The sequence below is a fragment of the Acinetobacter sp. P1(2025) genome (assembly GCF_051390655.1).
Classification (GTDB): Bacteria; Pseudomonadota; Gammaproteobacteria; order Pseudomonadales; family Moraxellaceae; genus Acinetobacter; species Acinetobacter junii.
This window is the reverse complement of sequence record NZ_JBPKBJ010000024.1, coordinates 1-46,982: the sequence shown is the minus strand read 5'-3', so window position 1 is coordinate 46,982 and position 46,982 is coordinate 1. Positions and strand designations below refer to the sequence as shown.

Annotated in this window: 45 protein-coding genes, 2 pseudogenes and 1 CRISPR repeat array; of the genes and pseudogenes, 13 read left to right on the top strand and 34 right to left on the bottom strand. The window is 37.0% G+C overall.

Annotation, left to right across the window (positions count from 1 at the left end; translation table 11 throughout):
* Positions 1–191: pseudogene (locus tag ACSC97_RS08075) on the top strand (IS1595 family transposase); the annotation flags it as partial.
* 394 nt (positions 192–585) lie between these two features.
* Here ACSC97_RS08075 and ACSC97_RS08070 read toward each other — a convergent pair.
* From ACSC97_RS08070 to ACSC97_RS08025, 10 genes are all read right to left on the bottom strand, one after another.
* Positions 586–1,227 (bottom strand): hypothetical protein, encoded by a 642-nt coding sequence (locus tag ACSC97_RS08070; RefSeq protein WP_436660338.1) that lies wholly within the window; start codon positions 1,225–1,227, stop codon positions 586–588.
* A gap of 257 nt (positions 1,228–1,484) precedes the next feature.
* Positions 1,485–1,649 (bottom strand): hypothetical protein, encoded by a 165-nt coding sequence (locus ACSC97_RS08065; protein WP_436660336.1) that lies wholly within the window; start codon positions 1,647–1,649, stop codon positions 1,485–1,487.
* Between the two features lie 66 nt (positions 1,650–1,715).
* The gene (locus ACSC97_RS08060) at positions 1,716–2,276 is read right to left on the bottom strand and encodes a hypothetical protein (RefSeq protein WP_436660334.1); all 561 of its coding nucleotides are present in this window, start codon (positions 2,274–2,276) and stop codon (positions 1,716–1,718) included.
* Positions 2,277–2,468: 192 nt separating this feature from the next.
* Positions 2,469–2,813, bottom strand: a complete 345-nt coding sequence (locus tag ACSC97_RS08055; protein ID WP_436660332.1) for a hypothetical protein — start codon at positions 2,811–2,813, stop codon at positions 2,469–2,471.
* Positions 2,801–4,444, bottom strand: coding sequence for an LPD1 domain-containing protein (locus tag ACSC97_RS08050; protein ID WP_436660330.1), 1,644 nt, complete (start codon positions 4,442–4,444; stop codon positions 2,801–2,803). Before ACSC97_RS08050 ends, ACSC97_RS08055 begins: the two co-directional genes overlap by 13 nt.
* 15 nt (positions 4,445–4,459) lie before the next feature.
* The gene (locus tag ACSC97_RS08045; protein WP_436660328.1) at positions 4,460–4,738 is read right to left on the bottom strand and encodes a hypothetical protein; all 279 of its coding nucleotides are present in this window, start codon (positions 4,736–4,738) and stop codon (positions 4,460–4,462) included.
* Positions 4,739–4,760: 22 nt separating this feature from the next.
* On the bottom strand, positions 4,761–5,465 hold the full coding sequence (locus ACSC97_RS08040) for a tetratricopeptide repeat protein (RefSeq protein WP_436660326.1): 705 nt from the start codon (positions 5,463–5,465) through the stop codon (positions 4,761–4,763).
* 4 nt (positions 5,466–5,469) lie between these two features.
* A complete protein-coding gene (locus ACSC97_RS08035) occupies positions 5,470–6,270 on the bottom strand; it encodes a tetratricopeptide repeat protein (protein WP_436660324.1) in 801 nt (266 codons plus the stop codon).
* Positions 6,271–6,279: 9 nt separating this feature from the next.
* The gene (locus ACSC97_RS08030; protein ID WP_436660322.1) at positions 6,280–7,272 is read right to left on the bottom strand and encodes a hypothetical protein; all 993 of its coding nucleotides are present in this window, start codon (positions 7,270–7,272) and stop codon (positions 6,280–6,282) included.
* On the bottom strand, positions 7,273–7,941 hold the full coding sequence (locus tag ACSC97_RS08025; protein WP_436660320.1) for a hypothetical protein: 669 nt from the start codon (positions 7,939–7,941) through the stop codon (positions 7,273–7,275).
* A gap of 152 nt (positions 7,942–8,093) precedes the next feature.
* Between ACSC97_RS08025 and ACSC97_RS08020 the strand changes: the two genes are divergently transcribed.
* Positions 8,094–8,861, top strand: coding sequence for a tetratricopeptide repeat protein (locus ACSC97_RS08020; protein WP_436660318.1), 768 nt, complete (start codon positions 8,094–8,096; stop codon positions 8,859–8,861).
* 263 nt (positions 8,862–9,124) lie between these two features.
* Here ACSC97_RS08020 and ACSC97_RS08015 read toward each other — a convergent pair whose 3' ends face one another.
* Positions 9,125–10,312, bottom strand: a complete 1,188-nt coding sequence (locus tag ACSC97_RS08015) for an RNA-guided endonuclease InsQ/TnpB family protein (protein WP_436660316.1) — start codon at positions 10,310–10,312, stop codon at positions 9,125–9,127.
* Positions 10,313–10,448: 136 nt separating this feature from the next.
* Here ACSC97_RS08015 and ACSC97_RS08010 point away from each other — a divergent pair, with 136 nt between their 5' ends.
* From ACSC97_RS08010 to ACSC97_RS08000, 3 genes are read left to right on the top strand one after another with little or no spacing between them, the layout of a single operon-like run.
* On the top strand, positions 10,449–11,438 hold the full coding sequence (locus ACSC97_RS08010; protein WP_436660314.1) for a toxic anion resistance protein: 990 nt from the start codon (positions 10,449–10,451) through the stop codon (positions 11,436–11,438).
* Positions 11,439–11,485: 47 nt separating this feature from the next.
* A complete protein-coding gene (locus ACSC97_RS08005; RefSeq protein ID WP_436660312.1) occupies positions 11,486–12,718 on the top strand; it encodes a hypothetical protein in 1,233 nt (410 codons plus the stop codon).
* Between the two features lie 9 nt (positions 12,719–12,727).
* Positions 12,728–13,330, top strand: coding sequence for a hypothetical protein (locus ACSC97_RS08000; protein ID WP_436660310.1), 603 nt, complete (start codon positions 12,728–12,730; stop codon positions 13,328–13,330).
* A gap of 24 nt (positions 13,331–13,354) precedes the next feature.
* On the opposite strand, the gene ACSC97_RS07995 is transcribed toward ACSC97_RS08000, so the two are convergent.
* The 6 genes from ACSC97_RS07995 to ACSC97_RS07970 all read right to left on the bottom strand — a co-directional run bounded on the left by ACSC97_RS07995 (position 13,355) and on the right by ACSC97_RS07970 (position 18,747).
* Positions 13,355–13,615, bottom strand: coding sequence for a hypothetical protein (locus tag ACSC97_RS07995; protein WP_436660308.1), 261 nt, complete (start codon positions 13,613–13,615; stop codon positions 13,355–13,357).
* Between the two features lie 139 nt (positions 13,616–13,754).
* On the bottom strand, positions 13,755–14,429 hold the full coding sequence (locus ACSC97_RS07990) for a hypothetical protein (protein ID WP_436660306.1): 675 nt from the start codon (positions 14,427–14,429) through the stop codon (positions 13,755–13,757).
* Between the two features lie 62 nt (positions 14,430–14,491).
* Positions 14,492–14,719, bottom strand: a complete 228-nt coding sequence (locus ACSC97_RS07985; protein WP_436660304.1) for a hypothetical protein — start codon at positions 14,717–14,719, stop codon at positions 14,492–14,494.
* 94 nt (positions 14,720–14,813) lie between these two features.
* Positions 14,814–16,505 carry an exodeoxyribonuclease V subunit alpha gene (gene recD / locus ACSC97_RS07980; protein ID WP_436660302.1) on the bottom strand — a complete coding sequence of 564 codons (1,692 nt, stop codon included), beginning with the start codon at positions 16,503–16,505 and terminating at the stop codon, positions 14,814–14,816.
* 168 nt (positions 16,506–16,673) lie between these two features.
* Positions 16,674–17,792: a hypothetical protein gene (locus ACSC97_RS07975; RefSeq protein WP_436660300.1), complete on the bottom strand. Its 1,119-nt coding sequence runs from the start codon at positions 17,790–17,792 to the stop codon at positions 16,674–16,676.
* 13 nt (positions 17,793–17,805) lie between these two features.
* A complete protein-coding gene (locus ACSC97_RS07970) occupies positions 17,806–18,747 on the bottom strand; it encodes a DUF6685 family protein (protein ID WP_436660298.1) in 942 nt (313 codons plus the stop codon).
* Between the two features lie 277 nt (positions 18,748–19,024).
* Here ACSC97_RS07970 and ACSC97_RS07965 point away from each other — a divergent pair, with 277 nt between their 5' ends.
* Positions 19,025–19,819, top strand: coding sequence for a hypothetical protein (locus ACSC97_RS07965; protein ID WP_436660296.1), 795 nt, complete (start codon positions 19,025–19,027; stop codon positions 19,817–19,819).
* Positions 19,809–20,258, top strand: coding sequence for a hypothetical protein (locus tag ACSC97_RS07960; RefSeq protein WP_436660294.1), 450 nt, complete (start codon positions 19,809–19,811; stop codon positions 20,256–20,258). The genes ACSC97_RS07965 and ACSC97_RS07960 overlap by 11 nt, the downstream gene beginning before the upstream one ends.
* A 237-nt stretch (positions 20,259–20,495) precedes the next feature.
* On the opposite strand, the gene ACSC97_RS07955 is transcribed toward ACSC97_RS07960, so the two are convergent.
* The gene (locus ACSC97_RS07955) at positions 20,496–20,942 is read right to left on the bottom strand and encodes a tetratricopeptide repeat protein (protein WP_436660292.1); all 447 of its coding nucleotides are present in this window, start codon (positions 20,940–20,942) and stop codon (positions 20,496–20,498) included.
* A 115-nt stretch (positions 20,943–21,057) separates the two neighbouring features.
* Positions 21,058–24,726 (bottom strand): UvrD-helicase domain-containing protein, encoded by a 3,669-nt coding sequence (locus ACSC97_RS07950; protein WP_436660290.1) that lies wholly within the window; start codon positions 24,724–24,726, stop codon positions 21,058–21,060.
* Between the two features lie 181 nt (positions 24,727–24,907).
* Here ACSC97_RS07950 and ACSC97_RS07945 point away from each other — a divergent pair, with 181 nt between their 5' ends.
* The 3 genes from ACSC97_RS07945 (at position 24,908) to ACSC97_RS07935 (ending at position 25,920) form a co-directional block, all read left to right on the top strand.
* Positions 24,908–25,096, top strand: a complete 189-nt coding sequence (locus ACSC97_RS07945) for a hypothetical protein (RefSeq protein WP_436660288.1) — start codon at positions 24,908–24,910, stop codon at positions 25,094–25,096.
* 185 nt (positions 25,097–25,281) lie between these two features.
* Complete coding sequence (locus tag ACSC97_RS07940; protein ID WP_436660286.1) at positions 25,282–25,533, top strand: hypothetical protein; 252 nt, start codon at positions 25,282–25,284, stop codon at positions 25,531–25,533.
* A gap of 75 nt (positions 25,534–25,608) precedes the next feature.
* Positions 25,609–25,920 carry an Arc family DNA-binding protein gene (locus ACSC97_RS07935; RefSeq protein WP_436660284.1) on the top strand — a complete coding sequence of 104 codons (312 nt, stop codon included), beginning with the start codon at positions 25,609–25,611 and terminating at the stop codon, positions 25,918–25,920.
* A 44-nt stretch (positions 25,921–25,964) separates the two neighbouring features.
* Here the strand turns inward: ACSC97_RS07935 and ACSC97_RS07930 are convergent, their stop codons facing one another.
* From ACSC97_RS07930 to ACSC97_RS07885, 10 genes are all read right to left on the bottom strand, one after another.
* Complete coding sequence (locus ACSC97_RS07930; protein WP_436660282.1) at positions 25,965–26,444, bottom strand: hypothetical protein; 480 nt, start codon at positions 26,442–26,444, stop codon at positions 25,965–25,967.
* 329 nt (positions 26,445–26,773) lie between these two features.
* Positions 26,774–27,370 (bottom strand): hypothetical protein, encoded by a 597-nt coding sequence (locus tag ACSC97_RS07925; protein ID WP_436660280.1) that lies wholly within the window; start codon positions 27,368–27,370, stop codon positions 26,774–26,776.
* Positions 27,371–27,409: 39 nt separating this feature from the next.
* On the bottom strand, positions 27,410–31,027 hold the full coding sequence (locus tag ACSC97_RS07920; RefSeq protein WP_436660278.1) for an exodeoxyribonuclease V subunit gamma: 3,618 nt from the start codon (positions 31,025–31,027) through the stop codon (positions 27,410–27,412).
* Positions 31,028–31,183: 156 nt separating this feature from the next.
* Positions 31,184–31,627: a CRISPR direct-repeat array (repeat unit 29 nt; unit sequence CCACCTAATCACATAAGTGATATGCCACT).
* Between the two features lie 285 nt (positions 31,628–31,912).
* The gene (locus ACSC97_RS07915) at positions 31,913–33,178 is read right to left on the bottom strand and encodes a hypothetical protein (RefSeq protein WP_436660276.1); all 1,266 of its coding nucleotides are present in this window, start codon (positions 33,176–33,178) and stop codon (positions 31,913–31,915) included.
* 171 nt (positions 33,179–33,349) lie between these two features.
* Positions 33,350–33,787 (bottom strand): hypothetical protein, encoded by a 438-nt coding sequence (locus ACSC97_RS07910; RefSeq protein WP_436660274.1) that lies wholly within the window; start codon positions 33,785–33,787, stop codon positions 33,350–33,352.
* 61 nt (positions 33,788–33,848) lie between these two features.
* Positions 33,849–34,769, bottom strand: coding sequence for a hypothetical protein (locus ACSC97_RS07905; protein ID WP_436660272.1), 921 nt, complete (start codon positions 34,767–34,769; stop codon positions 33,849–33,851).
* Between the two features lie 24 nt (positions 34,770–34,793).
* A complete protein-coding gene (locus ACSC97_RS07900; protein WP_436660270.1) occupies positions 34,794–36,869 on the bottom strand; it encodes a helicase C-terminal domain-containing protein in 2,076 nt (691 codons plus the stop codon).
* A gap of 9 nt (positions 36,870–36,878) precedes the next feature.
* Positions 36,879–37,961 carry a hypothetical protein gene (locus tag ACSC97_RS07895; protein ID WP_436660268.1) on the bottom strand — a complete coding sequence of 361 codons (1,083 nt, stop codon included), beginning with the start codon at positions 37,959–37,961 and terminating at the stop codon, positions 36,879–36,881.
* Positions 37,954–38,583 (bottom strand): type I-E CRISPR-associated protein Cas6/Cse3/CasE, encoded by a 630-nt coding sequence (locus tag ACSC97_RS07890; protein ID WP_436660266.1) that lies wholly within the window; start codon positions 38,581–38,583, stop codon positions 37,954–37,956. Before ACSC97_RS07890 ends, ACSC97_RS07895 begins: the two co-directional genes overlap by 8 nt.
* Positions 38,570–39,289 carry a hypothetical protein gene (locus ACSC97_RS07885; RefSeq protein WP_436660264.1) on the bottom strand — a complete coding sequence of 240 codons (720 nt, stop codon included), beginning with the start codon at positions 39,287–39,289 and terminating at the stop codon, positions 38,570–38,572. The genes ACSC97_RS07890 and ACSC97_RS07885 overlap by 14 nt, the downstream gene beginning before the upstream one ends.
* A 419-nt stretch (positions 39,290–39,708) precedes the next feature.
* On the opposite strand from ACSC97_RS07885, the gene ACSC97_RS07880 reads away from it, so the two are divergent.
* Together ACSC97_RS07880 and ACSC97_RS07875 are read left to right on the top strand one after the other, a co-directional pair.
* Complete coding sequence (locus ACSC97_RS07880) at positions 39,709–40,983, top strand: hypothetical protein (RefSeq protein WP_436660262.1); 1,275 nt, start codon at positions 39,709–39,711, stop codon at positions 40,981–40,983.
* A gap of 116 nt (positions 40,984–41,099) precedes the next feature.
* Positions 41,100–41,642, top strand: coding sequence for a hypothetical protein (locus ACSC97_RS07875; RefSeq protein WP_436660260.1), 543 nt, complete (start codon positions 41,100–41,102; stop codon positions 41,640–41,642).
* Between the two features lie 796 nt (positions 41,643–42,438).
* Here ACSC97_RS07875 and recA read toward each other — a convergent pair.
* The 4 genes and pseudogenes from recA to ACSC97_RS07855 all read right to left on the bottom strand — a co-directional run.
* Positions 42,439–43,405 (bottom strand): annotated as a pseudogene (recA, locus tag ACSC97_RS07870) (recombinase RecA); the annotation flags it as partial.
* Positions 43,406–43,653: 248 nt separating this feature from the next.
* A complete protein-coding gene (locus ACSC97_RS07865) occupies positions 43,654–44,001 on the bottom strand; it encodes a hypothetical protein (RefSeq protein WP_436660258.1) in 348 nt (115 codons plus the stop codon).
* A gap of 3 nt (positions 44,002–44,004) precedes the next feature.
* On the bottom strand, positions 44,005–44,649 hold the full coding sequence (locus ACSC97_RS07860; RefSeq protein ID WP_436660256.1) for a hypothetical protein: 645 nt from the start codon (positions 44,647–44,649) through the stop codon (positions 44,005–44,007).
* A 100-nt stretch (positions 44,650–44,749) separates the two neighbouring features.
* Entirely contained in the window at positions 44,750–45,541 is a 792-nt protein-coding gene (locus ACSC97_RS07855) for a hypothetical protein (protein WP_436660254.1), read from the bottom strand.
* Between the two features lie 227 nt (positions 45,542–45,768).
* Between ACSC97_RS07855 and ACSC97_RS07850 the strand changes: the two genes are divergently transcribed.
* Positions 45,769–46,326, top strand: a complete 558-nt coding sequence (locus ACSC97_RS07850; RefSeq protein WP_436660252.1) for a hypothetical protein — start codon at positions 45,769–45,771, stop codon at positions 46,324–46,326.
* A 16-nt stretch (positions 46,327–46,342) separates the two neighbouring features.
* Here the strand turns inward: ACSC97_RS07850 and ACSC97_RS07845 are convergent, their stop codons facing one another.
* On the bottom strand, positions 46,343–46,864 hold the full coding sequence (locus ACSC97_RS07845; protein ID WP_436660250.1) for a hypothetical protein: 522 nt from the start codon (positions 46,862–46,864) through the stop codon (positions 46,343–46,345).
* Positions 46,865–46,982 lie beyond the last annotated feature (118 nt).

Sequence of the window (46,982 nt, the reverse complement as noted above, 5' to 3'; positions counted from 1 at the left end):
TGCACAAGTTTGGTGTGATGTACCTTGCCAACTATGCCAATGAAGCTGCTTATCGTGAAGATACTCGTAGATGGTCGAATGGTGAAATCTTTACTGATATTTTAATGAAATGCGCTCAAACTCGAACACATAAAGATTGGTGTGGCTATTGGCAGGGCAATAAGCGTAAATCAGAGCGTTTAGTCTGCTAATCCGCTATGCCCCACAAATGAGGACGATGATTGCTATGGGCTATAATAATACCTTTATCTCTTAATCGGTTCAGCACTTTGATGAAGCTAGGTGAAATATCATTGCCTACAGATGAATCTATGCCTTTAATGTCCAAAACTTTCATCATTAAATCTTTGTAGTTCATTGGCTCTTTTGCTTCACGCAAGCAAGTTAAGACTAATGACTGTAGTTCACCTCTTCCAAAATAAGGGTTTCTTTGATTTGTACGCTTAGATTTAACGCTTCTTAGATCAAATTCAGGTGAAAATTGTATTGCGTATTAAAAATAATAACAGCTTCGGGTTGTGAAAACTTCCCGATTGTAGCTAGTGTTCTCAGCATGTATAGATGTTTCATGGATAGCTACCTTAATTAAATGTTCTTCATTGGCAAACAAATAACATTGGCGTTTTCCGAGCCTGAATCATTTTTTTTGACATAAGCATCGTAATGACCAAAATAATTACTTTCGTCCAAAAAGACAGCAAACAAAGGATATTGGTCTTGTGGTACAGGATCAGTTGTCACTAGGCCAAGTTCAACTGAATAATCATGGTACTTTTGAATTTTTTGGTTCTTTAGCTTGATCCGCTCTTCGTTAAACGTATAGCGAAATTCAAATTCTTGGTTCAATACTTGAATACAATTGTATAATTCCAAAACGGCATCTGCCAAACGACTAAGATTAGTCACTTGTAGTTCAGCCTGACGCTCCATTAAACCAAACTGCATACATTTGCCTGCAATTTTTGAAAGGTCTAAACAAGCTTTCTGTAGTTTTAAGGTCCAAAAATCTTTACTGCCATCCACTGCTATCGCAAGTTGTTTTTTCTCTACTGAACGGTAATTAAGGTAAGTGAAAGTATTAAACTCACTACCGAACAAGCGTACCACTGCTTCAAGATCATCTATTTCCAAATGAACTTTTTGATCTAAGCCATGCTCTAAAAGTTCGGAAGCGATTTCTCCGCTTTCTTCAATAATTTTGAGCAACAAAAATTGTAATCGATTCATGTTTTTTTTCCTAGATAAAGCTGTTTTTTACTTCCAAACCACCGTCACAAATGACCCATAGTAGCTCTTTGGCTTTAATATTCTTAAGCGTCAATTCAATCCGATCACTTGAATTTAATGATTTTTTTGCTTCATCAAAACTTAATAGATGATCCAAACGGAATAGAGTAGAGAGCGTATCCTCTGTACTTACATTTGGAATGCTAAATTTACCATCTTGGATTGACTTAATACCTGTATAAATATAGCATAAAATATTAATTTCTACACGTTATTCCGTATAGCCAAAATAACTTAATAGTGTGATCTACATGCAGTAGCATTTCAGAGATACGTTGAATTTCTTTTTGATGTGCTTCAATTTGACCAAGCAATTCCGCACGTTTTTTAGTTAATCCTGATACGATATGTGATTCAGCCATAATCCCTTTCCTTATGTGTAAAGGAATTATTTTAAATGGCGAATCACTCTATTTATTGTGCGGTTGCTACATAATAGCGATGATTTCAGTATTGGCACTCAAGGCATAGAACGCATCATCAAAGGTATTCCCTTGATAAAAAACACGGCTCCCCGCCAAATTCATAAATGCCAAATTTTCAAAAAGGTATTCTCTATCATCACTCCCCAATGAAAGCATGAACTTGTACAGCAATGGGGTTGGTTCACGTGGGATTAAAGGCACTTCTAAATCGGGATTAGCTACACACCGCTTCACATACATGAAATATGTGCATAGCGTGTCATAGACAAGGCTTTGCGGGCTTACATGAGCAAATAGACTTGGACGCTCTAAATCTTCGCTAGTGATCTGTAGATTAGGTCTAGCGGTTTTGAATGCTGCATAGGTTTTATAACCCAAACATTGTGCTGTAATCTCTAGATAGTGATTATGGCCAACCTCATGTAGAGGGATCGCAAAAAATAGTTTTTCATCAATATAAGACTGATTACAGGCAAACCAATTTAGGATATAGCCGACATTGCGGGATTGGGCTTTAAAGTCGAATGAAGGTGAATTAAAAACTTGAGGTTTTAATTTAAACATGACAATGCACTCAATTGTAATCGGTTGAGCAAAGATTTAAACAACCAACAAAATTGGATGCATAAAAAGTAAATACAGCAGTAAAACGGAAACAAAAACTGTTTCGACCTGTTCAGGTTCTTTGTAGCCTATGCAAGTCACGCATTAGAATTATTATATCAAATAATGCTTTTCTGTAGTCACGTTTAAGATTTACTTTTGTACATATTCCGAGAACTCTTTTAAAAGATCACGACATATTTGAGGCTTACCTTTGTCCTGAACATTGCGGTCAAATTCTTCCATTCCGAAAGTTAAGACTTTCTTGCCATATTCATCACCAAGCTCATGCTTGAAGCATTTAGCTGAATCAGTAATTAATTCCTCATTATATTTACTGTAGCCACACTCGAACTGCGCTCTACTTAAGAATCCATGAAGTGACACGATTTGCTCACAGTAAGTAGGTTCATTTCCACTTTTAGGAACCAAAGCATTTGCATGGCCCATACAGAACAACACACCCAAGAGTGAAAATCTTTTTATTAGCCTTTCCATATCTGCACCACTACCCTTACCCATTCGCTCATTGCTTCATTAATACGCTGACGATCATCACCACTTGGATAAGCAGAAACATCCGTATTCCATTCTTGGGAACTCGCCCTTGTTCCATAAACAAGAAATTCATTAATATGGCCACGCTTAATTAATGAATCCTCACACCAACTTTCAAAAGCTCGGGCAAATAGCTCTGTTGGCTGCGACCAATAATCACTAGATCGGTTTTGGTCTAGGATCATAGCATTCTTATAAAAACCCGATTTACCGCCATACTCATTAAACTTAATACAGCGCATAAGGTTAATAAATTCTTTCGGTGCATCACGGAAAAAATCACAATTCTCGTCACTAGATGGATGTGATCTGCAACGATGGAAAAAGAAGTCGGTAGCAAAGCGGTAATTCATGCCGTTGTAGCTATGGGTGATATTGTTCCGCTTGGCAAGGTAGGCATCTAAAGCGTGTCCGAACTCATGCGAAAATGCCCCGACACTTTTAGTTTTAACAAAGTGCATCAACCAACGTGATAAATCAAAATGTGCCGATGCTCGGTTATTACCACGACTACCAACAGCCAAGCCTAACCGCCCGCCCAAAGAAGCAAATGTACTCGGTAAACCAAACAGGCTACACATATCATTAAACGCATCAAAGATTCGATCTAGGTAGAGTTGGCGTTCATTCTGCGTAACATAGTTACCCCATTCGATACCTAAGAAATTAAAGGTTTCGTTGAACTTATCAATCGAAACAGATTGACCATCCCTGTAATCTTTACCAATTCGGATTGCATCACGATCAAAACGAGGTCTGCGAAATGGCTTTTTACGGTCACTACTACCATCGTCTTGCTCTGCTTTTAGCTGTGCCTCAACAATCCGTTGCTCCAAGATCGGTCTAAAGTATTCCTTTAACCCAACGATAGCATCGTCCATTGTTTGATATTTTTCTTTATCACTTAGGGTTTCAACACTTTTCGGGGTATTGCTTTGAACAACAGACCAATAAACCTGTTTAGTTCTAGAGTTTCTAAGCTCACATACGCCGTAGGAATCTTGATCCGAAATTACATCATGCTCGATCCAACCTAGTGCAAGTAAGCTGTTATATCGAAGTCGTCTATTTACGTTTAGGTTGCAGCAAGAGTAAATATATCGCCCGACTACCTTACTCGCTGCGTGTCGCTCATGTGCATTAGTGCCATAAGTAAAAGTTTCTTCCAAGAAGGTATTAAAATCCGCTTTAAGATCATCAATATCCTCATACAAGCCCAACTCATAACGCTCACGATAGAATGAAACAATCCTGATATACGCATCATTCCATTGCTTTTTAGTCACACCGTTACCTGTTAAATGGCCACCGATATGACGAATAGAAATCCACTCATAGACCAACATAAAAATAAGGGCATGTTTGGGTGGAACATCACCATTACGAGCATCTTGGCGAAAATTAGGCTTTGGCCATACTTGGGAACGTGTGGTCGAATCAGGATCAATATTTTTAGATTGATCAAAAGTCGGAGCAGAAAGCCCTAAATCTTTCTTTGCACCATCAAACTTTTTACCAACATCCTCAATCTTATTATTGGCTTTAGGTTCCTGATTTTCATCCACCAACATAGCAACCCCTTATAATTATGAAATCAATCCATTCTTCGGAAAAATCCGCAATACTTCACGCTTATAACGCTCGGGTTCCTCTACCCACATACGCAAGGGGTGCTTCTGATTGGCTCTAATCGCTTCACGAACCTGACGAACAATATTAAGCGGAAAACCATCGGTACGCCCTGTGAGTTTAGCAAGAGCATCTAATGATGATGCGATTTGACTATGTGTAGGTATTTCCGCTTTAGCTTTAGAGCTAAAACCGTATTCTTCTTCATTTTTGATTGAATAATTACGATATGCCATAACATGATCCTCACTTATTAAGTTATTGAGCATTTGCAGCTAGAGAACGTAGTTTATTTGCCGATTCGGTAGATTGAGGTACGTTAGCCAAGCCTTTTTCAAAGACATTCGCCAACACCAAGATGCAATTTTTACGCTTATCAACGGCGCATTTTTGGGCGTAGTTATACGCTGCGATTTCCAACATTTTTTTAACTTTATCGTTTTTCTCAACCAAACTTTGCTGATAATTCAGTACCGCAAATTCGGATATTGCGTCCATTTGCCCTTGATTCGCTGCTTGCACAAGGTACTGAATAGCATCATCGTAATACACAGGCACACCATCACCGTGAAGCATCATATACCCTGCCAAATAAGAAGCATTAGAGTAATTGTCGGCTGCATCAAGGAAGCTACTTAAAGCCTCATCTTTATCTACAGGTGTTCCCAAGCCCTGATAAAGCATTAACCCTTTTAAATAGGATGCTAGAGTTTGGTCATGCGACTGATCTTGCATGTATATTTCTAATAATTGGTAAGCCTTTTCATTACCCTCTTGGGTTTTGGCCATAAGATTAAAAATCACTTCTTGGATTTTATCGTCCATGCTGTTTTCAACAATCGGTTGGTGTAGCACGATTGGCGTTTTAAACTCATCTTGAGCTAAAGCTGTCTGTGCGATACACGGCGTTAATACCGCCAAAGACAGACCGCACATATATTTAATAATAGATTTTTTATTCACAAAGTTACTCCATATTAAAAGTAAAAATATCACGCTCTAATCGAACTGCTGCTTCCTTGTCGCCCATATCCTTAGCCAAAGCCATTAAATCCTTTGCCTTTTTAGGACTTTTATTAACCCCTACGCCGTTATAGAAACAGAGCGCAAGATAGGTTGTAGCGGGTGCATAACCTTGAGTGACCGCCATTGCTAAGTATTCAGTCGCCTTTTTAGCCATATCATCTTTAAGTTTTTGTGCTTTAGCATCAACAGATACGTCAATGGACTGACTTGTGGTAAGTAACTGTCGGGCAAAATCAAACTGTGCTGCGCTTTGACCATTATCGGCTGCATCTTTCAAGAGAGCCTGACCTTTTTCTAGGTTGTCACCACTTGGATCATTAAGATACATACGAGCTAAGAGATATTGAGCATCAGGACTTTTATCTTTGACTTCATTCAGCAAAGCCATTGCCTTTTTTTGATCTTTAGGTATGGATTCACCGTAATAATTCATTTTGGCAAGTAAGATTGTGGCTAAAGGGTCTTTCAACTTGTAACCTGATTCAGCCCAATACTTTGCTTTTTCATCGTCACGCTTCACCATGACACCATCGTAATACTCTTGAGCCAAACGGCCTTGAGCAGAACCGACATTATTTAAAGCGAGTTTAGACAACTCATTCAATGCTTTAACCTTGTCAGCATCCTTAGTCGTAATTTCTTTATCAGATAGAGCTTGTTTTGCAGAGCTATCACAACCCACAGCACCTACAGCCAATGCAGTAGCGAACATAGCTGCGATTACCACTTTATTTTTTTTCACGTATTTACCCTACCCAAAATCTTTAAAATTAAATGCTGTGTTGGTTAATGAATCTTGGAAAGCCTTAAGGTCAAAATTAAGATCATCGTTAAGTTCAAAGACAAAATCATCATCAGCCCACCCGATTTCACCCACATGGCGACCTACCACATCATCGAAGGTGTATTCATAGATTTTCCAAAGCGCACGAACATCACCGAAGTTATAGTTTGCCTTACCACCTAGATTAAAAAAGCGTAATTTAGAGATCGTCCAAATCAGGAATTGCAGACTTTGAGGATTCGCACTATTGAGCTTCATCTTATGAGCAAGGCGAGTTCCCGCATCTAAAACAGACAAGCCATAATTCACACGGCGTACCGATTCTTTTGATCCAATTTTCTGCGCTTTAATTGCGTTTATTTGCTGTTCTAAGTCGGCAATCTGATCAGTGATTTCTTTACTTTTGGTTTGTTGACGAAGCTCACGAATGCGGGATTTCAGGTCTTGTACTTCTTTGGAGTATTCACCATCCTCACCCATGATGGTACTAAGCAATTCTAATTCCTCGTTACGCACGAAATCATAGATTTCATCGAATCCATCTGCGATATGACCACGACTACCATTAGGGGTTTTGGTTAGTGCGCCTTTCCCTGCGATAGCGTTACCTACGCCTAGTGAGCCTGACAGCCCCCAACGACCATAAAGATCAATATGAGGATTTAATTTGCGTACATTAAAATTTGAGCCGATTGTTGTGGCACGTTCTGACTGTATTAAGCCACCTGTATCAGTACCTTTTAAAAGTAGGTACTGCTCATGGATTGAAAACTTTTGCTCTTTGCGATTAAAGACTTCTAAGAGGCTTCGGTAGCTAATAAAGCGCAACCACCCTCGAATACTAGAGGCGGGAATAATGGGATTGCCATTTGTATCGGTTGGGAATTTATTGCTATTAGGAACATTAATATAAAAAGGCTCTGTAAGCGTGATATATCCCTTAAGTTCATAATATTTCATTTAGCCCACCTCTTTGTAGGTTTGAATCGTTGGGATATAACAATCAGCAAATTCCGTTGTTTTATAATTTGGCTTGTACCGTGCGTTACGGATTGGATCATCAAGTTTCTGATCCACTACTCGAACAGGTAGAACACGGTTTAAACGTCCATCATGGAACCAACTATAATCACTTTGGATACTTTGAATCTGAACTGAATCAATTTCCCCGAACCCTGCATTTGCCTGTCGGCCCACCCCGATTAAGGAATCCAAGAACCATTTAATTCCGACTGCATTCCCATAGGCAAACATGATTATTTTCTTTGCTTGTACCGCCATAAAGGTATCAAGCCTTTTAACGAACACGCCCTCTGCTTCCTTAATGCTTTTTTTAGCCTTAGTAAAACCAATGTTTTGATCGTACTCCAACCAATTCGTGCGTGTTGCACGTTGAGCGAATACAGGGATTAAATTAAATTGGTTTGACTTAACATAGAGTGCTTGTGATGCACGATAAACGCCATGACTTTGATCGAGTATTCGATCTAATTCCTGAAAAACGCCAACCTCATCTACAAATTGCGAAATCGCCCAATACAACAACCCATCTAAATGAATAGGATAAGCATCAGGTATAATCATTGGTGAGATCAAGTTAATCTCAATCTTTAATGATTCATATTTCACAATATAAACTCAAATATGTTTTATAATATTATATAGTAGAGAAACTATCAATAAAATATAAATAAACATTTTTGAATTATTAGCTTATAATATATAAAACATTTAGCGAATATTGTGCCAATAAATCTTATTGAGTAATTCGGGAAATCAAGATGACAGCAGCATTAAGAACGCAAGGAATAGAAACAGAACAAATGACTTCATTTGATCTCAAAGAAAATTCTCAAGAAGTCCACCAAGACCTTTTAAGCAAATACGAGATTCAAGGAAGATCAAAGCATATTGTTAGTAAATCCCCTCGCATTCTTAACATTCTAAAAAAATTAGATGCTGATCAAACCATACGTGAGGCTGATTATATTTGGCTCTGCAAGCAAAATTCAGACATTTTCACTCAAAAAGTAAAGATTAAATATCATCAGATTGAGGCTGCGTATTACAAGAAAAAATACCAAGAAAAAAAGAATGAATGGAAAGCAATTGTCACGGCGACACACCTATTGAAGTGCAATGATTTCAAGACTGCCAAAACATTTTTAACAGACACAAACATTCACCTAAGCAGCAATAAAAAACTACTCTGCAACTACTTCCTATTACTTGGACAAATTGTATTTAACTTAAATCAAATCAAACAGGCAATTGAATACACAACCAAAGCCTTTGAACAGCAACCTACGAATGAACAGGTGCTAACCGCTTTGGGAACAATGTACATTTATGATGGTCAATATAGGATTGGCCATGCGTGGTATCAGAAAGCTATTGATCGTGGCGCATCACCTAAAACAATTGAAACTGAAATCCGCACCATTATCTTAAAAACCAAGCCAAGTGAGCGTAAGAATGTTGCGAACACACTACTTGAGTTTAATGTTGGTCATTGCTTTTGGTTGAGAGAACTTAACAATTGGCTCTAAAACACTAAAAAATCATTTTCCTTTTAATTAAAAATATATACAACATAGATAAAAACAACTATGATGTATATATCAACTAAAGGAAAATACCATGAATACCCAACTTACAAACCTTTCAATCCAAAATGAATTAAAGCTATACAACCTTGATCAATGACCTCCCCATAAATGAGGAGGTTTGCCACACCAATCATGGTGTTTACTAGGCTCATACCTGACAAGTGGTACAAGCGTATTTCTACTCCCACCTTTTTTACCTAAAATTAGGCTGTCGGCATATCAGGTTGATTGACTTCAACCTTAGCAATAGAAACTTGTTCTATCACCATCGAAGGGTCAGATTGAGATACAAACTCAATGCCTTTACGATGTATATTCATTGCACCGATACGATCATCATTGGATTGATAATGACAACGCTTACAGTGAAAGTGATGTTTTTTCTTATCACGATTCGCTTTTTCACGGTGTCCACATTTCGGGCAAGTTTGTGATGTGTACTTGGGGTCAATCAAAATAACAGACTGACCGTTTTCTTTGGCTTTATAACAGAGTAATTGCTTAAACTGATAGAACGCCCACGACACACTGACATAGCGGTTTTTCAGACGTACCTTTTCGGTTGCCTGTCTTACACCTGTCAAATCCTCAAGGACAAATACAGTGCCTTTTGGATGCTTTTGGGTGAGTGCCTTTGTGATCTGATGATTAACATCAGTCATATAACGGTTTTCTCTATTCCCGATCTGCTTGAGCCGATGCCTTGCAGACGAAGTTTGTTTCTCCTGTAATGATTTGCGTATTGCTTTAAATACAGCACGCTTCTGTTTAACTGTTCCACCCCGATAGAAATCAGTTTTTCCCTTGCTATCGTAAGTGGTCGCAAGATGATTAATGCCAAGATCAACACCGACCACATTAGTAACATCATCAATTGTTAAAGCAGGAACTTCCTTGCTGATCGGGATATGTAAAAACCATTTCCCGAATTTATTAACCATCTTTGCAGAACCAAACTTAGCTTTAGCTTTTTGGAATTGACTTAAGGGCTTTTTAGCAAAATTAACCTTAATGCGCCCTGAACTTACACCTACTGAAAACTGATTGTCTACAAGTGAGTAATCACGATTCCATACAAGGTCGTAATCATTACCACTAAATTTAACCAATGACCACTCATGACCATTTGACTTCGCAGACTTGTATCGAGAAACAACAGTTTTAATAACAGATTGGGTGAATTGGGCTTTTGTGCCTAATTCAGACCGCATTTCGTCATAAACAAGGTGGTGTAATTTAACTTGATTGAGAATCTTATTTTGAAAAACTTTTTTTGATAACCAATTACAAGCAACCGAGTACAACTCAAACATTTTTTTAAGTTCAATAACTTGTTGCTTGTTCGGGAATATCTGCACTTTAGCAGTTATTACTAGGGTATTATTTTTCATAACTTTATTATTTATTAAAATGTTTTGAAAAACAAGTTTATTGGGCTTATATTTTAAAAAATCCTACGTTTCCTCCACCCCCTAAAGAGAGGTGGTTTCCACGGAGAAATTCGATGAAACAAAGGTTAATGATGTAATGGCCCTTGCCAACCGTTTTGATTTCGCAAAGAACCCAACACAGGTTTTAGAACTAGGTGCTGCCAACAAAGATCAACTCGCCCAAATTTCAAATGAAGTTTTAATGCATGTAAAAAAAGATGATCTTGGCATTATGGGTGATCTTATGGGTGATATAACCAATAAGATTAAGTCGGTGGACTTCAACCCATTAAAAGAGCGTAAGCAGCTTCCGATTATTGGTGGTTTTCTTAAAAAGATAATGAACACCAAAGAGAGTTTTATTACTCGCTACCAAACGATTGAAGCACAAATTAACGCTAATATCGCTCAAATCGAAATTGCTCAAAAAAGCCTTTTGGTGAACAACAGCACATTGGAAACCATTAAACAGCACACCATTAAAGAATACCAAGATTTAGGTGTGGCGATTATTGCGGGCAAGCTCAACAAAGAACGCTTAGAAAATGAAATTGAAACCTTAGTTGCGTCAAATACTGAATATGACAAACAACAGGTGTTTTCACATCGTCAAACCTTAGAACGCCTAGAAAAGCGTATTACGGACTTATCACTACTTCAAACAAGTGCAATCCAAACCTTGCCAATGATTGCGGTACTGTTTAACAGCAACCTCAATTTGATTGAAAAGTTCCAAACGATAGGTGGGCTAACAATCCCTGCATGGCAACGTCAAATTTTAATGACTGTGAACATTCTTGACCAAAAGCGCAATTCAGACATTATCAAGTCGATTGATGACACAACGAATGAGCTTCTTGAAAAGAACATGGAAACATTCAAAGACACCTCTATTGCGATTGCCAAATCGAACCAACGCAATGTGATCGACATTGAAACATTGGAAAAAGTACAGGCTGATCTACTTGAAACCATGAGTGAAGTCGTCCGAATCAATAAGCAAGCAGAAACAGACCGCCAATCAACATACGAGCGTGTGAAAAAGTTGAATATTGAACTGCAAGACAAGTTGGGTGAGAAGTCTTAAGGACTTCTTTTCTTCCTCACTAATTGCACGATATAGGCGAAACAACTATGCAAAACAATACTTTATATGAACTCACATCAGAAGATGAACTCGGGAAAAATGGCATTCCTAAAGAGCTTAATGATCTCATCAACACATCCCTTAAGATCACGCAACTGCATGATGAAATAGACCAACTCATTAGTGATGGTGCATTACAGGCTATGCACCGCCAAGAAAAAAGCAAAATTGCGAAGTACAATTACGAACTCAACAGAGATATTGCCTCTAGCTTTAAAAAAGCAAAACAAGTAGTTTTAAAAAAACTTGAGGACTACAAGAGCCTTGAGAGATGGTTAGCAACATACATCATGCGAAATGAAACCCTACTTGCTCACACATTAAATAAAATTTCAGAACATGAAAAAAAATTGGCTGAAATTAAAGGCAAGACAGAACAAAGCCCTGCTGACATAAATGAATTGAACTATCTCGTATTTAGTTTAAAAAGCCTTTACCTCATAAAAAGCTCAATTGAAACCACGATTGTGTCAGCTAAACAAAAGCTCGGTAATTTCAAGATGCTTGAAATGAAGGTGGGTTTTTGGGTCACAAATTATGACTTACTTCAAACAAAACCCGAAGTACAAAAAATTATCAATAATCTGAGTGATGTAAACAAAATATCAGTCTTAGAGTATGCCCCTGCTTGGCTGTCTGTAATAGCGACAATTTTTCTTATACTGTCGTTATCAAGTTTTTCTCTATCAGATAGCACAAGTTACTCACCAACAGACCGTTACCTACAAGACAAAAACAAAGTTTCACAACTAAACATCCCTAGCATCATTGAAAACACCCAAGTGGAGTTGCTTACACCATCAGAAAAAGAGGCGTATAACAAGATTAAAAATACGCTACCTACCGTAGTTTATAACTATCAGTTATCACAAAAAATCGCCATCAATGAATTGGATTCAAGCGGTCATATTAGCTCCAATGAAAAAACCCTTTTAGAGAACAATCAACTGATCACGCAACAGCTTATTGCTCTAAACAAAAAAGGGAAAATACAAAAAGCTACCATGAACATTTACAACTATCTGCGCCAATCAAATACCACGTTTAATATTGCATTAGGTAAGGAAAAACCTGATCAGCATGATAGCAATGGGTTTACCGTATTTACCGCTTGGGCTTTTTTCAGTAGTTGCATTGGTGCATTAATCTTTTACGTTCAGTCACTATTAGGGAAAAGAAAGACGAAAAAAATTCAAAAACTACTAGAAACGAAAACATAAGGCTTAAATATGAACTGTCAAAAAATTAGTGGGCTACTACCCTCGCATGACACATACATTGAGCTACTACTCGGTGAAAGTGATCCCCTGATAAGCAATAAGTCGGGGATTAAACAATTTGTGGTGAGCCTGAATCAGCGTTATTTAGATCAGGTTAATGTTGGTCAGGCTGAAAAGGTGAATCAAAACTGCATCGAGTTTATCCGATCTTTTGATTTTACCGAGAGTGGTATCAGTCTGATTTTTATCAACCTCACCAATATAGATCAAGACTATAAAGCGCACTTAAGTGAGCTTATAGACCTAGTGACAGCATTACCAAGAACATGCCATGTCATTATTTTAGGTGATACTCAAGAATCTTATGCTCAAAGCCTTAAGAATTGGTCGATTATTGATTTAGCAGCTTTGAATTGCACACATCATCTTTGGTACAACTTTGACTTAATGGATGCAAATTTTTATGGCCATGTTGGTGATAGCTTCACTGACAGACAGCGAATTAAACGAAAGGTAGATCGGTGGACTGAAAAGTTTAGAGGGCTACCCGATCAGGAACAGAAGCTTATTCTCGCCTCTTTGCTTGATTCATTAACCAAAAAAAAGCCGTAACTCGGCTTTTTTTACATTCCAAAATTAGGCTTTTATTAACGTAACAAGGGTTAAGACCAAACCAACAAAGTAAGACACCAAGAACATACGGATCATTGCATTTGATGAAAGCACCTTGCCAAACCATTTCTCACTAATCTTGCTCCACACGAAGCAGATACCAAAGAACAAGGTTACAGACACGGCGCAAATAAAAATCATCGTGAAAAACATATAGCTTTCATTAAAATAGTTTTCGAGTATAAGCGGAAGATTCACGAAACTAGGTTGCGAAGTAAACTGCATATCACCCTCTTTTTTATTTACAAAGCGAAACAATCCATATCATTATTTTAACATTTCATTTTTATTTTTAAAACATTAATTTAATGTTTATAAAAAAATACCTGTATTGATACAGGTATTTATTAAAATTTATTCAAAATTATATTGGTCGAGTAAAATCTTTTTCAGACAAATGTATTGGCTTCTCACCATTATCTGTGCCTACAACTAGACCTGTACCCGAAATACCGTAAGAACCATTTTCAGAAAATTTTATGGCTATGTCATGTTGATAAGTGCTTTCGCTAAAGGAAGTACCGTACCCCCAAAACTTATCTAAGCCTTGCCAAGTTGCATTTTGAGAATCTGCATTTTGAGCATACTGAATTTTGTATTGACCTACAGGTGCTTCAACCTTTACCGATTCACCTTTTGGGACTTGTGCAACAAGGCGAATATCATTCGTAATCTTATCCCGAACAATGAATACGGTATCTGCGTTAATCGCTGTAAGTCCGATATAAGCATTATATCGGCCCAACACAAACAAACTATTCACCTCTTTGGTGAAGGGCTTGGCTGCCAATCTTGCCTGTTCTTTACGATCTTGAGCGTACTTCTTTGCTTGCTGAATACCATTGATCGCCCCTGCACTCTGACTTTCGGCAATAGGGTTTGGATCAACATTATTTCCACTTGCTTGAACAGGTTGAGAACTAAAGGCATTGGTTATGGCATTTAGCATAACAGAAACTAAGCCAAAGTGATTTGCAACAGAAACGATAGAAACAGCCAAACACAAACTTGTAAGCTGTCTTGAGATTGCTATAGCCATACTTCCCCCGAAGTAAACACAACTACAGCAAATATATCAGTAAATATTATTTTTTACCTTAATTAAGTCGGGCTTGGTGGTGCATTTTTTTGAGCGTTCAGCTTATCCACCCGAACAATGTGCAAGATACAAAATATCGGGAACGTCCAAACAAGGCCAAACTCAATCAATCCGCTTACAGGCAATATTTTCGATAAATACAATCGAATAACAACGCCTATAATTAAATTAATAACCCCAACAATTAAGAATATGTTTTTTCTAACAAAATGAATAGCCACGTTATTCATAAATGTTTCCTAAATATTATTTTAAAATATTATATATAAAATACAAAAATTACGGAATAAAAAAACCTAGATGAACTAGGCTTTTTTTAGAAATCTAACAATCAATCAAATAGGCTAACTCGCTCTTGCGAACCGTTTTGAGTTTTAATGCTGTATCCAACACATCAAACCCGCACGTATATAAGCCTAATTTTGATTTACAACGAGTGATCGCCGTGTAAAGCATCTCTTTGGTCACAACGGCGTTACCCTGTGCCTTAAGTATGGCGGTCACTTCTTTATATTCAGAACCTTGAGATTTATGGATTGTCATGCAGTAAGCAGACTGATATTTAGTAAATAAACTCTTTGCTGATAACCATTGATCTGTACTCGAAAAATAGATGGATAACTCATTATCCTGATCAAGCAAACAGATACCTACGTCACCGTTAGCCAACCCATTTGTATAATCATTTTGTAGAACCATGATTGGCTTGCCGATATACAACTCTTTAGCAGATTGATTCGTTTTCCCTGCAACCCATGAATCAATTAAATCATTCAATTCATCCACACCTAGAGAACCAAGATTGGTTGTTGTAAGCACTCGGTATTCATCAAACGCTGTGCAAACCTGTTGAGGATTGGATTCACCCTGCAAGTAACGATTCACTTCATCAACGTATGTTTGGTACTTGGCACAAACCACATGCTTTAAATGCTTTGTTTTCTCTTGCGTGGCGATATTTTCAATAAACACATCATTATGGCCCATAGAACCGAACACGCCCATATTCGTTAAATCAGAAGCAATAGCATCCATATTTTTGCTTTGGTGATCTTCCAATACATAACTCGCCAATGCCCCGACTAGAGAATCACTAGAGAATCTACGGCTATCAACCAACTTGGCAAAGTGATCTTTAAGGCGAATAGACGAATCTAGTTCAGCTAAGACAAAGCCCAAGCCTACCGATGCAAGCTGTTTTTCATCCCCCAACAAAATGACTTTGCAATTTGGTTTTAGATTACTGAAAAGCTGATTAGAAAGGCTTAAATCAAGCATGGAAGATTCATCAACCACGATAATGTCATACGGTAGCATTTCATCAGACTTTTTATGCTTATAGCCCAAGCCTAGTAATCGGTGCATTGTGATGGGGGTAATATCACGCAACGTATCTGTTACAAGGTTACGATCAAGTAGCTGCGGATCATTAAAGCTCAAGTGTAATGATTCTTTCATTCGCTGTGCTGCTTTCCCTGTTGGTGCAGCCATCATAATATTGGCTTGAGGGTTTAATTTGTGAAGCACGGCGATAATTCGGGCAAGCGTGTAAGTTTTACCTGTACCCGCCCCGCCTGTAATCATTACGAGGTTTTTTTCCAAAGCGAGTTTTAATGCTTTTTGTTGGTGTTCATTGCTAAGTAGGTCTTTGTATTGCTCAAAAGCCTCTGCATTTTGAACAGGTACATCAATCATCTGCTTAATTTTATGAGCAAGCGTATTTTCAGAATGGTAAACACTAGAGAGAGCCAAGCCATGCCCACCAAATACAAAATGCTTTTCAGGATAAAAAGCTGAATTATTTTTAGGATCATGGAATGAAACAAGATCACCTAAAGCTTGAGCCTGATCTTGGCTACAAGGTATAAATGCGTCACCTAAATCCACACTTTGTAGAACAGACGAAATAAGGCTAGTAGAGATTTCTATATTTTGCACTTTGTCTGAATAAAGACGCATGAACATGGACGCAACACTTGTGTTTGCAACATCTAATGAATTAATTTTTGCTTCCACAATCACACCTTTTATTCTGATTTAATATACGATTAATATACCATATATACCACACCAAGACAATTAAATTCACAAAAATGTATAGTAAAGGATGCTGAATTTTAAACTATAATACGGCGAGTAGATTTATTTATTTTGAGCCTTGTGCCTTTATACATTAGGAATGCTCTAAATATAAAAATCAACCAACCACGAATAAGAAAGTCGATCCTTTTTTATCAACTGATCAATAACATCATTGCGATTTTTGCCTTTTAACTTCAAAACAACTGCCTTAACTTCTGCGTTAATACTGTTTTCAGGCGCACCACGCTTGAGAGCTTTTTTATACCACTCATCACCTAGATTGTATTGGGCTAAATCCATATACACAGCACCTAGCAGCGTACAGGGTCTATAGTTCTTTTCATCGAATCTATGTGCCTTTTCAGCGCATTTGACAGCAGAATCATATTCTTCAATATCACGATTTGCGCCACCAAGCGTTGTGTAATATGCCGACATAAATCGTGTGTTTTTTTCAGTCCTTGCCTTTGCAATAACACCTGATCCTTGCAAGACATTTATAGCTGTTTTGCTTTCATTCGCTTTTCGTAAGCTACTACAAGCATTAACGGCATCCCAAAAACTGCCTGTTTTTTTAAAACGATTTCTATAAAAGTTAGCATTATTGATATGTATGCGTTTCCCAATGTCAGTATTTAAATAACCACGTAGTTTGGAACTTGCTTGCATTACAATTAAATGCTCTTTATTTATCAGCATTTTATTAGATACCGATTTCACAACATGCAACATAAGCTTTCTATCATCTTCCGATAAGTTATGTGCATTAATTTCCCATTCATCAAAGGTAGCTTTGTATTTGCCTAAAAAATCAGCCAACTCTTTTTCGGCTTTTTCCTTTTCAACTCGCAAAACTTCTAATCTATTTTGTTCAGCTTTTTCTCTTTCAACTCGCAAAGTTTCCATACGCATCTTTTCATCTGCTTCGGCTTTTGCTTTTTTAATCCTTAAGTGTTCAGCGTAAATAGGCAACTTCCTGAACATCATCATTTTGTGCCAACATTCATCTTGCTTTTTGGTTAGTTCATCAATCCCTTTGTTGTATTGAATTTTCAAAACATCAACAGCTTCATTATGTTTTCTAACCAAAGCATCAACAGCTTCATTGTACTCTTGCTTCAAAGAGGCAATTGAACCATGAATATTTGTGCGCTCAAGCAAAAGCGCATCGACCTTAGCAACAACAGCTTGCATTTCTTCTAAGTTGTAAATACTTTCCATAGTCCCCCCCTACTCACACATTTAATGTTTTTTGAAAATTACAGTTTTTTTTCTGCAAGGCGTAGCAATCCCAAAGCAGATTATTTACATCAAGAAAAACTTTATTTAGCTTTAATCGCTCATGTAAAAAAACATCAGACTTACGATAAATTAAAACACGTTGTCGCTCAACCGAATCAAGCGTAGCCAAGACATACGAATCATACACTACCACAGCACTAGAACTAAGTAATATCTCACTACTAATAGACTGCCAATCACTTTCTCGAAGTAAGCAAATTTGGTACTGATTGGTAAGTGCGAACAATTGCTTGGGATCAATAGCAATCAAAGTAATTGGTGACTTAATTTGAACATTTTTACCCAATTTATGAGCAATATATCGGGCTGACGTAAAGTGATGCGATCCACTTGAATTAAGCAGATACATTCGATGGCTCCAACCGTATATTTCGATCATCGGCTCTCGTAATATACGACAATCTTCCCAATTCCAATTGCGCTTAAATTCCTGTTCAGAAACATCAAAAAATGGCTTACAGATTTTTTCAGCAAACTCATCCAATGTTTTAAACGGAATATCCATAGATTTTGATGCACTCAAGCCATCTATGGAGCGTAAATCGACAACCTGTTCAGCAATGGTTTTTTTAAAAAAAACAGTAGAAAACAAATCAAAAATATTCTCTACATCGTTGTACATATCCCCACAAGAAAACTGATTAAAAAAACCGTTAATAGCTTTCGGACTGATTGCCAAAGAATCAACTGCAACCCGAGCATGTTTCCAAACGCTATCATTGAAAGCAACCTCAATAGGATTGGGTTCAGGGCTTTCCAATAGGCTAAGAATCTTGTTTTCAAGCTGTAGCTTCATCTTTTGTTCTTCAAGTTTCTGCGAACCAATAAAATGATTTCTTACAGCTTCAACAGCATTTTTCAAGCATGTAATCATTATTTGATACCGTATTAATTTACGTTATATTGTATAATATATACCACAACAAGACAATATCCCGAACCACGAAAAATAAAGGGTATCTGATGTTTCACCATAGATTTTTAGTCGGGCGTGATGCTTTGAACTCGCCGTGAATGACCAAGCGCAAGCAAAGGTTATGCGGAGCGAAAGCGAAGAAACAGCTAAGGTCTAACCTAGCTAGATAAATACTACTTATTGACATAAGTAATACTTATTTGTATAATAAAAACTCAACTAAAGGAAAAACACCATGAATACAGAAAGTTTGAAAACTGAACTAAATAAAATACTTACTGATTGGTTTAAGGATTACACATCCAAAACCATCCCTGCTATTGGCATGGGCGCAAACAGCTATAAAGACATAAAAGAACAAGTCTTTGGTGATTTAGTTGGCGAATTTATGCGTAATAAATGGGGTCAAGAATGGCAAGAAAACGATGAAGCCCAAGCGTTTTATGAAAATACCGCTTGTGATCTAAGAGGTAGTGCCGAAGATGATATGCAAGAATGGATTAATAATTTTGGCGAGTTCAATGAAAAAGTTACGATTAGTGACTTTGAAAGCGAAAATATAGATGAAAACCTTACATTAATTAAGGTTAAATACCAAGATCGACTTGGTGATGAAGATGAAATTTATATAAATCTTGATCAATCAGAAACAGGTGATGATGATTACCGAAAAACTCAAATTATCAAAAGCTGTTTCACTCAAGAAGATCAAGAAAAATTAGATAACGTGATCAGTGGTGTAGTGTATATGCATGTTCTAAGCTTCATCCCCAACAAAGAAGAATCATTGTTTGGCGTTTTTCTAAATGACTATGGCATCTATAAATATACATCTGAAAAAGGTGATATTGCAGTCGTGTGTCACAAATATCACGAAGATTTAAGTTTTGACGATAAATCCATTGTTTTCAACAACGAAGCCGAGTTCGATGCATGGTATGACGAAATGAAACAGGACGATCATCATGGTGATGCCTCTATTGTAAGCCGTGCAATTAAATCAATTGAAGGGAATAGCAATGTCGAGTAAGAAAAATATCTCACTATATATTACAGAGCAATCATTAGATATTATTGCCCCTGCAAAAATATTTGGTGGTGATAAAACTGACCAATCCAAACGCATTAATTTTATCATTAATGCGTATGCCGACTTGTTAGAAAGTCCAACACTTAGTTATGAGGAATGGATGGTCATTGTTGCAAGTGCGAATGGCTTGTCGATCAATTATGATCTAAATTTGAAAGATATTTTATATCGGTTTGCCAATGATATTGTTTATGCTCAAATCTTTGGTTCTGAATTTAACAAGATCGACAAAGAAGATTTAGCAAGAAAGTTTTTCGCACTTCCAATTCACCAACAGCTATTTGCTTTTGAAGTCGCTCGTAAGTTTTGGAATAACGATGGAACTCAACTTAACTCGTATCGTGAATTTTTAGAACAACATTCAGCAAAGATTGAGTAACAGCAACAACCACAAAAAAGCCCACCCAAATATGCGTGGGCTTTTTTTCTAAATCAATATCCTGAACCATGAAAAATATGGGGTGTCGGACATTTCACAGTAAAGCTACAGTCGGACGGCGATGCTTTGAACACGGCATTTAGATCAAGCGGAAGCGAAAATCGAAGGGAGCGCAAGCGAGGCATTTTAGTTGAAACAATTTAGGTTTTGGTGTAAGGCAAAACCACTCACCAAATGCTACTTTTTACTGCGCTCTTTGCTTTGTTCTTTGATCAATTCTATGAATTGTTGAGCATCCGTATAACCATTATTTAATGCCTTTTTAAGCCAAAAAAGAGCCTGATCATCACTATACGGAACGCCAATACCTTGTGAGTATGCAACACCTAAACTAAATTGTGCTTCTGCTTGGTCTTGATCTGCTGCTTTGCGATACCAATAGACAGCCTTATCATAATCAACATCCACAACTATATTTTGAGCGTATGCTCTACCCACATTATTTTGAGCATTAGCATCACCATTTTCGGCTGCTTTAAGTATTGCATCAAATTGAGCCTGACCTGTGCCATTCTCGGATGCCTTGAACAACTCATCAAATTGAGCATCAGCATGTAAGAATTGTGTAGAGAGCAAAGTTGCCCCAACGAACAACAATGCTTTAACTGTTTTCTTTAACTTCACAAAACACCCCTAATGCAATAAAACATAATAATTTAGAGAGAAAACCACACTTTCACCTCAACAGCAACATAAGAAATTTCAGAATTTGTCATTTTGCTTCACCTTAAACCTATTCCTATGATGCCAAGTTAAACTGTTGTTGGTCGCTCAATAAGCTATCAATTTCAAGAATCATTTTATGATCAGGCAACCAATTAAAAACACCTGTATCAGCACTTACACCCCGCAAGAACATATACGATACACCACCCAAATGCGTCTGAATATCATAACTGCTTAATCTTTTAGATAAATAACGATGTAGTGCAACAGAGTAGATAACTGCCTGTAAATAATAGCTACTTTGAACCATGCCTTTTTCAACTATATTTTCATCAGTGTAATCAGTTAATAAACTACCCAAAAAATTACTTTTATAGTCAGCAACAAAGAATTGTTTGTTGTTTTGATACACCAAGTCCATTGATCCAACAAAAAAACGTGCGGTTTTTGCTGAATTAATTGGTGGTACATGGATGCCATACTTTGCCATAATTGATATAAGTTGATCGCTATGGAATGTGTTGTCGGCAAGTGAGAAACAAAATTCCATTTCAGGCAAATATAAACCCTGTTTTAAATCAGCCAAGCGTACACCACCGATCATAGTTGCGTTATGGATGAAGTTGGAAAACCACTCAACCATATCGGCTGTTATTGCGTCTTTACGCTGTGCATCATCTTTAATATCTAAATACAGCGCATTAACCTTGTTCAACAATGGTAAGTAATCATTAACTAAACGGCGATAGATCACCTTACCCCAAGAATCCTTGTCCTGAAAGTCAATTTCGCTTAATACTTCATGTAGATATGTACCCGCTATTGCACCTTTAGGAAAGGTCATAGAAATACCTTGAATTGGCGCACTTGTGCTTTGATTTGCCGAATCATCATAAGACACCTGATTATTTTCATCTTGCACATCAAAAGCCTGCTGCTCCACCAATTCATCCAACACCATTGATGCGTGATTACTTGTAAGAGCCGAGAAACTAGATGATGTACGAGATAAGAAATAGGTTTTCTTAGGCTGTTCGATATGTAGTTCAGTATTCGCTTTGGCTTGCTTAGATGGGCTATAAAAATTTAAGGCATCACTTGGGTTTTCAATTTGGGTATTATTAAGTGCAAAGCCCTCACTTTCGCTATATGACTTAGACAACCAATAACCAACACCTGTTTTAACACTTAACTCCCCCGCTAGGCATAAGTACAAGCGGTGACTTGCTCGGGTGATCGCAACGTAAAGCTGACGTAGGTGTTCAGCTTGCAAATGAGCTTTATGCTCTTGCTCAACTTTTTCTGATTCATTGCCTTTTAGTGCAATGGCACGTTGAACTCGCTCAACCCCATTTTCATTTTTGGTGATTGTGTAATGGCTAAGATTGCTTAGGTCGCTGAAATCCTTATCCGCTTTAGCTAAAAATACAACTTTGAACTCTAAGCCTTTTGATTTATGGATAGTCATTAGCTTAACACCCACATCAGTTGATAATGGTCGTTCTAACTCCCATTCACGCAACATAGGCGAGTTAATTTGCTGTTTGTACCAAGCCAATAGGGTTTGATAGCCCATGTTGTTGCTGTGGTGGCTTAGAAGCTCAATGATGTGGCGTAGATTAAGAATATCACGCTCACTTTCCTTGCCTTTGAATACAGACACGTTATCTAAGATATGGAAAGCATCACAACAGAACTGCCAAGCTGTAAGGAAATTTTGAGAAACCCAAATTTCACGAATTTTATGGAACTGCCCTTTGATCTTCGCCATTTCAGCGTGATCGTTTTGGATTTTATTTAAGTCGGAAAGTTGCATATTCACAAGGCGACTAAGTAGGAATCGCTTAATGTAGGTATCTTGTGGCTCAAGAATAGCACTTAGCAGCACTAACACATCTTTTGCGACATTGCTTGTAAAGACACTTCTTTGTGAATGACGATTAACGCTCACACCACGTTTTTCAAGTTCAAACTGAATTTCATCAAGGTCACGATGACTACGTGCGATAACGGCAATATCGTTTTCTGATAAAGGTGTGTTTTCGCCTTGATGATTAAATGAGATATGGCCCTGCTCGGCAAGATTTAAAAGCTCAACAATTTTGGACGCAATTTGATTGCTGTGTTGATCTTTTTCAGTCGCAAAAACTCGCAACGGATTGTGGTTGACCACACCATGATCGACAAGTTTTTCATGTTCTTTTGCCCCTGCTTGCACAACGGTATAGGACACCTGTTCGCCAAAATCAGGCTCTTGGTTAAAGAGGCTGTTCATTGAATCAATAAGCTCGGGTACTGTGCGGTGATTTTGCACCAAGTAATAGAATTGACCGTGCTTAGAGCGAACATCATTAAAGGCTTGGATGAAAGTAAGCATATCGCCACCACGAAAGCCATAGATCGCCTGTTTACGATCCCCGACCATAATCATACAAGTACGATTACAGGTATCTTCATTACGCCATACGTGCTTTAGAATACTATCTTGTGAGTAGTCGGTATCTTGAAATTCATCAACAATGATAATTGGGTAACGTGAGCGAATAGACTTCGCTAGGATTTCGCCATTATCGCCGTTTAGGGCATTTGCAAGCGACATACTTTGATTTGTAAAGGTCGTTTCTTGCTTTTCTTTAAGACGCTGCGGAAGCTGCTCTTTCGTGCGATTACAGATAAACAAAACAAGTTCTTTTTGCTTCACTTCAAGCGAATCAACAATAGACACATATTGATCTAATAAAGCCTTAAGCGTAATGAAAATTGAATCCGCATACATTTGATCTTTTAGTGCATGAGCCTTACTTGTAAATACCTTTGCATTCAGCACTTGATCTACAAATTTGGTTAATTGTTTGATTGAACCATTACGATCAAGTAGCAAAGTATCAACATCATTGTTAGCTACGCTGTTTAAGAAAAATGGAATTGCATCTTTGATTAAACTTTCAAAAACCTGTGGCGTTTTATAGCTACGTTTATTGAGGATTGTATAAAGGGATTCATCAAGATAAACCGATAATGCGGATTCAATCGCATCAATATCTAACGGCGCATCTAATTTAAAAGAAAAGTCGGCAAACTCACCTGTACTTTGTTCAAGGTGTGCGGAACCAAAGGTAATCGTTTCTTCAACAATATTTAAGTAGTTTTCAGCCTTATCAATTTTACGTGCTGCAACCATGAGATTAACAAGGTCTTGGGGTTGGGTGCTTACCCATGCACGAATAGCGGTCTGAATAATTTGCAAAAGATGTGCTTGTTTATCATCGGTGATTTCTGTGCGCTCAACTTCGCCACTTTCAAAGGCAAACTCACGCAAGATTTTTTGAGTAAAGCTATCGAGTGTACCGACAAACAGTTCATCCATTTGCTCAAGTACCAACTTAATGCGCTCACACACATAAAGGGTTTGGTCTGCAAATTTATCTAGCAAAGTAGCGAACAACTGATCTTTTTGTTTTAGTTCTTCTGCATGGGCTTTGTTCTGATCTAACACAAACTCTGTGCGAGATTCAAAGAAGCGCAATGTTTCAATTAAGCGATTACGAACACGGTCTTTTAGTTCTGCCGATGCTGCACGTGTAAAAGTAGTTGCAATGATTTGTTTAGGGTAATAACTTTCAATCAAAGCACGAACAATGATTGCTGATAAAGTATAAGTTTTACCTGTACCCGCCGATGCTTCTACCCAATGCAACCCTTTTAAGGAAATGTCACGAATTGGCTCTACAGAGTAGTTCATTATTCTTTTCCGATCTCGTTTAACATGATTATATAATACAATATATACCGCACTATATCAATTAAATTAACAAAAATGTATGTATATAAATATACCGCAACATAAAAATAGATTAACAAAAATGTATTTATCAAAATTAAAAAATGCTATAATCACCGAATGCACTTTTGAGATCAAAAAGATGAACGAAATCATAAAACAAGACGAACAGTTAATTGAAAAAATTGAAAATAACGATCAATTAAGAGATGGTTCGTATGCGATCTTGAATGTAGATTTAACTAAGGTTGATCGTAAATATTGTGGCTTAAAAGTCGGTGATGCGCTCTTAATTCAGCAACTTAATAAGTTATTTCCTTATGAGCTTTAGAGAGTTATCAGGATTTAAGTTTTCCGAATACAAATACAAGTACCAAGTCTTGTCGAATGGCAAAAAGATCAAATTTGATGACTTTTCCATGCTGTTTGATACAGAGGAACAAGCCTTGCGTCACATCCTAAAAATTCATACATCAGCAACAGATTTTGATTTCTTTATTGAAAAGTGAAGGCACAATGAACGAAAACCGTGAAGTTACTGAATTTGATCTACGAAGTCCTGAATTTAAGGACATAAAACTTACACCTGATATGTTTGAATTTGATGGTGATGGGAATATTGTTCGCAAAGATCGGTTTGAAAAAGGAATGCGAAAAGTATTAGGCATTCTGATTGAGGAAGGTGTAATGAGTTCTAGTCAAAGTTGGACTGTTGATGAAGTGGTAAGTAAGCTGAAACAACATATACAAGAGCTAAAAAAAGAATAGTCAGCATTTTGCTACATCTTTAAAAGTATCAAAATGGTATAATGTGCTTATATTGAAACAGTTTAGGAAAAGTTTATGGCTGAAAATGACGAACAACTGAATCTACGATTGCGACCTGATTTAAAAAAGAGAATTAAACTCGCTGCGCTATCGAGTGGTCGTTCCATAAATTCCGAAGTTGTATATCGTCTTGAGCAAAGCCTAAACGAAATACCACCAAGCATTAGAGATTCAAATGATCCTGTTTTGCTGATCAATGACAAGATCATGCAGCAAGTCGCTGATATGGTGATTGAGAAAGTGACAGACCAAGTGAGCCACAATATTGCCGACCAAGTAAGCAAGAAATTAATTGAAAATCTTATACAGCGATTAACTGCAAAATAAGCTATCAAATAAAAGGCTATAATCAACTTATAGCCTTTTTAATATTATTCATAATCAGGATTAAGTATATAATATGTTTCATTATCTGTTTCAACAGGGATAATCTTTTTCTCACTTAATGCCTTATCGAATAAAGATTTCATCATATCTTCATCATTAAGTAATTCAACATTATCTAAATCAACACCTGAATCTATATCAAAAGCCCCCTCAACTTGATTTTGGAAGTTTTGAAACTCAATAAGGCTATTAACTGCTGATTCGTAATTATCTTCTACAATATCCCAATCAAGATCAGAAACTTTTACGTCATCATCTTCTGAAAAAAGAGTTTTTTTAATGCCTCGCTTGAAATCTTCAAAATCCATTTTGCAATCACCATCAAGCACAAGATTTTGAAAGGTATCAATGTCGTCCAAATCCCCAACTTCAACAGCATTAAAAGAGAATCCAAAGCCCTCAAAACTATCCATAAGTCGGGTTAGGTTTTCTTCAACATTTTGCTTAAATTCGATGAACAACATAATGAAAATCTCTTTTATTCTGAATAGCTTTATTTTATAAAAAACATAAATATTGGTAAAACAGAAAATATAGATAATCTAAGAATTAAATAACGAAAACTCAAAAACATTAAATATTGCGATTATTTAATTTCAAAACACGTTTATTAAGAATTTTTATGTTTTGAAAACAGCTTTTTTTAGATATTGAATGATAAATTTCAAAGAAAAGGCATTATTATTTAATTTATGGAAATTTCACCCGATATTCAAAAAACCGATTAAAAATATAGTCGAAACGAGATTAATCTCATTCCGACTAAAGACTAGAACCTAGCTAAGAAATTACGTTATGCGCCCACCGCTAATATTTTTTCAAAATCCTGTATGGAGTAATCTTTAAACATTGAGTTTTCCAAATACAGTTCGGCCTTTGATCCTAAACTTGAAAAATCACAAACAAAGCTATCGCACACATCGTAAAGTTCTGAATCTTTAAGGTAATCGACACATTCCATGAAGATCATTTCTGCAACACTATCACAGTCATCCTTGTATCTTTCAGGCACTTCTAGCTGATATAGCTCTAATAACTCTCTGATCTTATTTGCACTTACTTCGCCAAAAAAATCGGCTAATTTATTATCGTAGGTTTCACAAACAAAACCACTTCCCGACTGATAAGTTGCATTCGAGTTACCTGTATTTGCATTTAGAAAATCAGCATAAGTTAAACAAGCATCAGCAAGCGATTTATCTGTTTTTACTGACACAGCAAAACGATTACCATCAACTTCCGTTATTTCTGTGTCATAAAAAAAATTACTAGACCATTCCTTTTGTACCCAAGCTGCAAACTGCCGAACAAAGCCTTGCGTATTGTTTGGATCAAAAAAATGATTCATTTTATTTTCCACTTCTTTTAGATCATTAACTAAACTTTCCATCTAATCCCCCTTAAAGACAAACATATTATGCTGCATAACTTAGCCCTGCTGTAGATAACGATCAACCCCAACATGCGAATAAATAGGCATGTATAGATGGTGCGAGAACTGATCTAACGAGCTATCCAACAATTCCTCTGCATTAAGCTGATTTAGAATAAACGCCCAATCACGATGCTGACTGTTCGATTTATCCTCATCAAGGCTGATACCATTTGGAATTTGGTAGGTATTTAGCCATTTACGCTTAAGCCCATTCTTAAATGAATCCTCAAGAACATTGTCGGCCCATTGCAATTCTTTATCGCCAAAATCAGACAACACCAATTTTGCGGGTAAAGCGATAGGTTGTTTTTGAGCAACCACCCATAATTGATACCAACTTTGCAAATATTCATGCGCTTGTTCTTTGGTTACACCGCCATACTGAACAATCACATCACGGAAAATAACCGTATGTACTTTGTTTTCAGATTCTTCGCTATACGCCACCCAAAGCAAATAGTTCAACCAAGCCTTAGCAGCATGATCCCCTTTTGATTTTGATGCTGAAACAGCAACCCATTCAGATTGATTAGGATTTGATGGAACGGCGATTTTAAGGCTTAAATCTTCGCTGATAGCAAAGACAGCATGATCTAGTCGGGTAACGCCATTTCGTGAATCTATTTCAGCTTGCATCGACTGTTTTTGGTGGGTAGAAACTTCCCATGCTGCACCACCAAGTTTGCCTACAGGCAAAGTATCGCTAAACATCACTTGATCGTCTTGATCGTCCTTTAACAAAGTAGAAAGAACACCATGCGCTTCAAGTGGGTCTAAAACGATTGGCTCAAGCTGATCGACTTGCTTATCCAAATAGTTGTTAGTCACACCTACACTTTTTAAGAACAATGAAGCGGGGAAAAGAACCTGATTAATCCAAACCGAACTCGGAATAATTGCGTGTTGTTTTTCCGCATTGACTTCAACACTTGAATCTACCCATGATTCACGATTTAACTCTGCCCCTGCAAGGTTTTTAGCAACATTCGACCATACCGATTGAATACGCTTATGCTCTTGTTTAAAGCCTTTAGGGTCAAATGGATGTAGTGGATGAATCAAGTATAACGGCGCAAGTGATTTATGAATCTCGACACCATCTTTATTGACGTAGAGTTCATCATTTTGCGATTCATCAATCACGACATTAGACAATTGATCCAAGAACTCTTGAACCACAATAGAGGGCGGTAGTTGCTGACCTGTGGTTAGATCAAACCCATTATAGAACAACCATAAGCCCTGCTCGGCTAGAACTACGCTATCAAGGAATGCCCCTTGTGAATCATCTTGTCGTGAACGATCACCCAATTCAGGCTTAAGCAAGCGCATTAAATCAAATGGCTTTGGCTTGTCTTGGTGAGGAAAGAACCCGCTATCCATGTTAAGCAGTACCACAAGCTTATATGGCAATGGTCGGATTTGACCTAGTTCAGCGAAAGTAATAAAGCCTGTTGGCTCTGCTGCCTCTGTATTGCGCTCAATTTCAGCCTCAACCTCTTTTAAGAACAAGACTAGGGGCATAGTGATATGTTGCAAGTTATAGTGATTATCTTGCGTTTTATAGTGATATTTCAGGGTAAGGAAACGGCGGTTTGATTGTAATGCACGATTGATAATATCAACGCCTACCACTTCCGCATCAGAATATTCTAAAGCTTCGGCCATGATTAACTCTAACCATTCATTTGCCTGTTTCTTCTCTGTGTGATCGGTAGCAGTCCATGACGCACGATGCTGAATATCCAAGTAGATTTGAGATAGTTTAGCGATTAAGCCCTTATCCTCTAATTGAACGTCATTAAACGCCACAATTCCCTCAAATTGATTACGAACACCCAAAGTTAAGCCAAGTAAAAGGCGTTCAATCGCATATTTAAAGGTGAAGCGGAAATCCTGATCTTCACCACCCAACGATTGCATTAAGTGTTCTTCATCTAATCCACGTTTAAAGCCCGCATCAGCCAACATTGAACCGATAGCGGTCACATCATCAAAACTTAATTGATAGAACTGCTGTGTAGCGGGATTAGATAACCATTGCATCAGGTCTTTATGGGTAAAATCACCCTGACCTAAAGTAATACGTCCTACCAACGAATCCCAAGCATTACGAACATTCAATGAAGCAACACCTGTGATCTTAACAGGCAAATGAATAGAACTCGCCCCTGCCGATGATGCAAAGACATTACGGATAGTCGGCTCCACATCTTTGATGTTCGGTGTGAGAACCAAAATATCATCTACTTTTCGGCTATCATCTTGATTCAACCAAAGAACCAATTGCTCTTTTAAGACTTCAAGCTGACGTAAAGATGAATGGCATACGTTTATACGGATAGATTCGTCATTTTCATTTAATGGAAAGCTATTTGGTACAGGATCATTCAAAAGCAACATATCTTTTTGGAACAAGCCTAGTAAGCTATCATTCGGCTGATAGTAAAATGCGTCATACCATGCCCCACTTTCACCCGAACTCAACTCGCTTAATAGTGAGAAATGGTCACGTGCCTGTTTACCAAAACGAGTAAGCAATGGGTGGCGTGATTCTCTGTTATCTGCAACATTGGCAATTTTATAATTTTCAAAGAATGCATTAATCGCACGATCATCAACCTTAATGCCTTTCGCCGTGTTTTCATCAATGAACCGTTGTTTTGTTAATAGGTCTTTTTTCTTTTTAAAACGTGCATCGACAGCATCAGCCCAATATTCCTGTGATGGGTTGTAATGGAAAATCGTAATATCAATGTACTGCCCTAATCTGCGTAAAAAATGCAAATGCTGTGGCGGTAGTTCCAAGATAGTGAAGATCGCAACTTCTTTTGGAAGTCGGGAAATTGCTTGCTTTGCGGTTGCCTCGTTTTCTAGTGCATCCCAAAACGCATTTTCAATTTCTACGATTTGAACATAGTCGTCACGAATAACACGTTGCCATAACCATTTTTGCCAATGCTGAATTTGTTGTGCTGTTTTCAGCTTAAGAGAAATTTCTTCGTCTGTTTCATCTTCATTGGTGCTTAGTAGGCTTTCAACATCAATAGATTGATCGTGCAGCCAACGCTCCAACCAATTTGAGCGACAATTACAGGCATGGCCTTGATGATCTTTGGTGCATTGACCACGATATTGAATATAGTTTGAAAATAGGGTCGCCGTTTCATCAGCAAGCCAAGTAAGCATTGCATGACGTTGTTTATAGCCACCTTTCCCATAGATACGCTGAACCAATGAAAATAATGGATGCGTTTCATCTAACGAGAGATCATCAGAAAGAATATAGGGTTTTACTTCATTATAGATGCGGAGTTTCATTACCGCTTTAGGCAAGTTTGCACGGACAACATCTTCCTTTCGCTCACTCAAAACTTGTTTAAATACATTCCATTTAAAGGCAAGAATTTTGTTCACAAATTCAATATTGGCACAAATACCATTTTCAAGAGATAAGCCTGTTGTTACCCATTTAGATACCGCTTGATTTGGAACGATTACAACTTTATTTGAAAGTACATCAAGAAAATTATCAGAATTAGTATTTACCACACTTGCCAAAACAGAAAGTAAGATTTTTGGATTGTGACTTTGGATAACATTTACAGCCATGATTAACCCCTAAAAAGAGCTTATTTATTACTGTAAATTATACCATATATACCACACCAAACAAGATAAATTAACAAAAATGTATTTATTGCTTTTAATCACATAAGTGATATATCTCAACAACCTACGCACCTAACAAGTACGTTTCCTTGACTCCCACCTAATCACGTAAGTGATATGCCACATCCTTTATATGCTGATTTGATACGACAGTTTCCACCTAATCACATAAGTGATATGCCACTAGCGTTTGTTATAATCTATATTATACGACCACCTAATCACATAAGTGATATGTAACAAATGGAAATACTTTGAATGTCAGAACTATTCCAACTAATCACATGAGTGATATGTCACTAAAAAAAATTTAAAAAATAATGCCTAGCAACCACCTAATCACATAAGTGATATGCCACTAAATACTCACTTGCTGTTATGCCCTTACACTCCACCTAATCACATAAGTGATATGCCACTTCTTCAGACTCCCCACCTGCTGCTTCAACTTCCACCTAATCACATAAGTGATATGCCACTTTATAATTATTCAAAATGGAGTTTGACGACACCACCTAATCACATAAGTGATATGCCACTAGAACTTTAGCGACTAAAGACATTATAAAACATAGTTTTAGGGCTATAAACCTAATTTACCCCAATAATTTAAAGAGATTTTGAAATATCAATAAAAACAACAATATCCCGAACCATGAAAATAAATGGTATCTGACTTTTCACCATAGATTTTAAGTCGGGCGTGATGCTTTGAGATCGGCGTTGTAGATCAAGCGGGAGCGTAGATCGTATTGAGCGTGAGCGAACTCGCCAAAAGCAAAAAAGCCCAAGATTACTTGGGCCAATATGCGGAAATAGGACGTATTAACTAAAGCGCATTTGCTTTGAATTAATCTTCTCTACCCATTCATCTTGGGCTTGTTGCTCAAGAGATTTTAAGACTTTTGGAAGCAAATCTTTTTTCATATTTGCAAAGATGGTGTCCATGTTTTCTTCCTCAAGATCAAAAACATTTACACCTAACAATGCACCAAAAATCATTGTTGGAACTTCACCAAAAGATTCAAAGACTGCGTTTGCACTATCCTCTAAATCCTTTTTACCTGAATACGACTTTCCAACCCCTGAACTAATTTGGAATCCGATATAGTCCCAACAATTTTTAATTTGAGGATGATATTGTTCCATTCCATGTATTTTGCGGGAACGTATCTTATTTACAATATTGGAATTAATGACCTTTACACAGCCTGTCATCATTTGTTCGGTCATCATTCCATGAACAGCAGCTTGCTCATGGGAATGCTCACAATGGAAAAACTCACCAACAGCTTGCAAGGCATGAGGGTTTTCCGTTAAAACTTTAGAGTTAATTAAATCATCCGTTGAAAAAAGAATTGATAGTCGATCAGAAAATGCCAAGAAAACAGGATCATACCAATTAGACATAGTATTACGGTCTATTTGAGAAGCCTTAAGGAATATCTCAACTTCCTTTGAAACATCACAACTGTACTTGGAAATTGTAATCTCGTAGCTATCTTTAAATATGGTTTCAACATTGATGAACTCAACAACATTTTCTTTTGTTAATAGAACCGCTAAAGTGTTCTGATTAAATAGGTTGTCAAATTTAAATCGGAAAAGGGCTGTTATATCCAATGCGCCTTTAGCTAAATGATCATCCAAAAGATCGGACAAATTTTTCGCATAGTTCAATTCGATTGCGTGTGCATTAAGAGCGTTTTCATTTTCTTCTATATTGTAAAGATATTCAGTCGTTAAATTCCATTTAAATACATTAGCATCTAGCAAGAAAACAAAGTTGCCATACGTCATAGGCTCGTACTTAAATTTATGTACCAACTGATCAAAAGTAATAGAATCATCCTTAGTTCTTGCATAGGATAAAGCAATGTCTGCACCATCCTTTAAGATAACAACAAGACTTTTATCTTCACGAATTAAAACAGAAACAACTTTAGGATTAATTGCTTCAATTCCAAAATTAGCCCGCACGTAAGGTAAAATTTCAAAGGCTTCACCGATAAATTTTGAGTAAATTTCACCAAGATCAACATCTTTAACTCTGTGCGAATTAGTAGAGGCGATAAAATCTGTTTTGCTCATAACGAACTCATATTATTTTTTCATGGTTTTATTATATACAATATACCACGCCAAGACAATAAAATTCACAAAAATGTATGTGCTATTTTTAATCACATAAGTGATGCACCACAATATAAAATGATTAGACGATCCAATTAAGAACCGCCCAAATGAGCGATATATATAAAATTAACTATAAATAAGCCCTTTGTTTCTGCGCTTATCCAACCAATCCATACGAGCCGTTAGTTCAATAACAGGGCGGTACTTCTCAATAAAGAGTTCCTTTTGCTTACTTAAATCAATATTTTTCTGATTAGCGAAGATAGAGTGTTCCTTACTTACGGAAAGAGCGAGTAAAGAGAATCCATCACCATACATATCCAAAATGGCATGTGACACGGCGATTAGTTCTTTTTTACCCTCATAGCTTTGTGAAGCATCTCGTTCAATTTGATACCCTATGTAATCCCACAAGTTTTCTACGGAAGGGTCATTAACTTTCGCACCACTTAAAGACTTAATCCTTAATTTATCAGCTACAGACTTAATGAAGATGTTTTTTGCACCTTTGATGATTGCAGCCTCTTTCTCTTTTTGTTGTGTATCTTGCTGCTCTAATTGCAAAGGCTTATTTTCATTTGATTTATTAGGCTTAGTAAAATTGACGATCAGATTACCGAGAAGATCATGTTACACCCACATCAGTTGAGAACACAAATGCATTAATCAAACTATTTCGATCCACATAAGATGCTATTTGACTGCCCGCCATAGACAGAATTAAATCCACCAATTCTTGACCTATTGGGAAATCACCATCCTCATCAACGCTATAGTGTTCTAACAGTTCACGTTCAATATTAGAAACCTCTATAGTTACGGTATTAATTTCAAAATCTAGCAGTTCGTTTGATTTTTCAACAAGAGCTAAAACATAGAGTTTATAATCTTCACTCAAGTAAACACCGATCAAATTCCCATTTAACAGGTCTTTAAAGTTAAATCGAAAGTAGGCGGTAATATCCCGATACTTAGCTTCATACTCTAGCATCACACCAAGAACCTTACGCATAGCAAACAGCCCTTTAGAGCTTGAAAGCACGATACTTGATACATCACCACCCTTTTTATAAATATCACCGAATACGATTTGGTGCTGTATCAAGTCATAATTAAAAACATTCGCACTCACAAGAATGCCAAGATCAATCCATTTAAACGGCTCTTTTTTTATCTTTTCTAGTAAAAAATCGAATTGAGAACCCTGCACAACTGAACCCGCACCATCAAATCCAACCACAGCATCAAAACTAACAACATCTACACCGTAATATGTATCTTCATGGTTGCAATCACGATCTGCATTAAAAACTGAATTAAAAATAGCGGTCACACTAAAATCATAATTCAGGATCAAGGCAATCAAACGGCGGTTGATAAGATTCAAACCATAATGGACTTTGATATAAGGTAAGACATTCACCCCGAAGTTTAAACGGTTCTCATAAAAGTCAAAAAAACTATCAATAGAATAATGTTCTATAATTTTAGATGTAAAAATCCCCTCAAACTCTCTAGACACTTTTTGGTCTTTACCTCTTGGCATAAAAAAAGCTCCCTTAAAAAACATCTACAACACAATATCTATTTCAGAATAATTAGGGGTAGATGGACTAAATTGCCCGCCATAATTATATATAACTGCCTGTTCATATTCAGGTAAAAATCGAACAGGAATAGCATTAATAAGCGGTTTCGCTTTTGGTGAATGATATAAAGGCATACGAGGATCAGCAAACCACACAAAAACACTATCATTTGGCGATCTTAAGCCCCGCCCTAAGCCCTGACGCAAGGTTCGGATACAAAACCCGATATGACGCTTCCAAAGAATATTCTCAACCACATGCAGAGGCATATTTTTAGAGAGCATGTACTCTTTGGCCACAAAATCTTCTAACTCATTTTTTGGTGAGTTAGGAATACGTGTAATCACGATATTACTTAGAAGCTGTAAATCATCATGGGTACGGATATTTAAACCATCCCACCCCGAAGGTGTGATCAGTATTGGTGATTCGCCGTTAAGAAAACTTGGTAAGCACTCCAACAGTTTTTGACCTCGCATTTGAGTAATCGGCTGAACACCCAAATCATGCAACCGATCATTCAAGAGGCGACTTTCCTCAAATGAGTAAGTCAGTACCAAAGTTGCCCCTGTTTTAGAAGCCTCTTTAATCATAGCTGCGGTATAGTCCAACCAATCATCATTAAAGCGGTTTTGGCGCAACTCACGATCATAGCTAGTCGGAACAGGCAAATCACGGTTAGCAAGGACGAAACGCATCTCACCATACGCTTGAGGCGATAAGCTTGTCATTCTCAATACATCCAATTGCTCAAAGCCCAAATCACCCACGATAGGGACATTGGCATCAGGATCACGACTATCCATTAAAGTTGCCGATGTGATAACAGTACGCAAAGTCAGTTTTTTACAGATATGGCCAAACAAGCGTGAGGCAACAGGGTTCACAACGGCGAAGCTGACATTTCGGGTATTTTCACTAAATAACAAAGCCCGATAGTAGAAATCATTAGCACTCACCCAAAAGCTAAGGGCATGAATCGCCTCTTGCAAGTAATCTATATACTCGACTTGCTGACCATTTAATTGATGATTAGATTGATAGCCATTGATGTGTTTCTCAATTTTATTCAACGCAACAAGTAAAAGTTTAACGTACTCTACTTGTTGGAGTAACCATTCCTTATGACCACCTGAACTGACATAGAAATCATCATCTGCACCATGTTCACGATCATATTGAGCCACCACATCAAGCCACGCCGTAAGAATTTTACGAGCATCAGCAATGTTCCCCATAGGGAAATCAAACAATCGACAGGATTGGTACAAATATTCTAGTCGGGCGATTGGGAGTGTTTTGTTCATGCGCTCGGTCATTAGATTTGGCACATGATGCGCTTCATCCACAATGAGCATATATGCGCTTTCCACGAACTCTGAAATGTTATCATTGCCAATAACAGTAGCATGGTTGGTAACAAGCAATTTAAGCCCACTAGAGGCGTTTAAATGATTAATATAGGCTTGGTTATCAATCGTTCCGCTATACAGTAAGCAAATATCTTTACTTGAGATACGATCAGGAAATTGGAAGTATTCATCCAACCAATCCAACCACAAACCACTACCCGAAGTGACGCTATCCAATGCAAACTGCAAGAACCGATCAAGCTGCTCTACATACGCCGTGTCGTGCGAAAATCGGGTTGCCAATCGCTGAACCACATTGCGAGTTCGCTCAATAGAAAAGAACGCATTTCGGCCCATACGATAACCGCTACTTGGCGGGATCAAACCTAGCTTTTCCACGACAGTTTGAGCAAACAATAGGTCTTTATTTAAAATCTGTTTTTGTAAAATTCGAGTGAATGTAGAAACAATGATTTGTTCATCAATGTCGTGCGTAGCCAAAAAAATCATACATGGTACGAGGTAGCCAAGACTTTTCCCTACACCTGTTTCAGCTTCAACAACGCCCAAACCACCATCGGGATTCATTAGCACATCTGCTATATTCATAGCGTATTGGTACTGCTCTTGGACAAAACGCCCACCCATCCCAACGATCACACCATTGGGATTAAAAGCTTGGTCGATATAAGCGTAAATATCCATACATATACCTCAACTATACGTTGGCTTAAGCTGCTCTAGTTGCTGAAACAAGCCATTCTCAAGCGAACCAAAAATAGCAGTTAAAGCTACTTTATTTTCATCCTTTGCAACATTACAGATTCGATGACTATCAAAATCAATCTGCGAACTAAAGTTTTCCCGATCAGTATGAAAGGTTTTATTCAAAAAACTAGAAACAACCTGACGATATAAGAAAAAATAACCATAGATTAATGAGTTAGCATCACAAGCCAATGACAGACTTTTGTTAAACTTGCTTAGATGTTCATCTGATATTAGTTTTTTCTGTATATTGGAATAACACACATTAAGCGGTGGGATAATTGGGTCAAAATGCCCTGCTTTTGAAATCTCAATAAGAGCCGTTAAGTGTTCAACTTCTTCATGCATACCCTTAAACATTTGCACAAGTGAGTATTTTTGATGCCCCTCTGCATTCTTATGGCCAATAACAAGATCATCACTCACAAAGAAGTCGGCATATTCTTTTAGGATATAAACAAAAGACAGCAAGATATTGGCAAGTGGAACATTCACGTACCGATATTGATTCGCTCGAATATGGGTATTTATCATGTCTTGCACATAGACGAACACCCCGCTATTTTGCAAATACAGGTTTTTATCCGACTTAAGGTAATTATCAATGATATGCTGAATAATTTTCCTCGCACCCACCTCATTACCACTCAATAATTTTGAGTACAGCAAGAGTAGATCGCAAAAACATAAAATTGAATTTCGCCACATCAAAAAGTTCATTTCAAACTTTTTGCGCTCACTAAATAAGAAGCTGCCAAACAAATCAAAACCACAATGCTTATGAATATCTGAATTATCAGGCTCTTTTTGAATCAAACTTAAGTAATTATCTATAATTTCTGTTGCGGATTTAACCATGTAAATATGCGAAAAAGATTCTAAAACATCACCGTGCGCCATGACTGATTTAAACATTTCAGCCCCACGCACATTAGGATTAAAACCAAATATGGAACCACCCAAAAAGTACCGCATTGTTCCAAAATCCATTGATGAAAGTTTTAAGTAGTTCTCTAGCAACTTATCCATGAGATACCGTCAACAAACGAACCGCACCAAAGCCATAAACTCGTTTTGCGCCAACACCATCTTGCCATGCGGTCTTAAATTGCTCCGAATTACGAATTTTAGATTTAACATGCACATCCATATAGCAATAATCCATGAAACTCTTTGTACTCTTGTGAAAAACCCGCATATTGGATGAATCAATTACGGCGTATTCAATAAGGTTTAAACCCGCTTGATCTAGAATGTCTTGAACTCGGCTATTTAATTCATCATCACTAACCAATGATCGTAAAACCCCACTTTGAAAGGATTTAGTCGGCTGCTCATATTTTAGATTTGGTGGACGCTTTAATTTTGTTGCATTTAGTCGAATCACAAATGAAATTGGTTGATCCAAATCAACAACCTCTTGCTTATATGTCACGCTTGGGTCTTGAATCTCGACAGAACTACGAGCAAGCACAACAATAGAACCATTATATTCGGTAGTGAAGTAACATATCTTTTTTTCTTGGCCACTAAATAAATGACCTAGATTTCGCTCACGCAACCAACGAACCAAAGATGAATGTGCATCAGTTTCACGATTTATTTTAACCGTAAAATACCACCCATCTAAGATTAATCTAGAAATAGCCACGCTCTACGACACTCCGAAGCAATTTAAGCATATATAATTTTGAATGTGGCATAACATCCAATAACACACTTAATCGACTAAATAACACGTAATTAGACTTAATAAAGTTTACTTGTGTTATTTCTGCTCCCTTAGCAATTTCATCAAAAACACTCAAAGCAGCAAGAAATAACTCTTTGTCCGTAGTTTTGGCAATATTCAATAAATCTTTCCAATTGGAAATATTAATATTCACATTACCACTAGAACCGACAATTGTTAGTATTTTAGCATCTGAAACAACCATATTGTTAATATAATATTGCGTTTTCATGTTGGTTTTTACAAATAAGCACAATTTAGGATTGTTTAAATAATCAATAATAAAATCATCAATACTAGATACAACAACATTAATTAAATCTGTTTTAGGAATGTTCTTTGAATATTTTTCCGTTGTCACCAAAGTTAATGGATTTTCTTTTTCAAAAACCAAAAGTGAGTTAATAAAACTTACAGGTGAATGCGCCCTGCTTTTTGTGAGATAACCAAAAAGATCAGGTTGAGTGTTAGTTAAGAACGAGCAAACCAAACACTCATTATGATGATCACTAAAAACAAGCGTTTCATTTGTTCGATCACCACAACAAGAGCAATAAAAAAACTCCGAAACAACCAACACATCAAGGTTGGAACGGACAAACTCTTGAATCAAACCTTTACCCATACAAACCCCAACAAGGAAATTTAACGAAAAAAACAGAACAACAGTCACAAGTGTTATAAACCATAAAAATTGAATTATCCACTCATTGAGTTATATGGGAACATATAAGAACATATAGGAATATATAAGAACAAAAGTGACTAAAAAACACCCATTAATAATAGCAAATTATTAAAGAGCAGAAAACAAAAATAAATCAACCCAAATCAACCCAAAAGCATAATTACGCATAACAGGACATAACTGTGCATAACAGGACATAAATCAAATCAAAAATCAAATTACTCAATGATGGGTATAAACTCTTAATAGCAAAATAATCGTTAAGATAAAAAAATATAATAGACAAATAAATAAAAGCAATTTACCATTATTTAAACAAACATTTTCTATTCAAGCTTTATAGAACGGTTGGAGCAATGACAGACTATCTACAAAAAATGGCTATGTTGGCTAAAGGATCATCTAGTCACAACTCAAGCCCAAACCAATACCGCTATATTTTTATGCGAGTAGAAAGGATTGTAAGTGAACCTAGCAATCTAGCCATGACTGTTGCTTATGGAATAGACGTAATCACAAATGAAAATGTTAGTGTTCGATTAAGCAGTATTGATGAAACCGCATCAGACTTTCTAGCCGAAAAGAAATACAAGACAATCATTCAAGCGAAAGAAGCCGTAACTAAGCTATACAATGGGCGAAATTCAAGAGAACCATTACATCAAAAACGTGATAAACGTCATGCAACCTATCTTTGCTTTGAAAAGTGTGTAGCCCTGCCAAACAATAATGAGCCATACCTACCATTTCGTAGCCATTGGTCTAAAACCATTTCATCACAAACCGATGTTGAGTTTATTTACGGATATAGCAATATCACCTGTGTTGATGAACGCCAACTCAACACTAAAGAAAGTAGTGGAAAAATACGTGCAGCAGCTACCATCGTGGAATATGTACGCCCTCTCGTATTAAATGAACACGAAGCTAACTACAAAAGGATTAGCCATGCGTTACGAAATAAAGAACCTAACTTACTGCGGGAAGGCTGCGCCAAAATTTGCATTATGGAAAATGATCAATTGCTTTATGAGGTAACGATTAAGCAATCAAGCTCAATGCACAAAGGCAAAAATAGCTATAACCAAAATATTGAATACGCAATGCCAAACGAGCCTGACATTTCAATCAATGACTTTGTATCACCCCATCACAAATTAACCAATTTCGGTATTCTCAAAGATATTGGTCGGATCGCCCTGCATGTTTTTTGCGGGATCAATCTAGACAAGGATTCTTTTACTGCAAACAATGAGGAATATTTAGTCGGGATGCGTGAGGTTTTGCAAAATCTTCAAAACGGTACGTTCACGGCTAAAGTTGTTGGACTGCGAGTTCTGCGTTTTGGTAATGAACAAATCAATAAACTTCCCAAAAATGGAAATTATGATCCACTGATTATTTTTAAACGAAAAATCTTCAACCAAGAGCCATCAGGCGAAGATCAACAAGAACCTAGTGTTGTTAATGTTTATGTGCCGATCATCTTTGGCATACAACGTGCGCCACATGATAGACGCTACATCATTTTCCATGAGCGCATGAGCTACAATTCAGCAGAAAATAAAGCGTTAGAGATTCAACAATTAGATGAATCCACACCTCGCCCACGAAGCATTAATTCAATATAATCAAGAAAAACCCTTAGAGTGCCGTAATGATCCTAAATGCAGAACAACAGCGAAAGGCAATTTATTGGCTCTTATTGGTACTGATTACAATGCTCTGCGCCGTGTTGGTTTATCTATTGAACTTCTACAATTTAATAGATGCAAAAGAGGATTTAATTGGCGTTTGCTTATTTTTAGGATTAACCGCCTTTGCCACGCATCAAGGCGCAACAATGTTGTTATCTCGCCTTTCGGATAGAAACGTACAAAAACAGCAAGAGCTTATTTTTATTGCACACTTAAGCTATGTAAATCTCAAAGATATTCCCTACCGACTTACATCCAATCCCAACAATGAAAGTAGCTATATGGTGAAATGTGATGTGAGTAATGAGCAAGCAAGAAAGCAAACCATATTCATATTAGCAACGCTTCTACAGCGAAAAAAAATAGTAGTTACAACTGATATGCGCTACTCATTACAACAGCAATGGCGCAATCAACTACCAACAGAAATGAGTGATGATGATTGTAAGATTTTATGGAGCCAAGACATGAAAGAAATGACTGATCTTTTGCTCAAAAATATTGCATTATTAAACTTGGTTCAATCACTAATAAACCGATTAGAATCACCAAGCAATATCAACAAAGAAATAAAAAAAATACTAAAAAATTAATCACATAAGTGATATGTCACGATGTTTCAGAGCCTATCAAAATTATTGCTGATCACCTAATCACGTAAGTGATATGACACTGTGCTGTTCTAGCTAGAAAAACTACTTAATTCCATCTAATCACATAAGTGATGTGTCACTAGAAATTTAGCAACCAAAGACATTATACAACAATATCCCGAACCACGAAAAATAAAGGTATTTGATATTTCACTATATTTTTAGTCGGGGATCAGTGCTTTGAACACGCATTGAGATCAAGCGGAAGCGCAGATCGTATTGAGCGAAAGCGAACCCTGCGGATCGTCAAGCGGGTGCAACCGTAGGCTTAGAATTAGGCTTGGGAACCCGATTCAGTAAGGGGAAATTATGTCAGGCGGTTTTCATTCACAAAGGTTTTTTTGCATCACCTTTAAAAAAACTTTATGTGAACCAAGATTGGTCGGAACAATCGCAACCCACCATTGAAAACAGCATTTGAGTTTGAAATGGCTAGGCTATCGTGAATGGACGCACGTAGCCATAAAGAATTAGTCACACGCCAAGAGTGTCAATTTAAACAAGGTGGGAAGCGAACACTTACGCTTTCCACCACACCAAAACCAATAGAATTAAAAATCTAAAGGCTGTTCAGCACCATTCCCGCTTTCTTCTACATATTGTTCATCAAAAATACTTTGTGCATTTGGTTCAGGCTCAACAGGCTCTACAGGATCAACAATAGTAAGAACAGGTTGTTCTACCACCTCAATAGCCTCAACCGCCTTTTTACCGCCTAGATACTCTTTCAAAACAAGAGATTCTATTTCTTTAGAAATTTCAGGATTCTCTTTCAGGTAAGCAACTGTGTTGTTTTTACCTTGCCCGATTTTTGAACCGTTATAGGCATACCAAGCACCTGATTTATCTACAATATCTTTTTCCACAGCAAGATCAAGTATTTCAGCTTGTTTATTGACACCTTTGCCATAAACGATTTGGAATACAGCCTCTTTAAACGGTGGGGCAACTTTGTTTTTAACAACTTTAACTCGGGTTTCGTTACCAATGATTGCATCACCATCTTTTACCTGACCAATACGGCGAATATCCAAACGAACCGAAGCATAGAACTTCAAGGCATTACCACCTGTAGTAGTTTCAGGACTACCGAACATCACACCAATTTTCATACGAATTTGGTTAATGAACACGACTAAACAGTTAGAGCGTTTTGCATTACCTGTGATCTTACGCAATGCTTGGCTCATTAAACGAGCTTGCAAGCCCATGTGCGAATCACCCATTTCCCCCTCAATTTCAGCTTTAGGGGTTAGTGCTGCAACGGAATCGACAACAATTAAATCAACTGCACCTGAACGCACTAGCATATCAACGATTTCTAATGCCTGTTCCCCATTATCAGGTTGAGAAACTAGCAACGAATCAAGATCAACACCTAACGCTTTTGCGTATTCAGGATCGAGGGCGTGTTCCGCATCAATAAAGGCACAAACGCCACCTTTTTTCTGATTTTCAGCGATCACGTGTAAAGTTAATGTGGTTTTACCCGAAGATTCAGGCCCGAAGATTTCAACAATACGTCCTTTAGGTAAGCCACCCACACCTGTTGCAATATCAATGGTCATTGAGCCTGTTGAAATTGCATCTACTTTTTCTACGTGATCTGTACCTAAAGGAGCAATCGTATTTGTACCAAACTGCTTATTAATTTGTGCAACTGCTGTATCTAGAGCCTTAGATCGCCCATCACCAACAGGCATTGAATCTACTTTTTTCGCTTGTGCTTTCATTGGAATCTTCCTCTTGATTTATATAAAAATTATATCATATATACCACACTAAGACAATGAAATTCACAAAAAAGTATTGATAATCAAGTTCAAAAAAATCAACTTAAGTGCAGGAATAAAAACAAAAAAAAGCAGCGAAGTCGAACTTGCTGCCTTGAAAACTGCTTTTTAGATTAAGCGAAGCGCAAATCGTTATGAGCGCAAGCGAAGCCTAAAAATTAACGCCATTTCATACCATCAAAATCACCACGCAATGCCTGTTTGACGAGTTTGTTATTTTGCTCGGTATTACGGATGGATTGTTTCTGTGCATCTGTAAGACCATCTAGATTAATATTCTGATCTGTTTGAACATCAGCATAACCACCTACACGTTGTCGAGTAAGTTCAAACATCTTTTTTTCATAGGCACTTGAGTTATCGTAACGCTCTTGCTGTGACTGTTGAGCATTTTGAGCTAGTCGGCCCACAATCTGTTGTTGTTGTTCAGGGGTATAAGATGGTTGCCCTGCATAGGACACCAACGGCATAAGAACAAACAATCCACTTACAATAATCTTTTTCACACCTTACTCCGCATTAAACATTGGCATACCGTAAGCATCAAATTGATAAACTTGTTGGTTCCCCACTTTTTCCGACTTAACAACGAATCTTAATTTACCGTTATAGTTTCCACTATATGATTTACCCACTTCCAATGTTGCGAGTGATTGCATGTCATTTTCTGACAGATTAATACCAAATAGTTGCTGTAAAAGAACGGTGATATAGATCGCCCAAACTTTCTTAACAGCTTCATGCTCTGACGTATATTTATCAGCATCCAATTTAAGAACTAGGCGATATTCTGTAACTTTATCAGCCGATCCTAAAGCCTGATACTGTAATGTTTTATTGCCATGAGTTTGAGGAATTTGAACATCAGGTGTAGCACAAATCCACTTCCCTGTAGCCTCGTCTTTTTTATAAGGATAAGGGAGTAAACCTTGTTGCTGAAAAGCCTCACATGCTTCTTTTGGATAAGAACCCCAAACATTACTAGAAACACTCTTGGATCGCATTTGTTGCTGTGCTGCACTACCTTGAACAGCACTATTACCACGCTTGTGATCTATAATATTTTTAACACAGTAATAAGTAATGAAAGCAGTAAATACTAAGACAACGGTAAGGACTACAATTTTAGCTATATCACTAAACTTCTTAGACATTCACAAACTCTCAAATAATATATGTATTAATATTAATAAAACATAATCGTTTCATTAATTAATTATTTTATTATATAGAGGTATTAAAAACAAATAAGTTTTATTTATTCACCCAAACAGGGGCAACCCAATTAACAATAGCTTCTTCTTCACCATCATCGTTTTTCGTATAATAGGTATGCCAATGTGCTTTACGCCAAAACCCACTTATTGACTTGTTTGCCTCATACTCATTGGCGAACCTAAAGCCCAAATAAAAAATATCATTTTTCTTAATAATATCTGTTTTTTGCTGAAACCCATCGACTACATAAAGAAGCAAATAAAAAACCTTAGATAGCGTTTTTTCATATTGATGCCCTTTTATATCTTCAAATAAATTAAATGATTGCGCTCTAGGAATTACATAATTGATCTGCTTACCTTTCCCACCGCTTTCATTCAAAAGATTGATAATTATATAAAATTGCTTACCCTGATCATCTTCAATAAAGTTTAAAGTAGCCAAAAACCCACTAAAATTATCAACCCGACTTGCTACAAAAAATGACTGTGAAGGGAGTTTATAGAAAATACTCGAATCCACCCTTTCAAGAAATTCTGCATTCCAAACAAAATTTAAGATTTGATCAGATACCCGAATAGTTTTCCCAAAAAGATTCCACAAAACCAAGCTATGTAAAAAATCTTTATTGTGTAAATTAATTCCGCATAATTCAGCATTAAAAGGCAATGGAAATAAAAAATCATCATAAAGATCATTAAGAGCATCAGTCGGGATGAAATACGTTTTTTTATTATCTATTGCTTGTTCAACACGCCAAAGATTTACTTCTCTTTGTGCATAAGGGATCAATTCAGAACAGCATTCTATCGCCTCATATATATTCATACAGCACCAATCCATCATGCATAGTGCTATTACTTTATTTAATAAAGGCGAATAAAACAACAGAAAAAAGTGTTTGCAAACTTTTATTATTTAACTATTATAGAACTTAAGAATTTACTCAACAAATTTTTTCACCAAGTTTTCGTTCAATCATTTTTGTATTGGCGTTAGATGGTGAAGAAATGGGTATCTTTCTTCGTCATCCGAGCGTCAATCGGAGATATATTATGTATAAGTTAAATGCAAAAAAATCCGCTTCAACCCAAGCTGTACTTGACGATTTAAAAGTTGTTAATTTCAGCGACCTACCTCAAATTTGGGTTATGAACGTGCATTCAAGTTGCCCTGACCACAAAAATGGTCGATTTATCTATAAAGGTATGTCAGCTATTAATTTAGCTAAACACTTTACTGTCCCTGCGCTTAAGAAATTAAGCAATAGTCAAGGAATTGTTTTCGCATGTACTGCGAAACAGTGGAAATACGTTCCTAAGTCTTTCCCTGTGATAAATCCTCGCCTTTCTGTTCAGAAGCAATTTTCTTACGATACAGCACTGTATCTTTACTCATCAGAGAAAGAGTACGTTGTTGAGCGACATTTCAATGTTGATGATCGACTTCTAGTTGGTCTGAGTAAAAAGGAAGTTGATTTCGTTTGGGACTTTTGTTCTTGGCGACTTGGCGAACCTTGCAGTAACTCCAATCACAAATTTGGTTATCAGAAAATGAGCGAGCTAATCGCTTTGGCGGATTCATTCTTTGATTTCCAAATTGAAAAAAGATAAGATTCACTATCTTATTTTATAAAAGCTGACTTCCGAGTTGGCTTTTTTCTTTTACGGCATTTGCCTTAATTTTTTCCTGAATGATTTTGATCGACTGTAGTTGCCAATCATACACATCATTACGTTTTTTAAATGGTTCTTCAAACCACCAATCATCACCAAATATGGCATTCATTGTGTCGCAACAACTTCGATCCAACTGATTGCTTAGATCAAACATACTAACAAAATCACGCCCACAAACGTCCTCGTAAAGATAACGAAGCTGCTCTTTGGAAACTACCGATGATCTCGCCTGTTTAATAACATCAATGTACTCTCTAGAAATACATTCAAACAGTTCAGTAGTATCAGTAACAGGAATAAAGAAGTTTGTCTTAAACAGCTTATGAACGAGATAATCAGTACCACAATTAGCAATGAAATCATCAAATGAGTTGCCACTCACATGAGAAAAGAAATGGGAACCTATATAGTCATCACCTAGATTAACAGTGATACGACCACCACCCTCACTCCATTGATTATTCGGCTCCAAATAAACCGTTATTTAAAACCTACTTAAACCTACTTACGTGGGTTTAATGTTTAATTCCTACTTCATCATCAAGAACCAATTGCTATTGCGCTTGGGATTACCTCAATTCCATAGGCTG

Bases quoted from the DNA above. Each gene is read 5' to 3' on its own strand.
- ACSC97_RS07965 (WP_436660296.1), top strand. From the start codon at position 19,025: ATGAATACAGAAAGTTTGAAAACTGAACTAAATAAAATACTTACTGAT.
- ACSC97_RS07885 (WP_436660264.1), bottom strand. From the start codon at position 39,289: ATGGGTAAAGGTTTGATTCAAGAGTTTGTCCGTTCCAACCTTGATGTG.
- ACSC97_RS07930 (WP_436660282.1), bottom strand. From the start codon at position 26,444: ATGTTGTTCATCGAATTTAAGCAAAATGTTGAAGAAAACCTAACCCGA.
- ACSC97_RS08030 (WP_436660322.1), bottom strand. From the start codon at position 7,272: ATGAAATATTATGAACTTAAGGGATATATCACGCTTACAGAGCCTTTT.
- ACSC97_RS07855 (WP_436660254.1), bottom strand. From the start codon at position 45,541: ATGAATATATATGAGGCGATAGAATGCTGTTCTGAATTGATCCCTTAT.
- ACSC97_RS07880 (WP_436660262.1), top strand. From the start codon at position 39,709: ATGACAGACTATCTACAAAAAATGGCTATGTTGGCTAAAGGATCATCT.
- ACSC97_RS07850 (WP_436660252.1), top strand. From the start codon at position 45,769: ATGTATAAGTTAAATGCAAAAAAATCCGCTTCAACCCAAGCTGTACTT.
- ACSC97_RS07915 (WP_436660276.1), bottom strand. From the start codon at position 33,178: ATGAGCAAAACAGATTTTATCGCCTCTACTAATTCGCACAGAGTTAAA.
- ACSC97_RS07895 (WP_436660268.1), bottom strand. From the start codon at position 37,961: ATGGATAAGTTGCTAGAGAACTACTTAAAACTTTCATCAATGGATTTT.
- ACSC97_RS07900 (WP_436660270.1), bottom strand. From the start codon at position 36,869: ATGGATATTTACGCTTATATCGACCAAGCTTTTAATCCCAATGGTGTG.
- ACSC97_RS07920 (WP_436660278.1), bottom strand. From the start codon at position 31,027: ATGGCTGTAAATGTTATCCAAAGTCACAATCCAAAAATCTTACTTTCT.
- ACSC97_RS08070 (WP_436660338.1), bottom strand. From the start codon at position 1,227: ATGAATCGATTACAATTTTTGTTGCTCAAAATTATTGAAGAAAGCGGA.
- ACSC97_RS07995 (WP_436660308.1), bottom strand. From the start codon at position 13,615: ATGCAGTTTACTTCGCAACCTAGTTTCGTGAATCTTCCGCTTATACTC.
- ACSC97_RS07960 (WP_436660294.1), top strand. From the start codon at position 19,809: ATGTCGAGTAAGAAAAATATCTCACTATATATTACAGAGCAATCATTA.
- ACSC97_RS08050 (WP_436660330.1), bottom strand. From the start codon at position 4,444: ATGTTGGTGGATGAAAATCAGGAACCTAAAGCCAATAATAAGATTGAG.
- ACSC97_RS08020 (WP_436660318.1), top strand. From the start codon at position 8,094: ATGACAGCAGCATTAAGAACGCAAGGAATAGAAACAGAACAAATGACT.
- ACSC97_RS07945 (WP_436660288.1), top strand. From the start codon at position 24,908: ATGAACGAAATCATAAAACAAGACGAACAGTTAATTGAAAAAATTGAA.
- ACSC97_RS08045 (WP_436660328.1), bottom strand. From the start codon at position 4,738: ATGGCATATCGTAATTATTCAATCAAAAATGAAGAAGAATACGGTTTT.
- ACSC97_RS07940 (WP_436660286.1), top strand. From the start codon at position 25,282: ATGAACGAAAACCGTGAAGTTACTGAATTTGATCTACGAAGTCCTGAA.
- ACSC97_RS07975 (WP_436660300.1), bottom strand. From the start codon at position 17,792: ATGGAAAGTATTTACAACTTAGAAGAAATGCAAGCTGTTGTTGCTAAG.
- ACSC97_RS07950 (WP_436660290.1), bottom strand. From the start codon at position 24,726: ATGAACTACTCTGTAGAGCCAATTCGTGACATTTCCTTAAAAGGGTTG.
- ACSC97_RS08015 (WP_436660316.1), bottom strand. From the start codon at position 10,312: ATGAAAAATAATACCCTAGTAATAACTGCTAAAGTGCAGATATTCCCG.
- ACSC97_RS07860 (WP_436660256.1), bottom strand. From the start codon at position 44,649: ATGTCTAAGAAGTTTAGTGATATAGCTAAAATTGTAGTCCTTACCGTT.
- ACSC97_RS07990 (WP_436660306.1), bottom strand. From the start codon at position 14,429: ATGGCTATAGCAATCTCAAGACAGCTTACAAGTTTGTGTTTGGCTGTT.
- ACSC97_RS08065 (WP_436660336.1), bottom strand. From the start codon at position 1,649: ATGGCTGAATCACATATCGTATCAGGATTAACTAAAAAACGTGCGGAA.
- ACSC97_RS08005 (WP_436660312.1), top strand. From the start codon at position 11,486: ATGCAAAACAATACTTTATATGAACTCACATCAGAAGATGAACTCGGG.
- ACSC97_RS08000 (WP_436660310.1), top strand. From the start codon at position 12,728: ATGAACTGTCAAAAAATTAGTGGGCTACTACCCTCGCATGACACATAC.
- ACSC97_RS08060 (WP_436660334.1), bottom strand. From the start codon at position 2,276: ATGTTTAAATTAAAACCTCAAGTTTTTAATTCACCTTCATTCGACTTT.
- ACSC97_RS07905 (WP_436660272.1), bottom strand. From the start codon at position 34,769: ATGCCAAGAGGTAAAGACCAAAAAGTGTCTAGAGAGTTTGAGGGGATT.
- ACSC97_RS07925 (WP_436660280.1), bottom strand. From the start codon at position 27,370: ATGGAAAGTTTAGTTAATGATCTAAAAGAAGTGGAAAATAAAATGAAT.
- ACSC97_RS07935 (WP_436660284.1), top strand. From the start codon at position 25,609: ATGGCTGAAAATGACGAACAACTGAATCTACGATTGCGACCTGATTTA.
- ACSC97_RS07970 (WP_436660298.1), bottom strand. From the start codon at position 18,747: ATGATTACATGCTTGAAAAATGCTGTTGAAGCTGTAAGAAATCATTTT.
- ACSC97_RS07985 (WP_436660304.1), bottom strand. From the start codon at position 14,719: ATGAATAACGTGGCTATTCATTTTGTTAGAAAAAACATATTCTTAATT.
- ACSC97_RS08055 (WP_436660332.1), bottom strand. From the start codon at position 2,813: ATGGAAAGGCTAATAAAAAGATTTTCACTCTTGGGTGTGTTGTTCTGT.
- ACSC97_RS08010 (WP_436660314.1), top strand. From the start codon at position 10,449: ATGGCCCTTGCCAACCGTTTTGATTTCGCAAAGAACCCAACACAGGTT.